The sequence below is a fragment of the Pseudomonas sp. NPDC078416 genome (assembly GCF_050268485.1).
Classification (GTDB): domain Bacteria; phylum Pseudomonadota; class Gammaproteobacteria; order Pseudomonadales; family Pseudomonadaceae; genus Aquipseudomonas.
In genome coordinates, this window is sequence record NZ_JBNNGV010000031.1 from 1 (window position 1) to 56775 (window position 56775).

Here is a 56775-nt window from a genome sequence, read left to right on the forward strand (position 1 = left end):
CGTCTCAACCGAGGCGCGCATTCTACAGCGTCTCTTGTTTCTGTCAAGCGGTTATTTTAAGAAGTTTTCAAAGTTTCCTTATCAACTTCAACCACCTGCGCTTCGTTCGACTTCTTAACGTCTCACGTCAGCGGGAGGCGAATTCTACAGCGTTACAACCTGCTGTCAACTGCCTTTTTCACCGCTGTCGATTCAAGCATCTGAACCGAAGCATTCCTCGCTGCTTACTTCGTCCAACTCTTTGATTATCAAGGAGTTTTCTGTTTCGTCTGCGCCGGAAGTGGTGCGAATTATAGACACATCCGGAGGGGCGTCAAGCACTTATTTGAACTTTATGCCAAACGAAGTGTAATCCGCCCAAACGCTTTCTTGCCGGCCTGACAGACATGGGTCGCGCCCAGCTTGAATACAAACCCCCGATCCACGACTTCACCATCTATACGCACGCCGCCGGATGCCAGCAGGTCGCGCGCGACTGCAGAGTTCTTGACCAGCCCTGCCTTATTAAGGACAGCGGCAATCGGCATGTCTTCGGCTGCGGCCAGTTCGATTTCCGGAAGATCTTCCGGAAGCTCGCCATCCTTCATACGATTACCAGCAGAACGATGGGCAGAAGCCGCGGCCTCTTCACCGTGGAAGCGCGCGACAATCTCTTCGGCCAGCTTGATCTTGATGTCGCGCGGATTCGCCCCTGCTTCGCAATCCGCCTTAAAGGCTGCAATCTCTTCCATGGTGCGGAAGCTCAGCAGCTCAAAGTAACGCCACATCAGCGCATCGGGTATGGAGACGAGCTTGCCGTACATGATGCCGGGCGCTTCCTGGATACCTACATAGTTACCCAGCGATTTGGACATCTTCTTGACGCCGTCCAATCCTTCCAGCAACGGCATCGTCAGAACACACTGAGCTTCCTGACCATACGCGCGCTGCAGCTCACGCCCCATCAGCAAGTTGAATTTCTGATCGGTACCGCCCAGCTCCACGTCGGCGCGCAAAGCAACCGAGTCGTAACCCTGCACCAGCGGATAAAGGAATTCATGGATGGCGATCGACTGATTCGACTTGTAACGCTTGTCGAAGTCATCACGCTCCAGCATACGGGCCACGGTGTACTGGGAAGAGAGTCGGATGAAGTCTGCAGGACTCAGTTGATCCATCCAGGTGGAATTGAATGCCACTTCGGTCTTGGTAGGATCCAGAATTTTGAAAACCTGAGCCTTATAGGTCTCGGCGTAGTCGAGCACCTGCTCGCGCGTAAGCGGGGGACGGGTGGCACTCTTGCCGCTCGGATCGCCAATCATCCCGGTGAAGTCGCCAATCAGGAAAATCACCTGATGCCCGAGATCCTGGAATTGACGCAGCTTGTTAATAAGCACCGTGTGCCCGAGGTGCAGGTCCGGCGCGGTTGGATCAAAACCGGCCTTGATACGAAGTGGCTGCCCACGCTTGAGCTTTGTGATCAGCTCGGCCTCGACCAGGAGTTCATCTGCACCACGCTTGATCAGCGCTAGCTGCTCTTCAACCGACTTCATAACCGCCCCGTAATGCCTTATTTCAAAGGGAAACAACCATACAAGATCAGCGCCCAAATACAAGTTCTGACACTGAGTGCACGACGAATCGCGAGGCGAGCCGATCGCAAGCTTGCCTCAGGGGAGATTTGGTTATATTTTATACAGTTATTTCATCTTCATCATGTCATTCATCTTTTCCATTTCATCTTTTTTCAAAGTCAAAATTACCTATGACAGACACTCCGCCTAAAGCGCCACCGCTTTATCCGAAGAGCCACCTGCTCGCAGCCAGCGGTATCGCCGCACTGCTTAGCCTGGCTCTCCTCGTCTTCCCATCCAGCGACGTCGAAGCCAAACGAACAAATCTTGCTCTCGAACTAGACACACCTGCTGATCAGGTCGAGCAAGAACAAGACGCTCAACTACAGCCTCAGGCCACAGAGGCGCCTGTAGATTCACCTTTCGCCCAGATCGAAGGTGATGCGACTGAGCCCGCTGAAACCGCGAAGACCTCAAACGACACCAAAGTCGCGCAGAAAGAGGTTGCTACTGCCAAAGGCCCGACTCACCGGGAAATAGTGGTGTCGAAGGGCGATACGTTGTCTACGTTGTTCGAAAAAGTAGGGTTGCCTGCGACTGCAGTGCACGACGTTATTGCCAGCGACAAAAAAGCCAGGCAGTTCAGCCAGCTGAAAAATGGCCAGGTGCTGCAGTTCGAACTCTCCCCCGAGGGCAACCTCAAGCAGTTACACAGCAAGCTGAGCGAGACAGAAAGCATCAGTTTGTCCCGAACCGACAAGGGCTACACGTTTACCCGTGACGTGACCAAACCCAATGTCCGGACTGCCTACGTTCACGGAACGATCAACAACTCGCTATCGCAATCCGCCCAGCGTGCAGGCCTCAGCCATACCATGACCATGGAGATGGCAAACATCTTTGGCTACGACGTCGACTTCACTCAAGATATCCGCAAGGGCGACGAGTTCGATGTCATTTACGAGCAGAAGGTTGTCAACGGTAAGACGGTCAGTACGGGCAATATTCTTTCGGCGCGCTTCGTAAACCGCGGCAAGACCTACACGGCTGTGCGTTATACGAACAAGCAGGGCAATACCAACTATTACACCGCAGACGGCAACAGCATGCGTAAGGCATTCATCCGTACGCCGGTCGAGTTCGCCCGCATCAGCTCGCTGTTCTCATCCGGTCGCAAACATCCGATCCTGAACAAGATTCGCGCCCACCAAGGCATCGACTACGCTGCACCTCGTGGCACACCAATCAAAGCGACCGGTGATGGCAAAGTCATTCTTGCCGGTCGGCGCGGCGGTTACGGCAACACTGTGATTATTCAGCACGGCGAAACCTACCGGACGCTGTACGGCCACATGCAAGGTTTTGCCAAAGGCATTCAGTCCGGATCCAGCGTCAAGCAGGGTCAAGTCATTGGCTATATTGGAACCACCGGCCTGTCCACGGGTCCTCATGTTCATTACGAGTTCCAGGTAAATGGCGTTCATGTCGACCCGCTAGGGCAGAAGCTGCCGATGGCTGATCCGATCGCCAAGTCCGAAAAACAGCGGTTCATGCAGGAGAGCCAACCTTTGATGGCTCGCATGGACCAGGAAAAGGCCACCATGCTGGCCTCGAGTAAGCGCTGACCCATGACTTTATATGTAGGTGTAATGTCCGGAAGCAGTCTGGATGGACTCGACTTCGCGCTGGTAGAACAGGATGACCGACCACGTTTGCTCGGCACCTATTACATCCCCATGCCTGACGATCTTCGCGCCGAACTGCTGGGACTCTGTGCCAGCGGTCCGGATGAGCTGGCCCGTGCCGGCATCGCCGAGCAGAAATGGGTTCATCTAGCGGCTCAAGGCGTACTGGCCCTGCTGGATCAGCAGAATGTGTCAGCCGGCGAAATCCGCGCTATCGGCAGCCACGGCCAGACGATTCGCCACGAACCGGCACGTGGCTTCACCATTCAGATTGGCAACCCTGCCCTGCTCGCTGAGCTAACGGGCATTACCGTCGTAAGCGATTTCCGCAAACGTGATATCGCTGCGGGTGGACAGGGCGCGCCGCTAGTTCCGGCATTCCACGAAGCGTTGTTCGACGATAACAAGGACTACCGTGCCGTACTCAACGTCGGTGGTTTCAGCAACCTCAGCTTGATCGAGATCGACAAACCGGTTTCTGGCTTCGATTCAGGTCCAGGCAACGTGTTGCTCGACGCGTGGATACAAGCACAGCGGGGCGTGAGCTATGACCGCGATGGCGCGTGGGGCGCGAGCGGGACAGTCAATGATGCGCTGCTCAAGTCCATGCTCAGTGATCAGTTCTTTCAGACCAAGGGTCCCAAGAGCACGGGCCGTGAAGTGTTCAACCTTGGCTGGGTTCACCACCACCTGTTCCAGATGCCCACGCTGAGACCGGAAGATGTGCAGGCGACACTGCTGGAAGTCACCGCATTGAGCATTACCGAGTCGCTGCAATCGGCACAGGCGCAGACCAAAGAACTGCTGGTCTGCGGCGGCGGGGCTCAAAACAAAGCGTTGATGGATCGACTGGCGGCGCTGCTTCCGGCAACAAAGGTCACGAGCACTGCAGAATTCGGAGTTGATCCTGATTGGGTCGAAGCAATGGCGTTCGCCTGGCTTGCGCACTGCGCACTGGAAAGCGTACCTGCCAACCGTCCGAGCGTGACCGGAGCCAAAGGCTTGCGTGTTCTGGGCGCAATCTACCCGGCCTAAGCGCTACGCTCGCCATGCAAAAACGCCGCGCAAATGCGCGGCGTTTTTGTGTGTAACGGTTGGGTCAGATCGAGAACGAAGAGCCACAGCCGCAGGTAGTCGAGGCGTTAGGGTTCTTGATCACGAAACGAGAGCCTTCCAGACCCTCCTGATAATCCACCTCCGCACCTGCCAGGTACTGAAAGCTCATGGGGTCGACCACCAGACTGACGCCCTCGCGCTCAACGATGGTGTCATCGTCGGCGACGTCTTCATCAAAGGTGAAACCGTACTGAAAACCTGAACAACCGCCACCGGTCACGAAGACGCGAAGCTTAAGGCGGTCATTGCCCTCTTCATCGACCAGAGTTTTCACCTTGTGCGCGGCACCGTGGGTGAATTCCAAAGCCACAGGGGTAAAGGATTCAACGCTCATGCTCAAAATCTCCCGGCGCTAAGCCGTCATAATGCGTAATGACGCGCATTATCCGCTTCTCCTAGAAAATTGGTCAACTATTCCGACGACAGCCACAAGTCGCAAGCGACAAGAAACAGCCCGCTATCAGCAATCGAGTTGAAACTTGCCGCTTGAAGCTTGAAGCTGCTGTTACGGCAACATCCCTGCGTGGGACAGGCCCAGCCGTTCGTCAAGGCCAAACATGATGTTCATGTTTTGCACGGCCTGCCCCGAAGCGCCTTTGACCAGGTTATCGATGACCGACAGCACCACCACCAGATCGCCATCCTGCGGACGATGCACGGCCATGCGACACACGTTGGCGCCGCGTACGCTCCGGGTTTCGGGATGGCTTCCGGCGGGCATCACGTCGACAAAAGGCTCATTGGCGTAGCGCTTTTCAAACAACGCCTGCAGATCGACCGACTTGTCGACGACGGTTGCGTACAACGTGGCGTGAATGCCACGGATCATCGGCGTCAGGTGCGGCACGAACGTCAGCCCGATATCGCCGCCGGCAGCGCGACGCAGCCCCTGGGTGATTTCGGGAAGATGGCGGTGTCCTTTAACGGCATAGGCCTTGAAGCTCTCGCTGGTTTCGGAATACAGCGAGCCCACACTGGCGCCGCGACCTGCACCACTGACACCCGATTTGCAGTCGGCGATCAGGCGCGACGGATCCGCAAGGCCTGCTTCGAGCAGTGGCAGGAAACCCAGCTGAGTGGCAGTCGGATAGCAACCCGGCACCGCAATCAGCCGTGCGCCCTTGATGTGCTCGCGATTGACTTCCGGCAGGCCGTACACCGCTTCGTCCAGTAATTCAGGCGCGCCGTGGGGCTGGTTGTACCACTTGGCCCACTCAACCGGGTCTTGCAGACGGAAGTCAGCGGAGAGGTCGATGACCTTGGTGCCAGCGGCGAGCAATTCGCCAGCCAGCGCATGTGCGACACCGTGAGGTGTGGCGAAGAACACCACATCGCACGCGCCGAGCACTTTGACATCCGGCACGCTGAACGCCAGGCCGTCATAGTGACCGCGCAGGTTTGGATACATGTCAGCGACAGGCAGACCTGCCTCGGAGCGCGAGGTGATTGCAACCACTACAGCCTCCGGGTGTTGCGCCAAAAGACGCAGCAACTCGACGCCGGTGTAACCCGTACCGCCGACGATACCGACCTTGACCATAACCTGCCCCTCTACCAAACCAGTGGAAAGCCGCTGATCATATGGGTCGATTGCCGATGGGACAACCGCGAACGTGACGTACGGGCGCGGAAGCCACTACTATTTGGCACCGTGTTCCTGGAAACAAACCAAAATGCTCTATCTCTGGATTAAAGCGCTGCATATCGTTGCGATGGTGTGCTGGTTCGCCGCCCTGTTCTATCTGCCGCGATTGTTCGTCTATCACGCCATGAGTGAAGACTCCATAGGCCGCGAGCGCTTCTGCACCATGGAGCGCAAGTTGTACCGGGGCATCATGATGCCCGCGATGATCGCCACCCTGGTGTTCGGTATCTGGCTGATCGTCCTCGCACCGGGGTTCCTGCAGCAAGGCTGGTTGCATGCCAAGCTCACCCTGGTCGTATTGCTGATTGGTTACCACCACGTGTGCGGCGCGCAGGTCAAACGCTTCGCGCGCGGAGAACCGGGCCGTAGCCATGTGTTCTATCGCTGGTTCAACGAGATACCCGTGTTGATCTTGCTGGCCGTGGTCATTCTGGTAGTCGTCAAACCGTTCTGACGCACATTGCTCACATCGTATGAACTCAAGACAAGGAAGCCAGCATGGCGGAGCATTTCAAGATCGTTTTCGAGGGACAGTTGCGAACAGGCGTTGAGCTGGAGACAGCGCGTCTGAATCTGGCGCAACTGTTCAAGACTGACGTTGCTGGCGTTGACCGCCTCTTCACCGGCAAGCCTGTCACCATAAAGCGCAGCCTGACGCGGGACGACGCGCAGCGTTATCTCGCGGCGCTGAACGATGCAGGTGTCGAGGGCCGTATCGAGCCCGAGGCGCCAGTGTCATTGAGCCTTGAGGAAGTGGTCCACGACGCGCCCCGTCCGGCTTTCGACCCTGCGACATCCCCTTACGCACCTCCGCGAACGCCAGTCGCACAAGACTGGCCAGCCGTTGGCGAATTGAAGGTGTTTTCCATCCACGGCCGGATTGGCCGTCTTCGCTATCTGGCGTGGAGCCTGGCGCTGGTGGGAGTAGCGATGCTGGTCGCCGTGCTGTGTCTCGGCGTTCTCAGCGTTTCGCTCGTGGCGGGCGGACTGTTAGGGACCGTCGCTTTCGTCGCATTCGTCGTGGTCAGTGTCCAGATCGGCGCCCAGCGCCTGCATGACGCCGGTATGTCTGCCTGGTTGCTGCTGCTGAATATGGTGCCGGTGGTGGGCAGCTTCTTTCCGATCGTGATGATGGCCGTCCCCGGCAGCACGGGCCCTAATCAGTACGGTCCACCGCCGCCCGGCAACACGCCGCGCGTCAAAGTCCTCGCGGCGATCTGGCTATTGGTACTTGTACTGGCGGTAGTGGCTGGGGTGATGGGCGGACTGAAGACCATTCAGGAAGAAGTTGAAGCCACCACCAGCGCGTACGAGCAAGCGCTGCCTTACGACGATGACTCCAGTGACACGGAACAACCAACCGTTCCCGTTGATCCTGTAGATATTGGTGACTCCTCCGACAGCAACGACGACCAATAACTATCTGGCAGCAGGGACGCTGTCTCAATACGAGCAGCAAACACTGGAGAATTGCATGACCCGTTACGCCATGGTCACAGGTGCATCCAGCGGTATTGGCCTGGCGATGGCCGAAGCCCTCGCCCGCCGGGGTCGCAACCTTATTCTGGTGGCCAGGCACCGGGAGATGCTCGAAAGCATCGCGCTTGAGTTCACGCAACGGTTTGGCGTCGAGGTGTTGTTCCGCGCCTGCGATCTAGGCGAACCGCTGCGCCTCTCGGGCTTTCTGCTAGAGCTCGAAGAAGGCTCGCGAAGCATCGATTTGCTGGTCAACTGCGCCGGCATCGGCAACAGCGGCCCGTTTCTCGCTCAGGAATGGGCGCAGGAGCAGGACCTGCTTGACCTTAATGTGCTCGCGCTAACGCGCCTCTGTCACACGGTTGGCAATCTGATGGCGGTGCAAGGCGGCGGTCAAATTCTCAACGTTGCGTCGGTCATGGGCTTTCAACCCGGGCCGTGGATGAGCACCTACGCCGCCAGCAAAGCGTACGTACTGCATTTTTCCGAAGGGCTGCGCGAGGAGCTGCACAAAACCGGCGTGAAGATTTCGGTGCTGTGCCCCGGGCCGACGCGCACCGCTTTTTTCCGCACCGCACAGCTGGACGCCGGCAAGTTCACCCACGACAACCACATGACCGCCGAAGAGGTCGCCCTGTACACGGTTCGCGCGCTGGACAAGAATCGTGCGGTGATCATCCCGGGTTGGCGTAACAGGCTACTGACGCGCCTGCCGCGCTTTGCCAGTCGCTGGATGACGCGAAAGCTCTGGGGCTCGATTCTCAAATCTCGTACGTCAGCCTGACGCGGCGCATGGCAACAAACGGCTGTGCGTGACCCGGGACGCTCAGTACACTGCCTTCATCCCCCTCGAAACGGAGCAAGAAGGCTGTGGATACTTTGTTCACCAAGATCATCAACCGGGAAATCCCGGCGAAGATCATCTATGAAGATGATCAAGTGCTGGCCTTTCACGACATCGCCCCCCAGGCGCCTGTGCATTTTCTGGTTATCCCGAAGAAGCCGATCGCCACCCTCAACGACGTGACTGAAGACGATAAGGGCCTGCTGGGCCATATCCTGTTCACGGCCCAGCGCCTGGCGAAAGAACTCGGTTGCGAGGACGGCTTCCGCGTGGTCATGAACACCAACGAGAAAGGCGGACAGACCGTCTATCACATCCACATGCACGTGCTGGGTCAGCGCCAGATGAGCTGGCCGCCGGGCTGAGTCATCGTCCCCAGGCTTTGTCGACCTGCCGAGTGCCTGCGCGTGCCTCGGCGGTCTGACGCCGGAGAAGCCCGGTTACACCGTTTGAGGTAGACTGGCCGCCGTGGATTTACCCGGAGGCGCCCATGGCTACCGAACGTCACTACTCCCCTATCGACCGTTTTCTGCTTCAGGCCGACGCTGCGATGAAGACGCTGCTGCCCGTCAGCGCACACGCTCACCGCCCTTCGCCTGCCATTGTTCAACCCGACATCAAGATGAATGAGTCCGACACTCGGCATGTCGCCGGGCTCATGCGCATCAACCACACCGGCGAAGTCTGTGCTCAGGCGTTGTACCAGGGGCAGGCGCTCACCGCGAAACTGCCTCAGGTGCGCAAAGCCATGGAGCACGCCGCCGAGGAAGAAATCGACCATCTGGTGTGGTGCGAACAACGCATTCATCAGCTGGGCAGTCACACCAGTGTGCTCAACCCGCTGTTTTACGGTGCTTCGTTTGGCATCGGCGCAGTGGCTGGTTTGATCAGCGATCGAATCAGCCTGGGCTTCGTTGCCGCGACGGAAGATCAGGTGTGCAAACACTTGAACGAGCATCTGGAGCAATTGCCGGTTGAGGACGAGAAGTCCCGGGCGATTCTGGAGCAGATGCGCGCCGACGAGGAGCATCACGCAGAACGCGCGCTCGAGGCAGGCGGTTTCCGTTTCCCGGCGCCGGTGAAATTCGGCATGAGTCTGATGGCCAAAATCATGACCAAGACCACTTACAGGATCTGATTCGGATCTGCGCGCGGCCGGCTTCTACCCAGAAGCAAGGCTGCCACGAAAGCCTGGAATCAAAAAAGGCGCCTGAAAAGGCGCCTTTTTTGTACCGCCGAGATCTTAGACCGGCATGTTGCGGCCGTAGAAGATTTCGAGCATCTCGTGCTTCACGCGACCAGTGACCTGCTCGCGCTGTTCAGCCGAGAGATTGCTGGTGGCGTCGCCGAACAGGTAGTTGTCCAGCTCGAACTGCTTGAGCAGCATTTTGGTGTGGAACAGGTTTTCCTGGTACACGTTCACGTCAGTCATCTGGTAGCTGTCGCGTGTGTCATCGGAAAGGTAATTCTGGATCGAGTTGATCTCGTGGTCGATGAAGTGCTTCTTGCCTTCAACGTCACGGGTGAAACCGCGCACGCGATAGTCGACGGTCACGATGTCGGACTCGAACTTGTGGATCAGGTAATTCAGCGCTTTCAACGGGGAGATTACGCCGCAGGTCGACACGTCGATGTCTACGCGGAAGGTGGCGATGCCGTCAACGGGGTGAATTTCAGGATAGGTGTGAACCGTGATGTGGCTCTTGTCCAGGTGCGCAAGAATGGTTTCCGGCAGCGGACCCGGCGATTCTTCGATCTGGCTGTCGGTCGGCGTGACCGGCTGCTCGGAGATCAGAATGGTCACACTGGCGCCTTGTGGATCGTAGTCCTGACGCGCGATGTTCAGGATGTTCGCGCCAATGATATCGACGACATCGGTAAGAATCCGCGTCAGGCGTTCGGCGTCGTACACACTGTTGATGTACTCGACGTAGGCCTGCTGGTCCTGCGGGGTTTCCGCATAGCAGATGTCATAGATGTTGAAGCTCAAGGTCTTGGTCAGGTTATTGAACCCGTGGAGCTTGAGTTTGCTTTTCACCGTTAAAAACTCTCTATATGGGTGCGGCGCTGGCCGCGTGATCAAGCATGCCCGTCAACTGAGCCCGGCTCAGCTGCGTAGGACGGTTAACACCTCTTCGCGTTGGCGATTTTGGTTGTCTGGTCGGAGGCGAGCCGGTTATCCGGCGGTCGCGCCCTGAAAAAGGGGCGCATTATGCAGACGTCAGAAGTCGCATGCCATAGCCTGCACCGCTTTTGTGAAAATTGAGCGTTGCTCAGCCCAGTTCGATGATCTCGTAATCGTGGGTGATTTCGACGCCCGCGTTACCCAGCATGATCGACGCCGAGCAGTATTTTTCGGCGGACAGCTCGATCGCACGCTTGACCTGGGTCTCTTTCAGCCCGCGCCCTTTAACAACGAAGTGCAAATGGATCTTGGTGAACACCTTGGGATCTTCGTTTGCGCGCTCGGCTTCCAGAAATGCCTCGCAGCTTTCGATGGGCTGACGGGCCTTCTTGAGGATACTGACCACGTCGTAGTTGCTGCAGCCACCCAGGCCGATCAGCACCATTTCCATCGGGCGAACACCCAGGTTACGACCGCCGCTTTCTGGCGGGCCATCCATCACAACCACATGGCCGCTGCCGGACTCACCGAGGAACATCGCCTCACCCGCCCATTGAATACGCGCCTTCATCACCGCTCTCCAAAGCTTGAAAAATGGCGGCCAGCTTAGCACAGGGCCCTATCGTCGCTTAGTGAACCGGACATGCCGGAAAACGACCGAAATGTAGGAAGTGTCTGAAAAAATGGCTAATTGCCGCAGTTGAACTGCGTCAAAACGGAAATACTGCCGATACCTCTAGGAATGCCTCAGGGCGCTGTTTTTTACGGGATATAGCCATGCTCGCCGTGCCGCCTCCGAACAAGATGAAAATCGCCGACAAACTGCTGCCCCACGCCCAGCGACGAAGATGCCCGGCGAAGAGCAACATCATTTGCGCAGGCGAAGAATCAGACTCGCTGTACCTGATCATCAAGGGCTCGGTGACGATCCTGATTGAGGACAACGAAGGCCGCGAGATGATCGTCGCTTACCTAAACAGCGGGGATTTCTTTGGCGAACTGGGGCTTTTTCAGCAGACGGCTGCCGGTGCCCAGCGCAGCGCCTGGGTGCGCGCCAAGACCGAATGTGAAGTGGCCGAAATCAGCTACGCCAAGTTTCGCGAGCTCAGTCTGCACGATCCCGAATTGATGTACGCCATCGGTGCGCAGATCGCCGAGCGGCTGCGCGACACCACGCGCAAGGTCGGCGATCTTGCGTTTCTGGACGTCACCGGGCGCGTGGCTCGCAGCCTGCTCGATCTGTGCAAGCAGCCTGATGCGATGACCCACCCCGATGGCATGCAGATCAAAATCACCCGCCAGGAGATCGGCCGAATCGTGGGGTGCTCTCGGGAGATGGTCGGTCGGGTGCTCAAGTCGCTCGAAGAGCAGAACCTGGTGCATGTCCGGGGCAAAACCATGGTGGTTTTCGGCACCCGCTAACGGACTGACCGGTGTCTGGAGGGAGTCAGATCCCGGCCAGCAGACGTGAGTAGCGCTCGCTCAAGCTGTGCAGAAAATCCGGCGCTTCGAACAGCTCATGCAAAGCGACATGACTTTCTGCTTTGCACCGCGGATCGAGTTCACAGGTTTCGTTGAAGCGATTGACCGCGCTGACCATCTCAATGCGCTCGTCATCCAGCAGCATCGCGGCATGGGCCAACACCACCGGCCGCTTGCCACCCTGACTCTGCCGCCAGCGCTGCGCGGTACCGACCATCTTGCGAGCGTTGAGGTTAACGTTGAAGCGGCCATCGCAGAAGGCACCTTCGACTTCGCCCAGAGATGCAGCGCCGCCCAACTCAATCAGCGTATCGAGGATCGGCTGACACAGGCGCATATAGACGTTTTCAATGCGGTCGCGATCCAGATCGGTGTCCGGCTGGACATACACAAGCGCCACGTTCACCGTCGAGTGCGATTGCGGCACGGGCTCGCCGCCACTTTCACGCAACAGGACCGGCCAGCCACTGTCCGCCAGGGTTTCGCTGGCTTCAGTGAAGCCGGGAAGCCGACTCAACCGCCGTGGCATGACCAACGCGCGGTCGGTAGGCCGCCAGAACAGCAAGCCGCTGTCAGCGTGACCATCACACACGGACGCCAGCAGGTCTTGTTCGGCCTTGAGGCCGGCTTCAACGCAGGTTTCCAAGAGCTGAAGGGTCATGCTGCCTCCTGACGACTGGCAATGGCTTTGTGGCCTGCGACGTTGGATCAGTCCAGCCCGCCGGATTTGATCGCCGTGCCCTTCTCCGGGAAGAACAGTCGCTGCAACTCCACGCCCGGCTTCTCGGCGCGCATGAACGCCTCGCCCACCAGGAAGGAATAGACGTCGCTGATTTCCATGAGCTCGACGTCGGCGCGGTGGAAAATGCCGCTTTCGGTGATGACCAGACGATCACGGGGAATACGTGGCAGCAGGTCGAGGGTGGTTTCCAGACTGACATCGAACGTGTGCAGGTTGCGGTTGTTGACGCCCACCAGCGGAGTGTCGAGGGTTTTAAGTGCCCGCTCCAGCTCGTCGCCATCGTGGACTTCAACCAGCACGTCGAGGCCGACACCTTTGGCGACCGAGGCCAGCTCGGCCATCTTCACATCGTCCAGCGCCGACACGATCAGCAGAATGCAATCGGCACCCAATGCCCGCGCTTCGACAATCTGGTACGGATCGATCATGAAGTCCTTGCGGATCACTGGCAGCGAACACGCCGCCCGGGCTTGCTTCAGATACTCGTCAGCGCCCTGGAAGAAATCGATGTCGGTCAGCACGGAAAGACACGTAGCCCCGCCCGCTTCGTAGCTCTTGGCGATTTCCGCCGGCTGGAAGTTTTCGCGGATCACGCCTTTGCTCGGCGAAGCCTTCTTGATTTCTGCAATGACGGCCGGCTGCTTGCGCTTGGCCTGAGCGATCATCGCTTGAGCGAACCCACGCGGCGCATCAGCTGCCGCCGCCAGAGTCTCCAATTCGGCGAGGCTGACACTGGCACGGCGTGCAGCGACTTCCTCGACCTTTCGGGCCAGAATCTTTTCCAATACCGTCGGCACGCTCATTCTTCATTCTCCTGCTTGAATACCGCGGTAAAGGCACCCAGTTCTTCCAGCTTTTCGCGGGCAAGGCCCGTGTGCAATGCGTCGTGAGCCAAGGCCACACCTTCTTTCAGTGACGAAGCATGGTCAGCCGCGTAAAGCGCTGCACCGGCGTTGAGCACGATCATTTCAGCGGCCTTCTGGCCGTGCTCGGATTTGCGTCGACCCAGCGCGTCGCGAATCAATTCCAGCGACTGCGCCGGGCTGTCGACCACCAGACCGAACAGGCTCTGGCTTTTCATGCCCAGATCTTCCGGCTGCACCCAGTATTCGGTCACTTCGCCGTTCTTCAGTTCCGCGACAAACGTCGGCGCGGCGATGCTGAATTCGTCCAGGCCATCCTGGGAGTGCACCACCAGCACATGTTTGCTGCCCATGCGCAGCAGCACTTCGGCCAAAGGCCGGCACAGCGCCTGGCTGAACACGCCGACCACCTGATGCTTGACGCCGGCCGGGTTGGTCAGTGGACCGAGCATATTGAACAGGGTCCGCAGGCCCAGTTCCTTGCGTGGCCCGGCGGCGTGCTTCATGGCGCCATGATGGGTTTGCGCGAACATGAAACCGATACCGACGCTGTCGATGCAGCGCGCCACTTGCACCGGGGTCAGGTTCAGGTAAACGCCTGCGGCTTCCAGTAAGTCGGCGCTGCCGCTCTTACCGGAGACCGCTCGGTTGCCGTGCTTGGCGACTGTGCAACCGGCCGCCGCGATCACGAACGAGGCGGCAGTGGAGACGTTGAAGATGTTCGCGCCATCGCCACCGGTGCCGACGATGTCGACCACGCCGTCGAGGGTTTTGAGTTGGACCTGATCCGCCAGCTCGCGCATGACCGACACCGCACCAACGATCTCGTCGATGCTCTCGCTCTTCATGCGCATGCCCATCAGGAATGCGCCGATCTGCGCCTGGGTGCACTGGCCGGTCATGATCTCGCGCATGACGTCGCGCATTTCGTCGGTGCTCAGGTCCAGTTGATTCACAACCCGGCCCAGCGCCGTTTTGATATCCATTGCCATGTCGAAGTGCCCTTAACCCTGACGGATGCCGCCGGTCTGCTTGAGGAAGTTGGCGAACAGCTCGTGGCCCTGCTCGGAAAGAATCGATTCGGGGTGAAACTGCACGCCCTCGACGTTCAGGGTCTTGTGACGCAGGCCCATGATTTCATCAACGGAGCCGTCTTCGCGTTGAGTCCAGGCGGTCAATTCCAGGCAGTCCGGAAGTGTCTCGCGCTTGACCACCAGCGAGTGGTAGCGGGTCACGGTCAACGGATGCTTCAGGCCTTCGAACACGCCTTTATCTTCATGAATCAGGTCGCTGGTCTTGCCGTGCATGACCTGCCGCGCGCGGACTACGTCGCCGCCAAATGCCTGGCCAATCGACTGATGGCCCAGGCAGACACCGAGTACGGGCAACTTGCCGGCGAAGTGTTTGATCACGTCAATGGACACGCCCGCTTCGTTAGGCGTGCAGGGGCCTGGGGAAACGACGATGCGCTCGGGGTTCAGGGCTTCGATTTCGGCGATGGTCATTTCGTCGTTGCGAATCACTTTGACGTCGGCACCCAGCTCGCCCAGGTACTGCACGACGTTGTAGGTGAAGGAGTCGTAGTTATCGATCATCAGCAGCATGGTGCTTAACCTTTTGAATGACTGACTTTTAACGTGGCCTTCTGTTTTCTGACCTCAGTGGCACGCAGAGGGGTCGCAGGACGGGTTCCGGCGAGGCACTGCAAAACCGAGGCATCAGAAGGCATATCAATACAGATCCGGCGGGGCCGGCGGGGGAAATGGTCAGGCGCGCCAACGCCAGCGGGCGTGGCCCTTGATAACGCGCATCAAGAAGCTGCTGACAATCGACACAGGAAAGGTCTCGTTCATACGTTGCCGCACAGTAGCGTACCGCCGCAGGCCGCGCAATATCGCAGTGCCCGGATGGCGCGGCCCAGAGGCCGATTGGCAGGATTTGAACGCTCGCAAGGTGCAGATTGCAGCATGGAGGGCGGTACAGAATATTTGCCGTGAATGCCACGGCATCGTGGGTGATTTGTGTCGCGGCTGCTACCTTCTCGTACAGCACTGAAAACAATAAGGGATGCCCCCATGCTCAAAGCCACACTGCGCTGGCCGTTCGCGGCTTGCCTGCTCTCGCTCGCCTGTTCCTCGGCCCTGGCCGCCTCTTCCCCCTATTCAACGATGATCGTGTTTGGCGACAGCCTCGCCGACGCCGGGCAGTTTCCCGATGCGGGCGGACCACCGGGCGCCACCTTGCGCTTCACCAACCGCACCGGCCCGACGTACCTGAACGGCAGCGGGGAGGCATTCGGTCTGAACTCATCGACGTTGCTGGGCGGAATGCTTGGCGTAGCGCCGGGGGATTTGCAGGCATCGACCTCCCCCGTTCGCGCCGCGCAAGGGTTGGCGGATGGCAACAACTGGGCCGTGGGCGGCGACCGGACGGATCAGATACTCGCTGCAATCACCACCCGATCACAGATTGCCAACACCGACGCCACCACCGGCGTCACGACGGTGTTCCGGACGCGACCCGGTTATCTCATTGAAAACAGCTCGCGGGCTGATCCGAACGCCCTTTACTACCTGACCGGGGGCGGCAATGACTTCCTTCAGGGCCGGGTGCTGAGTGCAGGACAGGCCGTCAACGCGGCGAACAACCTGGCCAACGGCGCACAAATCCTGTCCCAGGCCGGGGCGCGGTACATCATGGTCTGGCTGCTGCCTGACATCGGCCGTACGCCTGCGGTGTTCGGCACGCCATTGCAGGTGCCGTCAACATTGCTGAGCGGGGTGTTCAACCAGCAGTTGGTCAACCGTCTGGGGCAGATCGATGCCGAGGTCATTCCGCTCAATGTGCCGGGGCTCATACGGGACGTCCTGACCGATCCGGCGCGCTACGGGTTGGCGGCCGATCAGAACTTGATCGGCACCTGTTTCAACGGCAACAACTGCAGCGCCAATAGCGTTTACGGGATTGGCGGCCTGACGCCGGATCCGACCAAGCTGCTGTTCAACGACGGCGTGCACCCGACCGTCGCGGGTCAGCGCCTGATCGCCGACTATGGGTATTCGATTCTGTCCGCACCGTGGGAAATTACGCTGCTGCCGGAGATGGCCAACGGTACGTTGCGCGCGCAGCAGGATGAACTGCGCAGTCAGTGGCTGGCGGACTGGGGCAACTGGCAGAGCGTCGGTGAATGGCGGGCCATCGTCGCCGGCGGCGGTCAGAAAATGGATTTCGACGCGCAAAGCAATTCCGCCAGCGGCGACGGTCATGGCTACAACCTGACGGTGGGCGGCAGCTATCGATTTGCTGAAGACTGGAGAGCCGGTCTGGTTGCGGGCGCCTACCGGCAAACCCTCGAAGCCGGCGCCAAGGATTCGGACTACAAACTCAACAGCTATATCGCGACCGCATTCGTGCAGTACCAGGCGCAACACTGGTGGGCAGACCTGGCGGCCTCGGGCGGAAAACTCGACTACGACAACCTCAAGCGCAAGTTTGCGCTGGGCATCAGCGAAGGCGCAGAGAAAGGCGACACCGACGGCGATCTGTGGGCGGTCAGTGGTCGCGTGGGCTTCGATCTGGCCGAGCAGAGCAGTCGCTGGCATTTCTCGCCGTTCATCAGCGCCGACTATTCCCACGTCAACGTCGATGGCTATTCGGAGAACAGTGCTCGCGCGACCGCACTCAATTACGACGATCAGACGCGCAAGTCGAAGCGGCTCGGCGCGGGGCTTCAAGGCAAGTTCGACGTCACCCCGCAGACCCAGGTGTTTGGCGAAGTGGCCCATGAGCGTGAGTTCGATACCGATCTGCAGGACGTGACCATCGCGCTGAACAGCGTGCCGGGCGTGGACTTTGATCTGAAAGGCTATGACCCCCAGCGCAGTTTGAATCGCGCCAGTGTGGGCCTGAGCCAGAAGCTGGCGCCCGACCTGACGCTGCGTGCCGGCTATAACTGGCGCAAGAATGATGACGTGACGCAGCAAGGGGTGAATCTGGCGGTGAGCCTGGATTTCTGACGCCATGGCCCTGTAGGAGCGACCGGGGTGGCGCTCCACCTTGCTCGCGATTACGTCCGTATAGACGCTGCAAGCTCACTGCTACAAGTGGTTTGTGTCGGCCACAAAAAACGGCGCCCCTGGCGCCGTTTTCATGTGCAAACCAACCTTCAGGCCTCGGGCGTTTGCTGCGCCAGCGCCACGGCGCGGAACATTGCGCGGCGTTTGTTGAGGGTTTCTTCCCACTCCAGCGCCGGCACAGAATCCGCAACAATCCCGCCGCCGGCCTGCACGTGCAGTTCGCCGTTTTTGATCACCGCGGTGCGGATGGCAATCGCGGTGTCCATGTTGCCGTTCCAGGCAAAGTAGCCCACTGCACCGCCATACACACCACGCTTGACCGGCTCCAGCTCGTCGATGATTTCCATCGCACGAATCTTCGGCGCGCCCGACAACGTGCCCGCCGGCAAGATGGCCCGCAGCGCATCCATCGCCGTCAGACCGCTCTTCAACTGACCGGTGACGTTCGACACGATGTGCATGACGTTTGAATAACGCTCGATGACCATCTTCTCGGTGAGTTTCACAGAACCGACTTCCGAAACGCGCCCGGTGTCATTGCGCCCCAGATCGATGAGCATCAGGTGCTCGGCAATCTCTTTGTCGTCGGACAGCAAGTCGACCTCCAGCGCGTAATCCTCTTCCTCGGTGGCGCCACGGGGACGCGTACCGGCAATCGGGCGCACGGTGATCAGGTTGTCTTCGACTCGCACCAGCACTTCCGGCGAACTGCCGACGACGTGGAAGTCGCCGAAGTTGAAGAAGTACATGTAAGGCGTCGGGTTGAAACAGCGCAGCGCGCGATACAGATCGATCGGCGCGGCCTTGAAGTCAATGGACATGCGTTGCGACGGCACGACCTGCATGCAGTCGCCGGCGAGGATGTATTCCTTGATCGTGTCGACGGCTTTTTCATAGTCCGACTGGGTGAAGCTGGAACGGAACACGGGGTCGGCCGCCTGCGGACGGGTCAGGTCCAGACCACGACGGGGCGTGATCGGCTGACGCAGTTTTTCCATCAACGCTTCGAGTCGCGCCAGGCCACCTTCATAGGCATCAGGCTCAGCCGGATCGACCAGCACGATCGCGTGCATCTTGCCGGCCAGGTTATCGAACACCACAACGGCATCGGACACCATCAGCAGAATGTCCGGCACGCCCAGCGGGTCAGGATTCGGGCATGTGCCCAGACGCGGTTCGACATAACGCACACAGTCGTAACCGAAATAGCCCACCAGACCGCCGTTGAAGCGTGGCAGACCGGCGATGGTCGGGACGTTGTAACGGGCCTTGAAGGTCTCGACGAAGTCCAGTGGGTCTTCGGCTTCCAGGCGCTCGATCTCGACGCCGTCGTGGGTCACGCTGACAGTGTGGTCATGCACACGCATGACCGTGCGGCACGGCAGCCCGATGATCGAATAACGCCCCCACTTCTCCCCGCCCTGTACCGACTCGAGCAGGTAGGAGTTGGGCTCGTCGGCGAGTTTCAGATAGATCGACAGCGGCGTATCGAAGTCGGCCAGAGTTTCGTAGGCAAGGGGAATGCGGTTGTAGCCTTCAGCGGCCAAACGCAGGAATTCTTCGCGGGTCATATCAGCCTCGTGGTGTGAGGGAAAACGGTCAGGGATGCAAACGCGCCGGGGCTCCGGCCAGATTAAAGTCAGGCGCGCCAACGCCAGCGGGCCAGGGCCTTGATGACTTTCATCCAGAGTTTACGAGTGACCACCACGATGGATTCTCTAAAGGAGGGAGACTTGATGTCGGGCAACGTTATCTCAGCGCCCTGCGCTAAGCAACCGGCAGAACTGCCCGGAATCAGCATGCGCAAATCGTCGATGACCAGTGCCGGTGACTCTTCCGCGATCGGGCGGCCATGGTTGTAGCCGTAACTCAATGCCACACAGGCGACACCCGCCGCTTTCGCCGCCAGCACATCGTTGCGCGAGTCACCCACGAACAGCGACTGCGACCCTGGTATGCCAGCCATTTTCATGACGAAGAACAGCGCCGCCGGGTCGGGCTTCTGCTGCGGCAGCGTGTCGCCACCCACGATCCAGCGAAAGAACCGGCCAAGCTTGAGGTCATCCAGCAAGGGCGCCACAAAGCGCTCCGGCTTGTTGGTGATCAGCGCCATCTCGACGCCCATCTTCTGCAGCCATTTCAGGGTTTCGCGCACACCGGGGTAAACCTTGGTCAGCGCGTGGCTGCCGCTGTAGGCCTCCATGAAAATCGCCAGCGCGGCCTCCGTGGACTCTTCATCCACGGCGGTGTGATCCATGCCGTTCGCCAAGGCGCGGCGTACCAACACGCGCACGCCGTTGCCGATCCAGTCACGTACCCGTTCGATTCCTGCAGGTGGCCGGCCGAGCTGGATCAGGGTCTTGTCCACCGCTGCCGCCAGATCCGGCACCGAGTCGACCAGCGTGCCGTCGAGGTCGAACATGATCAGCTTGGGCAGACGGCCCGGAAACAGCTGCTCGAAGCCGCTGGTCAACGGGCCAACGCCAGTTCTGCGTGCATCTTGGCAATAACTTCGCGGTAATCAGGCGCATTGAAAATGGCCGAACCTGCGACGAAGGTATCGGCACCGGCTGCGGCGATCTCGCGGATGTTGTTGACGTTGACGCCGCCGTCGATCTCCAGACGGATGTCGCGACCGGACGCGTCAATAAGCGCACGAGCCTCGCGCAGCTTGTTGATCGTACCGGGGATGAATTTCTGACCGCCGAAACCCGGGTTGACGCTCATGAGCAGGATCATGTCGACCTTGTCCATGACGTATTCGAGCAGGTTCAGCGGGGTCGCCGGGTTGAACACCAGACCTGCCTTGCAGCCGCCTTCGCGGATCAGTTGCAGGGAGCGGTCGATGTGCTGGGTCGCTTCCGGGTGGAAGGTGATGAAGGTGGCACCGGCTTCGATGAAGTCGCCGATGATGCGATCCACCGGGCTGACCATCAGATGAACGTCGATAGGCGCGGTGATGCCGTATTTGCGCAATGCCGCGCAGACCATTGGTCCGATCGTCAGGTTGGGGACGTAGTGGTTGTCCATGACGTCGAAGTGGACGATATCGGCGCCAGCGGCCAGGACGTTGTCGACTTCCTCTCCCAGACGGGCGAAATCGGCGGACAGAATCGAAGGAGCAATAGCGAAGGGCTGCATGACGCACCTTTTATGAGCGAAATCACGGTGGCGCGCATTGTACTCCAAGAGTTGAAACGTGCGTTGGGTCGCACGCCAGTCAGCCCAGAGGTTTGATTCAGGCGGCGTGAACGGCGCCGTTAAAGGCACAACGCCCGGTGCCACAAAATTGCGCACCGGGCCCAGGCTGGATTCAGCGATACAGAATCGCTAACACCCACCGATTGGTGAAACCCCTACACAGTCTCGACCAGCAGACGAGGACGCGAGCTCAGGGCATAACGGGCCAGACCAAAGCTCAACGCAGCGCCGATGATCAGCATGAAGAACGTGCCCCATGCCGCTTTGGAGACCTGCTTGGCCGCGACATCCGCCGCTTCACGGGCCTGTTGCTCAGCCTGTTGTTTGAGCTCGGCCACTTTGGCCGCGGCTTGTTGATAGGCCTGGGCATAGTTATCGACGATCTGCTGCGCCTCGGCTTTGCTCTTGCCGGTGCGGGCCGCCACGATGTTGACCAGCGCGTCTTTGTCGGCAGCATTCAGGGCCGGTTCGCCGGCTTTCTGGATGCGATCGAACCACTGCTTCAACTGATCGCCCGCCTGGGTTGGATCGGTAGAGGCCTGCTCTGCTGTCTGCTTGGCATCGGCGCCCGCCACGTCAGCTTTCTGATCCAGCTTCGAAGGATCCAGCTCTGGCTTGCCGGACTGCTTCAAGGTGGTGTCCAGCTGCGATTTCAGGCTGTCCCAATCCAGGCTGATGCCGTTTTTATCGAGCTGTTGCTTGATGCTCTGGCCCACACCCGGTGCGGCAGCCGCCACGCCATCGGCCGCCAGAGAAAGGCCCTTCCCGGCGATGTTGCCGGCAGTGCCGACCAGCGATCCGGCCAGTGACGCAATGAGCCAGGTGGTGAGCAACGTGCTGACCGTCCAGCTCAGCAGACCATGCAGACCGCCACGGTCCGGGGCGGTGCGGCCCGACACCCAGGCACCGGCGGCAATGGCCACCAGCGTGCTGATGAACAACCAGGCGCCGGCGCCCTTGCCGAAGCCGCTCAGCGGGTTGCCCTGAGCCATCGGGTCCAGCGCGCCGGCACCGATCGCCGTGCCAAGCACGCTCAGCACCAAGTAGGTCACCAGCGTGATTGCCGCACCGGCGAACACCGATCCCCAAGACACACGAAACGGCGAAGCGCTGCCCAGAACAGCAGATGTTGCGTAGGTCGAAGCCATGAAAATTTCCTCTGGTGCAGGGGATGCACATCGATCATGCAACCGACGTATCAGTGCAAATGCACCACCTGCGTTGATAGGGGCGAGCCTGCGAGGGCGGACTCACCGCGTCTCATGCGACGTGAAACCAGTTTGATCAGCGCGTGAAGGTCTGTGATGGCGCATTTGCACCGCTTCATCTGGTGCATTCGCACCGACCCTGGCGACGACGGCTGCACTAAGCTGCAGCACTAAGCTTTTGCCAGCCGGTCGGATAGCCTGGAGCGCCCGGCTGACCGAAGCCCGACCGCATTGAGACGTCAGGAGAACACGCATGTCAGAGGCCATACTCACCAGAGAAACCAACCGTCGCCAGTTGCAGCAGATCATCTCGGGTCTGTCGGACGGAGTCATTCTGGTGGAGGTCGATCAGACCATCATCTGGGCCAACGAGGCGGCGTTGCTCATGCACGGCGTCGAGGAGATCAGCGAGCTGGGCGCCAACGGCGAGGCCTATCGCGAGAAATTTTCCCTGCGTTATCGCAACAACCATCCGCTGGACGTTGATCAATATCCAATCAGTCGGGTCGCCGCCGGCGAAGTGTTCAGCGATGTGCTCATCGAGGTCAGCACGGTCGGTGAAGAAGACGAGCGCAGCTGGGTGCATCGCGTGCGCAGCATGGTGCTCGAAGACAGCACCGGCACACCCGAATCGCTGGTGCTGATCCTCGCCGACGCTACGGAGTGGGCCGGCGCCGAGCAGCGCTTCGAAAAGACCTTCAACGCCAACCCCGCCCCCGCCGTGATCTGCCGCCTGAGCGATCTGCGCTTCATCAAGGTCAATCAGGGCTTTCTGGAAATGACCGGCCATTCGAGAGAGACCGTCATCGGCCGCTCGGTGTACGAGGTGGACGTGCTGGAAAACGCCGAGCGCAAAGACCTCGCTATCGAGCGTCTGAACCAGGGCGCGACCATTCCTCAGATGCAGGCCGAGCTGAAACTGCCGGAGGGCGGTACCAAACTGGTCATCGTCGCCGGGCAGCCGCTGGACATGAATGAAGAAGATTGCATGCTGTTTTCGTTCACCGACCTTGAGCCCAGACGCAAGGCCGAGACTGCCCTGCGCCAGAGCGAAGAGCGGTTTGCCAAGGCATTCAGACTGACACCCGTGCCGACACTGGTGTGTACGGCGGAGCGGCAACAGATCGTCGAAGCCAACGAAGCGTTCTTCAACACCTTGGGTTACACGCCCCAGGAGCTGATCGGCCGGACTGTCGCAGAGCTGGGCTTCATCGAGGACGGCGGGGCGATGGACGAGGTGTTCAACGTCCTGGAAACCACCGGGCGTGTTGACGGGCTCGATTTGAAGGTCCGCAAGAAAGGCAGCGAGTCGATGGATTGCGTACTGGCCGCTGACACGGTGACGATTCAGGACAGCGCCTGCTACCTCTTCGTGCTGATGGACATCACCGAGCGCAAGCGCTCCGAGCTTGAGCTGGTCGAGGCCATCGAGACGGTGATGCAGGACGCCTCGTGGTTCAGCCAGACGCTGATCGAAAAGCTGGCCAATGCCAAGCGGGTCAACACCCGGCATCTGCCGAGCGCCTCGTTCACCGACCTGACCGCCCGCGAGCGAGATGTACTGGGGCTGATCTGTGAGGGGCTGGCGGACAAGGAGATCGCGGCGCGGTTGAACCTGGCGCTCAATACCATTCGCAACCACGTCGCGACGGTGTATTCCAAGCTCGACGTGCACAGCCGGGCGGAAGCCATCGTCTGGGCGAGGGAGCGAAACCTGTTCGCCAATCAGGGCAAGAGCAAACGCTGAGCAATGCAAATGCGCCAGTGCGTCTGGTGCATATTCACCTTCATGGGGTGACGCCCGAGCTCTACGCTATGGATGTGGCTGACCCGTTGAGGTCAGCAAATTATTCATACTGATGCTCATTCCTGAGGGCAAGACATGAAAAGCGAACAAGTGAAAGGCGTATTCGAACAAGCGGCCGGCAAGGCCCAAGACGTCTTCGGCAACCTGACTGGTGACGAGCGCACGCAAATGGAAGGCAAAGCGCGGCAAGCGGCGGGTGAATTGCAGGAACGTTACGGCGATCTGCTGGACGAAGTGGCGACCTTCACTCAGCAACGCCCGCGCACCACATTGATGGTCCTCGCCGGCCTGACGCTGACCGTCGGCTGGTTACTGGCCCGTCGTCGCGGTTGAAGCATGTCGTTGCGGATCTGGCCGAGATGATCAGCGCTTGAGCAAACGCCATCGCGGGCAAGCGCGCTCCTACAGTTTCGGGGTGATCCAACCATCGGTGAGCTGCCGTGATCACGTGTAGGAGCGCGCTTGCCCGCGAAGAGGCACTTACAGGCAATACATCTGCGCGCCGACTGACCGATCAATACGCCGCGCGGTAGATTTTTTCGATGTCGGCAGCGGTCAGTTTCCGGGGGTTGTTGCGCATCAGGCGCTCGATCTTGCTGGCCTCCTCGGCCATCGCGGGAATGGCGTCTTCGGGCACATTGAAGCTGCGCAGGCCGGACGGGATTTCCACCGCTGCGCATAGGTCGGCCATGGCTTTCACCGCCAGGTCGGCGGCGTCCCTGTCGCTCAAATGTGCGACGCGGACGCCCATCGCGTCGGCAACGTCGCGCATCCGTTCGACGCAGGCCAGTTTGTTCCATTCCATCACGTAGGGCAGCAACAGCGCGTTGCTCACGCCATGGGCAATATTGAATCGCCCTCCCAGCGGATACGCCAGCGCATGCACCGCGCCAACCCCGGCATTACCGAACGCCATGCCGGCCATGAGACTGGCGGTGGCCATGTCTTCTCGCGCCTGCAAATTCGATGGATTGGCGTAAGCCTTGGGCAGCGCCTTGACGATCAGTTTGATGGCGCCCAAGGCGAGGGCGTCGGTGATCGGCGAGGCATTGACTGAAAGGTAGGCCTCGATGGCATGCACCAGCGCGTCGACTCCGCTGGCTGCCGTTACACTGCGCGGACAGGTCAGGGTCATCAACGGGCTGACCAGCGCGACGTCGGGCAACAAGTAATCGCTGACGATGCCCTTTTTCAGCTGTGCCTGCTTGTCCGAAAAGATCGCCACGTTGGTAACTTCCGAACCGGTACCGGCCGTGGTGGGGATGGCAATCAGCGGAGGGCCTTTGCGCTTGACCAGATCGACCCCGAACAACTCGGCCAGCGGCCCTTCATGGTTCGCGAACGCAGCGACGCCTTTTGCGATGTCGATGGCACTGCCGCCACCGACACCGATCAGACCGTCATGACCGCCGTCCCGGTAGGCCCGGGTGCAGTCCTCGACGATAGAGATTTCCGGCTCGGGTTTGACCTGATCAAACAGGCCATACCGACGACCGCCCAACTGCGCCAGTGCGAGGTCGACCGTTCCGGATGTGACCAGTATCGCGTCGGTGACGATCAGCGGGTTTTGCACGTTGAGCCGGGTCAGCTCGGCGGACAACTGCTCGATCGCGGCGGGGCCGGTGATCAGTTTGTTGGCGATCTTGAAAGCAGAAACACTCATCGGGCTCGTCCTTTACGTTGTTGTTGGAGACGGGGCTCTTTTACAAGGCAGGGTCAGCATGCGTTGAGTGAAACATAGACCGGATCGCGGAATGCGTCAGGTTTGGGGTGTGGCGGAAGAAGAATGTGGGGTTCACCAGAGACTTCGGCCCGTACAGAGATCCCCTTGTAGGAGCCGGCTTGCTGGCGAACGCGGTGCATGAGTGACGAAGAAGTCGCCTGACCCAATGTGTTCGCCAGCAAGCCAGCTCCTACGGATGTTGCATTCGCCGATCTTTACCAGTGTTACCGAGGTTCAGTGTCAGCGCTGATCACTCCACCGCCGTGCGCAGTTTCTCGCTGCGGCCGCGCAGCCATTCCAGCACCAGCAACAGCACCACCGAGAAGCCGATAAGCAAGGTCGCTGCGGCGGCAATCGTCGGGCTGAGGTTTTCGCGGATGCCGCTGAACATCTGCCGCGGCAGCGTCGCCTGACCCGGGCCTGCGAGGAAGAGCGTGACGACCACTTCATCGAACGAAGTCGCGAAAGCAAACAGCGCCCCGGAGATCACGCCCGGCGCAATCAGCGGCAAAGTCACACGCCGAAACGCCGTCGTTGGCGAAGCACCCAGGCTCGCTGCTGCACGCACCAGGTTGTAATTGAAACCCTGCAGCGTGGCCGACACGGTGATGATCACAAACGGCACACCCAATACAGCATGCACCAGGATCAGCGAGATATAGCTGTTGCCCAGACCGAGCGGCGCAAAAAACAGGTAACTCGCCACCCCGACGATCACCACCGGCACCACCATCGGCGAAATCACCAGCGCCATCACCAGCGCCTTGCCAGGGAAGTTGCTGCGGGTCAGCCCGATGGCCGCCAACGTCCCGAAACCCATGGCGAGCACCGTGGCAGCCGGGGCGACGATCAGGCTGTTCTTCAGCGCGCGCATCCACTCGGCCGAACCGAAAAAGTCCTGATACCAGTGCAGCGAAAAGCCCTGCAGCGGGTAGACCAGAAAGCTGCCGGAGTTGAACGACAGCGGCACGATCACCAGCACCGGCAACACCAGGAACAGCAGAATCAACCCGCACAGCGTGCGCAGCGTGTAATGCCAGACCCGCTCGATGGGCGAGGAATAAGGGCTCAACATGTTGGTTTTCCTCAGCTCAGACGCAGGCGGCTGGCGCCGACCAGCCAGTTATAGATCAGGTACAGCACGACGGTTGCCAGCAGCAGCAAACCGCCCAGCGCCGTCGCCATGCCCCAGTTGATGCTGGTGTTGGTGTAGAACGCCACGAAATAACTGACCATCTGATCGTTCGGGCTGCCGAGCAGTGCCGGGGTGATGTAGTAACCGATGGCAAGGATGAACACCAACAGACAACCCGCGCCCACACCGGCGTAGGTCTGCGGGAAGTACACGCGCCAGAAACTGGCGAACGGATTACAGCCCAGGGAAATCGCCGCGCGCATGTAGGTTGGCGAGATGCCTTTCATCACGCTGTAGATGGGCAGAATCATGAACGGCAACATGATGTGCACCATCGAGATGTAAACGCCTACACGGTTGAACACCAGCTCCAGCGGTTTATCGATGATGCCCATGGCCATCAGCGCGCCATTGATCAGGCCGCTCGATTGCAGTAACACGATCCAGGCGGCGACGCGCACCAGGATCGACGTCCAGAACGGCAGCAAGACCAGGATCATCAGCAAGTTGCTCTGCCGTGCGGGCAGATTCGCCAACAGGTACGCCAGCGGATAGGCCAGCAGCAGGCAGATCACGGTGATCACCAGGCCCATCCAGAAGGTGCGGGCGAAGATGTCGAGGTAAATCGCCTGGTCGGGTGTGGCCGGCGCCAGTTCACCGAGGTCATCGATGCGGTGGTCGACAGCGGCCAGCAGGTAATAGGGGGTGAAGCTTGAGGTGTTGCGGCGGATCGCCTGCCAATACGCAGGATCGCCCCAGCGCTCATCAATGGCTTCCAGCGCTTCCTTATAAGAAGCCGGTTCTTCCTTGAATGGCATGGCGCGGGCGGTTTTCGCCAACAGGCTGCGGTAGCCCGCCAACTCCTGGTTCAAGCGTTTGGACAGATCGCCCAGCGTCTGATTCTTGCGTGCTTCCGCCAGGTCCTGGCTCGCGGCTTTGTATACCGCGTCAGGCGGCAGCCCCTTGCCGTCCCATTTCGCCACTTCCACCACAGTCAGCGGCATGCCACCCACCACTTCCGGGTTACTGACGCTTTTGTAGAGCAGCGCCGCAATCGGCACGAGAAACACCAGCAGCAGGAAGATCACCAATGGCGCGATCAACGCCTGAGCCTTCCAGCGATTGACGCGCTCGGCACGGGCCAGGCGTTGCTTCAGGGTCGGGCTGGCACCTTCAGTCAGGGGCACGGCGATGGCCATAGTGAACTCCGAAATCTTTTAACAAAGAGCGCGTCCCCTGCCCTGCTTTCAGACAGTTCAGACGACGCACCCGGATCTAACTCACAACCAAGCGCTTACAGGGCTGCGGTCTTATTTAGCCGCCCAGGAGTTGAAGCGCTGTTCCAGCGACTCACCGAAGTCAGCCCAGAATTTCACGTCGATCTGCACCTGATCCTTGATGTTCTCAGGGGTGGTCGGCATGTTTTTCAGGGTTTCAGCACTCAGCAACGGGACCGCGCCGGTGTTGGCCGGGCCGTAAGCGATGTTTTCGGAGTAGGTCTTCTGCTGCTCTGGCTTGAGGGAGTAAGCGATGAACTTCTTCGCTTCTTCGGCGTTTTTCGCGCCCTTCGGAATGGCCCATGCGTCGAAGTCATACACGCCGCCGGTCCAGACCACTTTCAGGTTGCTCTCTTTCTGCACGGCAGCGATGCGACCGTTGTAGGCCGAGCTCATCACGACGTCGCCCGATTGCAGATACTGAGGCGGCTGTGCGCCCGCTTCCCACCATTGAATGCTTGGCTTGAGCTTGTCGAGCATCTTGAAGGCGCGGTCCTGGCCTTCCTTGGTCCCCAGCACTTTGTAGACGTCTTTCGGCGCAACGCCGTCGGCCATCAGGGCGAATTCCAGGGTGTATTTGGCGCCCTTGCGCAGGCCACGCTTGCCCGGGAATTTCTCGGTGTCCCAGAAATCGGCCCAACCGGTCGGTGCGGATTTCAGCTTGTCGGCGTTGTAGGCCAGCACGGTGGACCAGACGAAAAAGCCTACGCCGCATTCAGAGATTGCGCCCTTCACGTAGCTGTCCTTGTTGCCGAGATCGACCGACGCCAGCGACTCGAACATGTCTTCGTCACAGCCACGGGACAGCTCTGGCGATTCCACCTCCACCAGATCCCAGGTCACGCTCTTGGTGTCGACCATGGCTTTGACCTTGGCCATCTCACCGTTGTATTCGCCGGCGATGATCTTGCCGTTGCCGGCTTTTTCCCACGGTGCGTAGAAGGCCTTTTCCTGGGCCGCCTTGTTCGCGCCACCGAAGGAAATGACCGTCAGGTCCGCTGCCATGGTTTGCGCGGCGCACATCATGCCGACCGATAAGGCGGTGAGCTTCAATGTCTTGAGCATCAGTTTTTCTCTCCACGAACAATGTTGGTTAAGCGATGGGGGGCGATTTGGCTCGCCTCTGGGTTCTTCGGTTGACGCGTCACGCGGGTGTATCAATGGGCATCCAGCAACGGGTCCAGCGCGCGCGCGTGCTCGACCTGCCATCCAATGGGCACGACATCGCCAACGCTCAGCGCCGGATCCAGCTCGGCGATGGGCTGTTTGACGAAGAAATCGGTTTTACCGGCCACTTCCAGACGCACCCGTACGTGGTCGCCCAGGTAGATGAATTCGGCGACACGGCCGGAGAAGCGATTGACGCAGCTCTCGCTGCGGCCGTTGAGGTTCACGCGTTCCGGACGAATAGAAAGCGTGACCGGGCTGCCGGTGGCACCGACGTTGATCGCCAGCGCTTCGACTTTTTCGCCGCGCGCAAGGCCCACTACGCAGCGGTCGCCGCTCTGGCTGAGCAAGGTGCCGCTGATGCGGTTGTTCTCGCCGATGAAGTTGGCGACGAAAGTGTTTTTCGGCTCTTCATAAAGGGTGCGCGGCGGGGCGATCTGCTGGATCTCGCCCTGATGGAACACCGCGACGCGGTCCGACATGGTCAGCGCTTCGCCCTGATCGTGGGTGACGTAAACGACGGTCACGCCCAGGCGCTGGTGCAGGTGTTTGATCTCCATCTGCATGTGTTCGCGCAGTTGTTTGTCGAGCGCCCCGAGGGGTTCATCCATCAGCACCAACTGCGGTTCGAACACCAACGCCCGGGCCAGCGCGACACGTTGTTGCTGGCCACCCGACAACTGCGCGGGATAACGATGGGCGAAGGTGCCGAGCTGCACCATGTCGAGGGCGCGTTTGACCTTTTCGGCGACGTCGGTCTTGCTCATGCCGCGCACCGACAGCGGAAACGCGAGGTTTTCGGCGACGGTCATGTGCGGGAACAGCGCGTAGTTCTGGAACACCATGCCGATGTCGCGTTTGTGCGGCGGTACGTTGTTGATCGAGCGGCCGGCCAGCAGGATCTCCCCGGCGGTGGGCGTCTCGAAGCCGGCGAGCATCATCAGGCTGGTGGTCTTGCCGGAGCCGGACGGCCCGAGCAGGGTGAGGAATTCGCCTTTGCAAATATCCAGGTTGAGGTCTTTGACGATCAGGGCTTCGCCGTCATAGCTCTTTTGCACACCGCGAAAGCTGACCAGAACATCACTCGCCCCAGCGCTTGAATCGACGTTGCTCATTGCCCACACCTTTGTTTGATCCACCGTAGGGATCAAGCCTAGATGAGCCTGAAGGCCGCGCAAATCGGGGCGTGAGAGAGAATGGCCTAGGTGGGGTGGAAGGTTTCGGGTAGGGATTGCCCTACAGGGATGGCGGGGATAGGCATGACTTATCCGAGGGATTTGTTGCCTTCATCGACGCTTTCGCGAGCAAGCTCACTCCTACAAGGGATTGCGGTAATTCCGCAGGAGCGCGATTGCCCGCGAACACGTCAGCACAGGCGCAGGGAAGGTCGTTTTTAGACCCGGCGCCTCAGACCAACTTATGCTCCATCGCATACTTCACCAGCTCGGCGAGCGAATTGATTTTCAGCTTCTGCATCAGGCGCGCCTTGTGGGTGCTGATGGTCTTGCTGCTCAGCGCCAGTTGCTGGGCGATGTCGTTGACGTTCGCGCCCTGGGCCAGGCGCTCGAACACCGAGAACTCGCGCTCGGACAACAGCGAGTGCAAGGGACGGTGATCCGTCAGTCCGACTTCGAACACCATGCGATCGGCCAGGTCCGGGTCGATGTAACGCCCGCCCGCGGCCACGCGCCGAATCGCCGTCAGCAACAAGGCGGGGTCGCTGTCTTTGGTGGCGTAACCGGCGGCGCCGACCTTCAAGGCCCGCGCGGCCATTTGCGCTTCGTCGTGCATCGACAGCACCAGAATGGCAGGCGGATTGTTTAGCGCACGAATCCGCGGGATCGCCTCCAGACCGTTGACCCCCGGCATGGAAATATCCAGCAGCACGACCTCGCACGGGATGTGGCGCAACGCCTCCAGCAACTGCTCGCCATTGCTGGCCTCCCCGACCACCTGCAGATCCTTCGCCAGGCCGATCAGCTGTTTGATGCCCTCGCGGACAATCGTGTGGTCTTCGGCAACCAATACGCGAATCAATGCACGTGCTCCTGAGCGACCGGGTCCAGCGGAATGTGGATGCGCAAGGTTGTGCCTTCTCCGGGCAAGGTGTCCAGATGCAATTGCCCGCCCATGATCAGAACCCGCTCACGCATGCCCACCAGCCCGAACGATGCCGGACGCTCGGCGCGCAGATCGAAGCCCTTGCCGTCATCGGCGATGCGCATGCACAGCACGTCATCGCTCAGCGTCAGGCTCAGCTCGACCGTGTGCGCCTCGGCATGGCGCATGACGTTGGTCAGCGACTCCTGAAGGATGCGAAACAGCCCGATGGCCGTGGCGTCCGGCAGGCTGGGCAGGTTGTCCGGCACCTGCACCAGGCACGGAATCTGGGTGCGTGCTTCGAAGCGCCGGGCCTGCCACTCAATGGCCGAGGCGATGCCTGCATCGAGAATCGGTGGCCGCAGCGCGGTCGCCACGTCCCGCACCAACTGGAACAACTGCGCAATCAGGCGCTTCATGCTGTTCAACCGATCACGCAGGCCAGGGTCAAGATCGGCGTAGGCCAGTTCACACATGGACGTTTCGAGCTTGAGCACAGTCAGCATCTGACCCAGCTCGTCGTGAACTTCCCGGGCGATCCGGGCCTTTTCTTCTTCGCGCACGGTTTCCAGGTGCGCCGAAAGCTCGCGCAACTGCTCGGCCAGCACCTGCAGGCGCGCTTCACTTTCCTGCAGCGCGGCGAGGGATCGACGCCGTTCGGTCACATCGGTGATGAACACCACCAGATACTCGGCGTCGCGAAAGCGCAGGAAGCTCAACGACACATCCGCAGGGAGGATGCTGCCATCGGCGCGCACGCAATTGCTTTCGTAGTTCTGCGGCCCTTCCTCGCTGGAGCGCGCGGTTTTCCACAGATTGAGCCAGCGGTCCATGTTCAGCCCCGGCTCGAAATCAATCAGCGGCCGGTCCACCACTCCGCCGGGCGCATAACCCAGCATGGTCTCGGCGGCCTGATTGGCGTAGCGCACATGGCTGTCCCAATGGACCCAGAGAATGCCGACGGTGCTCTGATCAATGGAGAATTGCGCCAGCCTTAATGCCTCTTCCCCTGCCAGGCGCCTGGCGATGTCATCTCGCGCGCCAAGCAGCTGTTTCTCCAGTTGCTGCTGTTGCTTGCGCTGCCAGTAAACAATCGCCGCGCTGGCCAGAAGCAGGACCAACAGCAGCAGCGCGATGTTCTTCCACAGCCCCGGCGACTCGCTGATCTGCGGGTATTTGGGCTGCAGCCACTGCGTATGCAACTGTTCGAGATCCCGGGCCGGAATGGCGTTTAATGCCTGGCTGATAATCTCGGCGAGCTGCGGCGTGTCACGTCGGGAAGCCACGCGCAGCAATTGCGGAAAGCCGATGTCGCCCACCACGGCGAGCCCGGCAAACTCCGCCTCACGGGACAGACGGCTGAGCTGCGCCTCATCGATGACGGCGTAACGTGCCTGCTGACTGAGCAAGAGTTGCAAAGCCTGACGCTCGAGCGGTACGCCTTGGAGATTAAGGTGGGTGTAGTTGCTGCGCAGGTAGTCAGCCGTGGCACTGGGCATGCGCACGGCGACACGCACCTGGCTGTCGAGTTTTTCCAGATCCACCGCGCCGGCGCCGTCACGTTCGCCGACGATCAGTTGCGGCACGCGCATGTACGGATCGGAATACAGCCACAGGCGCAAGCCGGCGGGCGTCTGGGTCAGGCCGGGCGCGAAGTCGATCTGGCCATCGGCGAGGGCTTTTTCGAGCTCGCTCTGATCGGCATAACTGCGCCACAGAAGCTCCACTTGAAGGGTCTTGGCCATGAGATTGATAAGGTCGACGTTCGCGCCGGACAACTGCTGAGCGCGACGATCGAGCTGGGCGTAAGGCGTTTGAAGGACGAGCCCGACGCGCAATTGCCCGCGCTGGTTCAGCCAGTCCCGCTGCTCGCGGCTCAAGGGGTCGGCCTGGGTAGCCGAGACAGCGGCATGGAGCGACATCGGCAGCGCGATCAGCATCAGGCCGATCAAGAGCGCGCGGGTGTCGCCGATAACCCGAAGGCACAGCGCACGGATCCTCAAACTGTCGTCTCCATTTTCCTGAATTCCATGCCAATCATGCTCTTCATGCTCTGTGCCAGTCGTTCGCTGAGGCGCGGCGATTGCCCGGCCTGACAAACAGCCATCAACCCATTAGTCTGCCGGAATTGTTTCCGGCCTTTGGAATATTCGATGTCCTACACCCTTCGCGCACTATTTCCTGCGCTGTGCCTGACGCTGATACTACCTTGCTCGCCGCTCGCCATGGCTGCGGACCCGGCGCCGGATAAAGACGCCAAGCCTGCTGAAGCGCCGGTCGAGCGGGCCGCACTGCCGTCGCGCACTGAAGAAGACACCCTGGCGCTGGAGCGTCAGGTGCCGCAAGCCGAGCAACAGCAGTTGCAGGCGGGCGACGAGACGTTTCTCGCGTTGTGGAAACCGGCAAACGCCGACGAACCCAAAGGCGCGGTGATCATCGTGCCGGGCGCCGATGAGTCAGCGGACTGGCCGGTTGCGGTAGCGCCGCTGCGTCGCAAGTTGCCGGACGTCGGGTGGTCCAGCCTCAGCCTGAGCATGCCGGACGCTCACAATGACGGCGTATTCGCGCGCGTGGCGGATGCTCCAGCTGCGGCCTCTACGGGTGATAAACCCAAGGACGCGCCGGTGAAGGCGCCGGATCCTGCAGCCACTGCCGAGGCGGAGGCTGCAGCCGCCGCCGAACAGGCCGCTGCCCAAGCCGAGCTGGCCAAGGCCAACGCCGAGAAAATCTTCGCCCGGATCGACAGTGCCGTGGCGTTCGCCCAGCAGAAAAAGGCCCGCAGCATCGTCCTCCTCGGCCACGGCAGCGGGGCATATTGGGCGGCGCGTTACATGAGCGAGCGGCCCTCGCCGGCCGTTCAACGCCTGGTCATGGTCACGCCCGTGGACACCGGCAAGGAAACGCCGTCGCTGGTGGAGCTGCTGCCCACGCTGAAAGTCCCGACGGCCGACTTCGTCAACAAAGACCGTTCGGTGCCGCGCCAGCAGGCACAAGACCGTCTGGACGCCAGCAAACGAAACAAAAACGCTCGGTTTACCCAGGTTGCGTTGAGTGCGATTCCGGGGAACCCGACGATGGAGCAGGATCAGCTGTTTCGTCGCGTTCGGGGGTGGTTGGAGGGGGACGCCGCGAAGTAACCCTTATCGCCTGCAATGCTGCCCGTGCTGCGGGCAGCATCCAAACCCAAAGCCTCAGCGAAACCCGCGCCGATCGCGAATGACCGCGTAGGCGTGGTGCAGCTCGCGGGTTTTTTCGGTGGCATCACGAACCTGTATCTGATTGGCGCCACTGCCGGCGATTTTGTCCGGGTGGTGACGACTCAGCAATCGACGGTAGGCGCGCTTGATCTGCGCAGGCTCCGCATCCGCTTTCACACCCAGCAAACGCAGCGCGTCCTGGAACTCGCCGCCACTGCTGGCGGGAGCGCCCCGCGAACGTTGTTCGTCTTCGGTAGATGACAACCCTTCGACTTTGCCCGCAGGCCAGCCAAGCCACTTGCCCCACAGCACAATCAATTCGCGTTCGGAGCGCGACGCCCTGCCATCCGCCCACGCCATGCGCCAACAGGCACGCAACAAACCTTCTGCCGCATGGGGTTGGTTTTTCAGGCGCGTGAGGTGAACGCGCAAATTGTCACGCCCGTCCTTGCCCCGATTGAACGCCTGGATTGCCCGCCGTTGCGCCGCCTCGCTGAGGTCCAGTCGGCGCATTTCAACCCGCGCCTGCTGAATATGCCCGTCCACCACCCGGCCATCGCTCTTCGCCAGACGCCCCAGCAGCATGAAAATAAGCTCGTCATCACGCGGCACGGTGCGGCCATTGGCACGCTCGCGCATCTCCGCCCAGCTGCGGAAATGCAGTCGCCGATCAAGGGCCTGACCCAGAAGGGCACCGAGCATGGCGCCGGGAATGCTGGCGATCAGATACCCGACGCCACCGCCGACCACCGTGAATGGCCACAGCATCTAGGGTTTCACCGCAAGCATCTGCTCGACTTCTGCCAGGCGCTCATGGGTACCGACATCCACCCAGCGCCCGGCAAAACGCTCGCCGGTCACCAGGCCTTTCGCCATGGCGTCACGCAGCAGGGGCGCCAGCTTGAACGCGCCTTCAGTGCAGCCCGCGAAAAGTTGCGGATGCAGCACCGCAATGCCGCTGTAGGTCAGGCGCGGCTGAGTCGCGTCGTCATGCACCTGCCCGTCGACCAGCGCGAAATCGCCGCCGGGGTGATGTGGCGGGTTATCCACGAGCACCAGATGGGCAAGCCCCTTGAGCGGCTTCATCAACGAGCTGAAATCGAAATCGACCCATATATCACCGTTGACCACCAGAAAAGGCTCGTCTCCCAGCAGCGGCAGCGCACGGAAGATTCCTCCGCCCGTCTCCAGCGGCTCGCCCTCGGGGGAATAGCGGATATTCAGGCCCCACGGGCGGCCGTCGCCCAGATGGTCTTCGATCTGCTGACCCAGCCACGCATGGTTGATCACAACGTCTTCAACGCCAGCCGATTTGATCGCGCGCAGGTGATATTCAATCAGTGGAACACCGCCGGCACTCACCAGCGGCTTGGGCGTGTGCAGGGTCAACGGGCGCAGGCGCTCGCCTTTGCCCGCTGCCAGAATCATCGCTTTCATGCGGCCCTCATCAAGACAATCTTCACGTGCAGTCCCTCTTCAATTGCAATCCATTCCATTACACAACAGATGCCGGTTTTGCCTGTGTCGGTTTTGTATGGCCAAGGCTGGTCAACAGATTACTCAACTCAACCAGCTCCGGGCGTCGCGCCAACACCGCTTCTATATAAGAGAAGAAGCGCGGCACGTCGGCGACGTAGCGTGGCTTGCCGTCACGGTGGCAGATGCGGGCGAAAATACCGATCACCTTCAAATGCCGCTGCACGCCCATCAAATCACTGGCACGACGGAATTCATCGAATTCGTCCTGCACCGGGATACCCGCCGCAGCGGCTTTATTCCAATACAGCTTGAGCCAGTCCGCTACGCGCTCCTCCGGCCAACTCAGGAATGCATCCTTGAACAGGCACGTGATGTCGTAGGTGACCGGGCCGTAAACCGCGTCCTGAAAATCCAGCACGCCAGGGTTCGGTTCGCTGAACATCAGGTTGCGCGGCATGTAATCTCGGTGAACCAGCACCTTCGGCTGGGCCAGCGCGCTCTCGATCAGCAGATCGCTGACAGCCTGCCAACTGGCCTGCTGCGCCTGATCGAACTCCACGCCAAGATGACGCTTCACGTACCACTCGGGAAACAGCTCCAGTTCGCGGCGCAGGAGTGCCACGTCATAACTCGGCAACGGCGCGTCCATCGGCAGTTGCTGGTACGCGAGCAGTGCGTCGATTGCGTCCATGAACAGCCGATCGGCGTTTTGCTCGTCGATGACATCCAGGTAAGTCTGACGACCCAGGTCATTCAACAAAAGGAAGCCCTGATTCAGGTCTTCGGCATAAATTTTCGGAACATTAATGCCCGAGCCGCTCAATAAATGAGCGATATCCACGAAGGGTTTGCAGTTTTCCTGGGGGGGCGGCGCGTCCATGACAATAAAAGTGCGGCCCTCCCCCTCCCAGCGAAAGTAGCGCCGGAAACTGGCGTCGCTACTGGCGGCAGTCAACGTGGCCGGGGGTATCGGGCCCCAGCCATGAGCCTCAAATAAACGCGGGAGCTGCTCTTCGAGCCAAACTTTCAGGTGTTGCAGGCGTACATCTTGATCTGGCATTGCAAGGGTCTCCGACGGCGCTAGCCGTCAAGCGGGTCATGCTTTATTATCCGACATCTTTTTCAGCCCATCGAGAGGCGTGCGGCCCCCCCGCGGGCAGATGGCGCGCAGGAAGCCCGGACTAATAAGATGGCATTGAAATCCCCCGCGTTTCGTAAAAAATTTCCGTTGCTCGTAACCGGCAGTTTGCTGGCGATGCAACCCCTGGCCGTCCCGTACGTGGTTGCCGCCGAACAGTATGACTGCTCGGTGTCTGCAACAGGTGCATGGGATTGCTCTCCGAAAACCAACGCAGCCCAGTTGCCTCCGCGCCCCGTGCACGACGCCAACAGTGTTTCGTCCAACAGCAGCACGGCAGATGGCGGTCAGACGACCACCACCTCCGATGGCGAAGTCGTGCCCAAAACGATGCTGGTCACCGAGGCCAAGGGCCGTGGCCTGAAATCGCGTAGTGCCGATTACAGCCACCTGGACTGGGTTCCGCGCGAGAAGCTGACCGCAGCCCAACTGGCCGAGACCGGTCCGTACTGCTCGGGCGCCTACATCGAACCGATCCGTCCGGGCATGGACGACAAGACGCCGAAGAGCGACGCACCGACTTTCATCGGCGCCAAGGCTTCGCGTTATCAGCAGGAAGAACAGGTTGCGACCCTGGCCGGTGATGTTGTCCTGCGTCAGGGCAGCATGCAGGTCGAGGCTGACGAAGCCAGCCTGCATCAGGCCGAGAACCGTGGCGAGCTGAACGGCGATGTCCGTCTGCGCGACAACGGTGCCCTGATCGTCGGCGACCACGCTGAAGTCCAGCTCGACACCGGCGAAGCCAAAGTCGACAACGCCGAGTACGTGCTGCACAAGAACAACGTTCGCGGTAACGCCCTGTACGCCCGCCGTGCCGAGAACGCGATCATCCGCTTGAAGGACGGCACGTACACCACGTGCGAACCGAACAGCAACGCGTGGACCGTGAAGGGCAACAACATCACCCTGAACCCAGCCACCGGTTTCGGTACTGCCACCAACGCCACACTGCGCGTTCATGACATTCCGATCCTGTACACGCCTTATATCTATTTCCCGATCGACGACCGTCGCCAGTCCGGCTTCCTGCCACCGACCATCGGTACAGACAGCGACACCGGCTTCTCGTTGCTCACCCCGTACTACTTCAACCTGGCGCCGAACTACGACGCCACGTTGTACCCGACCTACATGGCCAAACGTGGTCTGTTGCTGGAAGGCGAGTTCCGTTACCTGACCAAGACCAGCGAAGGTCAGTTCGGTGCGGCTTACCTGAACGACGACAACGACGATCGCAAGTTGCAGTCGGACTATAAAGACACCCGCTGGATGTACAACTGGCAGGATCGCAGTGGTCTGGATTCACGCCTGACCAGCAAGATCGACTACACCAAGGTCAGTGACCCTTACTACTTCAAGGACCTGAAAAGCGGTCAGGAAGGCGTCAGCACCAAGGACTTCCTGAACCAGCAGGGGGCTGTTTACTACCGTGGTGACAACTACACTGCGACGCTGAATGCCCAGCAGTATCAGCTGACCACCGTGACTCAGATCACGCCTTATGGCCGCCTGCCTCAGCTCACGCTGAACGGCACGTTGCCATTTCAGCCTGCTGGCTTCAAGTTCGATTACGAGACTGAGCTGGTTCGCTTCGATCGTGATCTGCGCACTGGCCAGTACAGCGATGAAGACGGCATTCTCAGCAATCGACTGGATACGAACGTCACGGGTCTGGCTCGCGCAAACGGCGATCGCTTGAACCTCGCGCCGTCCATCAGCCTTCCGCTGACCGCCAGCTATGGTTTCGTCACCCCGAAACTGAAGTACGTTTACACCAAGTACGACCTGGATCTGGACGGGCAAGGCAAGGCTTACCTGGCTTCCGATGCCAATCTGAATTCGACTACTCGTGAGAACTTTGACAGCGGCGTTGACCGCGCGGTGCCGATTTTCAGCGTCGACAGCGGCTTGTACTTCGATCGCAACACCAACTGGTTCGGTAAAAACTACCGCCAGACGCTGGAGCCTCGTGCGTACTACCTCTATGTTCCAGAGAAAGATCAGAGCGACATTCCGATCTTCGACAGTGGCGAAACCACGTTTAATTACAGCTCACTGTTCCGCGACAACCGTTTCGTCGGCTCCGACCGCATCGGCGACGAGAACAAACTGTCGCTGGGCGTGACCAACCGCTGGATCGAAGACAACGGTTTCGAACGTCAACGCGTCAGCGTCGGTCAGGCGGTGTACTTCGCCGACCGCAAGGTGCAGCTGCCAGGTATTGCTTTCGAAGACCGCAAGGACGCTCAGTCCGACGTGTCTCCGTATGCTCTGGAATACGAATACCGCTTCAACCGCGACTGGCGTGCCACGTCGGACTTCAACTGGGACCCGGACAGCCGCAGCACTCGCTCGGGCAGTGCAATGTTTCACTACCAGCCTGAAGACGAACCGGGCAAGGTCATCAACGCTGGCTATCGCTATCGCAACGACCAGGTCCGTTATGACCAGACCACCGGTAAGTGGAGCGTAGGCGGGGGTGATTACACCTACCCGGATGGCAGGGTCATCAAGGACTACTACAAGATTCAGCAACATGACTTCTCGGTCATCTGGCCTGTGGTTCCGCAGTGGAGCGCAATCGCCCGCTGGCAGTACGACTACAACCGTGACCGTACCCTCGAAGCCTTTGGTGGTTTTGAATATGACAACTGCTGCTGGAAGCTGCGTCTGATCAACCGGTACTGGGTCGACTATGACGAGTCCACCCAAGAGATACCGCAGAACGAAAAAGGCGACCGCGGCGTCTTCCTACAAATCGTGTTGAAGGGACTTGGCGGCGTCGTTGGCCAAAAAGTTGAAAGCTTCCTCGACAAAGGCATCCAAGGTTATCGTGAACGTGAAGACCAAGCTTTCTGATTGTCTGCGCCCGCTGATGCTGGGCGCGCTGCTTATCGGTACCGTTGCGCACGCTGAAGTGCGCACCATCGACAAGGTAGTTGCCATCGTCGACAACGACGTGGTCATGCAAAGCCAGCTCGACCAGCGCACCCGTGAGGTTCAGCAAACCATCGCCAAGCGCGGGCAGGGTGTTCCGCCCGCCAGCGCACTGGAATCTCAGGTCCTGGATCGTCTGATCCTGGAAAACCTGCAGATCCAGATCGGCGAACGCTCCGGCATTCGCATCAGCGATGAAGAACTGAACCAGGCGGTTGCCACCATTGCTCAACGCAACAACATGAGCGTTGACCAGTTCAAGGCTGCACTGACCCACGACGGTCTGTCCTACACCAGCGCACGTGAGCAGATCCGCCGGGAGATGATCATCAGCCGTGTGCGTCAGCGCCGGGTTGCCGAGCGCATTCAGGTCTCGGAGCAGGAAGTGAAAAACTTCCTCGCCTCCGATCTGGGCAAAGCGCAGTTCTCCGAAGAATTTCACCTGGCCAACATTTTGATCCCGACGCCGGACAGTGCGACGTCGGATCAGATTCAGGCCGCTGCAGCCAAAGCCAAAGACCTCTATGGCAAGCTGCAGCAGGGGGCGAACTTCGAGCAGATGGCGATCGCGTCGTCGGCCAGCGAAAGTGCACTGGACGGTGGTGACATGGGCTGGCGTAAAGCGGCCCAGCTGCCACCTCCGTTCGGCGACATGCTGTCGTCGATGCGTCCAGGTGAAGTTACGCCTCCTGCACGCACACCGGGCGGCTTCATCATTCTCAAACTGCTGGAAAAACGCGGCGGCGAGACTCAGACCCAGATGCGCGATGAGGTTCACGTTCGTCACATCCTGATCAAGCCAAGCGAAATCCGTAGCCCAGCCGAGACCAAGCTGCTGGCGCAACGTATCTACGATCGCATCCAGAATGGCGAAGACTTCGGCGAGCTGGCGAAGAGCTTTTCCGAAGACCCGGGTTCGGCGCTCAACGGCGGCGACATGAACTGGGTTGACCCGCGCTCGCTGGTTCCGGAGTTCCGCGACGTCATGAACGAGACGCCTCAGGGTGTCGTGTCCAAGCCGTTCGAGACTCAATTCGGCTGGCACGTTCTGGAAGTCATGGGCCGTCGCTCGACTGACAGCACCAGTCAGGCGCGTGAGCAACAGGCGATGACCGTACTGCGTAACCGCAAGTACGACGAAGAGCTGCAAACCTGGCTGCGTCAGATCCGTGATGAAGCCTACGTCGAGATCAAGCTCCCCGGAGCTGATCAGGCGGCCAAGTGAAACCCCAGCGTTTCGCCCTGACACCCGGCGAGCCGGCCGGCATCGGTCCAGACCTTTGCCTGCTGCTCGCCGCGCAGTCCCAGCCCCATCCCCTGATTGCCATTACCAGCTGCGACCTGCTCACCGAGCGGGCCGCCCGGTTGGGGGTGGCTGTCAGTCTGATTCCTGTCACGCCCGCCGTCTGGCCCGATGTGCCCGCCCCCGCTGGCAGTCTCTATGTATGGGACACGCCGGTTCAGGCACCAGTGATTGCCGGCCAGCTCGACAAAGCCAACGGCGGTTTCGTGCTCGAAACCCTGACTCGAGCGGGCCAGGGCTGCCTGGACGGCCACTTCGCGGGCATGATCACCGCGCCCGTGCACAAGGGCGTAATCAACGACAGTGGCATCGCGTTCTCCGGCCACACTGAATTCCTTGCCGAGCTGACTCACACCGAACAGGTGGTGATGATGCTGGCGACCGGTGATTTGCGCGTAGCGCTGGTGACCACTCACCTGCCCCTGCGTGACGTTGCCGACGCAATCACTGCTGATCGGCTGGAGCGCGTGACGCGCATCCTGCACGCTGATCTGGTCAGCAAATTCGGCATCGCCCGCCCGCGGATTCTGGTCTGTGGCCTGAACCCGCACGCTGGCGAGAGCGGCCACCTGGGCCGCGAAGAAATCGACATCATCGAACCTACTATGGCGCGTCTGCGCAGCGAGGGCCTGGACTTACATGGCCCGCTGCCTGCCGACACGCTCTTTACCCCCAAATATCTGGAGCACTGCGACGCAGTGCTGGCGATGTACCACGACCAGGGCCTGCCCGTGCTGAAGTACAAAGGCTTCGGCGCCGCCGTCAACATCACGCTGGGCCTGCCGATCATTCGCACCTCCGTGGATCACGGCACGGCGCTGGATCTGGCGGGCACCGGCAAGATCGACACCGGCAGCCTCAGGGTCGCTCTGGAAACCGCCTATCAGATGGCCGAGACCCATTCATGAACGAGCAATACCAACACAAGGCGCGCAAGCGTTTTGGCCAGAACTTCCTGCATGACGCTGGCGTGATCGACAAGATCCTGCGTTCCATTCGTGCCAAGACCGAAGACCGCATGCTGGAAATCGGCCCGGGACAAGGCGCCCTGACCGAGGGCCTGCTGAACAGCGGTGCGCAACTGGACGTCGTCGAACTCGACAAAGACCTCGTGCCGATCCTCATGCATCAGTTCGGCAGCAAGCCGAATTTCAGCCTGCATCAGGGTGACGCGCTGAAGTTCGACTTCACCAGCCTGAATGCCGCACCCAACAGCCTGCGGGTCGTCGGCAACCTGCCGTACAACATCTCCACGCCGCTGATCTTCCACCTGCTGCAGAACGCGTACCTGATCCGCGACATGCACTTCATGCTGCAGAAAGAAGTGGTCGAGCGTCTGGCGGCAGGTCCGGGTGGCGGTGATTGGGGTCGCCTGTCGATCATGGTTCAGTATCACTGTCGCGTGGAACATCTGTTCAACGTCGGCCCCGGCGCGTTCAATCCGCCACCGAAAGTGGATTCGGCCATCGTTCGCCTGGTGCCCCATGAAACCCTGCCGCACCCGGCCAAGGATCACCGCGTGCTTGAGCGTGTCGTCCGTGAAGCGTTCAACCAGCGCCGCAAGACTCTGCGCAACACATTGAAAGCCCTGCTGACCAGCGAAGAGATCGCCGAAGCCGGTGTCGATGGCAGCCTGCGTCCGGAGCAGCTGGACCTGGCGGCGTTTGTGCGCCTGGCCGACAAGCTCAGCGAAAAGCCTGTCGCCGCCTGACCTTCTCGGGACATGTCCGGTCAAAGCCTCTGTACTTGCTTATCCGCGACATGTCCTAGACTGATTTCCAACCGGACGACTTCCGGCTATTTCCGCTTTCGCTTCTAAGGCCTCTTGCATGTCTGATTCTCGTTACCAGGTCGACGTCAGCGTCGAGACCCGATTCCTAGCCGAACAGTCTCAGCCTGAGCACAACCGTTTCGCCTTCGCCTACACCATCACCGTGCAGAACAACGGCGGGTTGCCAGCCAAGTTGCTGTCACGCCATTGGGTCATCACCGACGGCGACGGCCAGGTTGAAGAGGTGCGCGGCGATGGCGTTGTCGGCCAGCAACCGCTGATCCAGCCTGGACAAAGCCACACCTACACAAGCGGCACCGTGATGACCACCAAGGTGGGCAACATGCAGGGCACTTATCAAATGCTCGCAGAAGACGGCAAGCGCTTCGACGCTGTCATCGCTCCGTTCCGTCTGGCCGTCCCGGGGGCGCTTCACTGATGGCGGTCTACGCAGTCGGTGACCTGCAGGGCTGCCTTGAACCGCTGAAGTGCCTGCTCGAACGCGTTGCATTCGAGCCCGGCAAAGACACGCTCTGGCTGGTCGGCGACCTCGTCAACCGAGGACCGCAATCACTGGAAACCCTGCGTTATCTCTACGCCATGCGCGACTCCGTCGTCTGCGTGCTGGGCAATCACGACCTGCACCTGCTGGCGGCCGGACGCAACATCGAGCGCCTGAAAAAAGGCGACACCCTGCGGGAGATTCTGGAAGCGCCGGACGCCGTCGTACTGCTCGACTGGCTGCGCCAACAGAAGCTGATGCATTACGACGCCGAACGCGACATCGCACTGGTACACGCCGGAATCCCGCCGCAATGGACGCTGAAGAAAGCCCTGCGCTGCGCAGAGGAAGTGGAAGAAGCGTTGCGCGACGACAATCGCTTCGAACCCTTTCTCGACGGCATGTACGGCAACGAGCCTGCGAAATGGGACAAGGATCTGCACGGCGTCACCCGGCTGCGGGTCATCACCAACTATTTCACGCGCATGCGTTTTTGCACCAGCGACGGCAAGCTCGATCTCAAGAGCAAGGAAGGCCTCGACAGCGCGCCGGCGGGATACGCGCCGTGGTTCAAGCACAAAGAGCGCAAAACCAAAGGCGTAGGTATCATTTTCGGGCACTGGGCCGCGCTTGAAGGCCGATGTGACGAACCGGGCGTGTATGCGCTGGACACAGGCTGTGTCTGGGGCGGCGCGATGACGCTGCTTAATGTCGACACTCGCGCGCTGATTCGCTGCGAATGCGACGAGCATGGCAACGCGAAGGCACCCGCCCCTGCGGCATTCCCCGTCAGCGAGCCCGTTCCACTGCAGCAGTAAGATCTCACTACGTTCTCGACCGTTCGAGGACCCGACGGCCCAGGAGCCCGAGCCATGACTGACTTCAAACGCATTTCACCCGAACAAGTCCATGCCCTGCGCGAACAAGGCGCCGTGCTGGTGGACGTGCGTGACGCGCAGACCTACGCGACCCAGCACATCCCGGATTCCCATCACCTCGACAACCATTCCATCGCCGACTTCATCCGTCAGGCCGATCTGGACAAACCGTTGGTCGTCCTCTGCTACCACGGCAACTCCAGCCAGAGTGCAGCAGCCTATCTTGTAGGTCAGGGCTTCTCCGAGGTCTACAGCATGGATGGCGGTTTCGAGTTGTGGAAAACCAAATTTCCTGAAGAAACCGCACAAGGCTGATCGAAAAATATTTTTGCTGACCGCTATCCCGCGTCCTACGCGGGCTCGCGCCCTCATCTGACGAACGGGTATGCCCTCTTCATCCCCATTGCTTCTTTCTGTGCCCGAATCCGAACTACTCTTAGCCTCAGGCCATCCGAATCAGGGGAGAGCCGGTACACCGGCGCGTGGGTCATCGGTAGCTACTTTTATGGTGTTTGGGGGGTAATGGCAGCCGCGTGATCGGCTTCCATCCAGCATCGACTGACGATCCGCCGCCGGCTCCACGTATCGAGCGAGGTGACGTCATGAGTATTTTTAGCCACTTCCAACAACGCTTTGAATCGACACGGCAGGAAGAGCTCTCGCTACAGGAGTATCTCGAGCTCTGCAAAACCGACCGCAGCGCATACGCTTCCGCCGCAGAGCGTCTGCTGATGGCCATCGGTGAGCCTGAATTGTTCGACACGTCGACCAACTCCAGGTTGTCCAGAATCTTCTCCAACAAGGTCATTCGGCGCTATCCGGCGTTCGAAGACTTTCATGGCATGGAAGACTGCATCGAGCAAATCGTCTCGTACTTCCGCCACGCCGCTCAAGGCCTGGAAGAGAAGAAACAGATCCTTTACCTGCTTGGCCCGGTAGGCGGCGGCAAGTCGTCCCTGGCTGAAAAACTCAAAACGCTGGTCGAAAAAGTACCGTTCTACGCCATCAAAGGGTCGCCGGTTTTCGAATCCCCTTTGGGCCTTTTCAAACCCACCGAAGACGGGACGATCCTCGAAGAGGACTACGGCATCCCGCGGCGGTACCTGAACACCATCATGTCGCCATGGGCGACCAAACGACTGGCCGAGTTCGGCGGCGACATCAGTCAATTCAAGGTGGTCAAGCTCTACCCTTCCATCCTCAACCAGATCGCCGTCGCCAAGACCGAGCCCGGTGACGAGAACAACCAGGACATTTCAGCGCTGGTGGGTAAGGTCGATATCCGCAAGCTCGAGGAGTACCCACAGAACGACGCCGACGCTTACAGTTATTCAGGCGCGCTGTGCCGGGCCAACCAGGGCCTTATGGAATTCGTGGAAATGTTCAAGGCGCCGATCAAGGTGCTCCACCCGCTGCTGACCGCCACCCAGGAAGGTAACTACAACAGTACCGAAGGCCTCGGCGCGATTCCGTTCACCGGTATTTTGCTGGCCCACTCCAACGAATCGGAATGGCACAGCTTCCGAAACAACAAGAACAACGAAGCCTTCATCGACCGGATTTACATCGTGAAGGTGCCGTACTGCCTGCGGGTCAGTGACGAGATCAAGATTTACGACAAATTGCTGTTCAACAGCTCGCTGGCCAAAGCCCACTGCGCGCCGGACACCCTGAAAATGCTTGCGCAGTTCACTGTGCTGTCGCGGCTTAAAGAGCCGGACAACTCCAACATCTATTCGAAGATGAGGGTGTACGACGGCGAGAACCTCAAGGATACCGACCCGAAAGCCAAGTCGATTCAGGAATACCGCGACAGCGCCGGTGTTGACGAAGGCATGAACGGCCTATCTACGCGGTTTGCGTTCAAGATCCTGTCGAAGGTCTTCAACTTCGATCCTCACGAAATCGCTGCCAACCCGGTTCACTTGCTGTACGTGCTGGAGCAGCAGATCGAGCAGGAGCAGTTCCAGGCCGAAACCCGCGAGCGTTATCTGCGCTTCATCAAGGAGTACCTGGCGCCCCGCTACATTGAGTTCATCGGTAAGGAAATCCAGACGGCGTACCTCGAGTCTTACAGCGAATACGGCCAGAACATTTTTGACCGCTATGTCCTGTACGCGGATTTCTGGATTCAGGATCAGGAATATCGCGACCCGGAAACCGGCGAGATCCTCAACCGCGTGGCGTTGAATGAGGAACTGGAGAAGATCGAAAAACCGGCCGGCATCAGCAACCCGAAAGACTTCCGCAACGAGATCGTCAACTTTGTGCTGCGTGCCCGCGCCAATAACAACGGCAAGAACCCGACCTGGCTGAGCTACGAGAAGCTGCGGGTGGTGATCGAGAAGAAAATGTTCTCGAACACCGAAGACCTGCTGCCGGTCATCAGCTTCAACGCGAAGGCCAGCAAAGAGGATCAGCAGAAGCACAACGACTTTGTCACACGAATGGTCGAGCGGGGCTACACCGATAAACAGGTAAGGCTTCTTTCCGAATGGTACCTACGGGTCCGGAAATCGCAGTAAGGCAGCTGCAAGCGTCAAGCCACAGGCTGCAGGAAGAAAGCACGTCATCTGCTATCCAGATAATTGCTTCTACTTGCAGCTTGCGGCTCACAACTTGAAGCTCCCCGGAGGGGCCTATGAGCTATGTGATCGACCGACGTCTCAATGGCAAGAACAAGAGCACGGTGAATCGGCAGCGCTTTCTTCGCCGTTATCGTGACCACATCAAGAAGGCAGTTGAAGAAGCCGTCAGCCGGCGCTCCATTACCGATATGGAGCATGGCGAACAGATCAGTATTCCGGGGCGGGATATAGACGAACCGGTATTGCACCATGGTCGCGGCGGCAAGCAAACGGTGGTTCATCCGGGTAACAAGGAGTTCACCACCGGTGAGCACATCGCACGTCCCCAAGGGGGTGGCGGTGGCAAAGGGCCTGGCAAGGCGGGCAACTCCGGCGAAGGCATGGATGAGTTCGTGTTCCAGATCACTCAGGAAGAATTTCTCGAATTCATGTTCGAGGACCTGGAGCTGCCCAATCTGGTCAAGCGCAACCTGAGCGGCACTGACACGTTCAAGACCGTTCGCGCGGGCATCAGTAACGAAGGCAACCCGTCACGCATCAACATCATCCGTACACTGCGCTCGGCACATGCGCGGCGTATCGCCCTGTCGGGCAGCAGCAGGGCCAAGCTGCGGCAAGTGCAGGCTGAACTTGAACGCCTGAGGATCGAGGAGCCCGACAACTTCGGTGACATTCAGGAGCTGGAAATCGAGGCCGCGAAACTTCAGGCGCGGATTCGTCGCGTTCCGTATCTGGACACCTTCGACCTCAAATACAACCTGCTGGTCAAACAGCCGAATCCCAGCTCCAAAGCCGTGATGTTCTGTCTGATGGACGTTTCCGGTTCGATGACTCAGGCGACCAAGGACATCGCCAAGCGCTTCTTCATCCTGCTGTACCTGTTCCTCAAGCGTAACTACGACAAGATCGAAGTCGTCTTCATCCGCCACCACACCAGCGCGCGGGAAGTCGACGAGGAAGAGTTTTTCTATTCTCGGGAAACGGGCGGCACCATCGTTTCCAGCGCATTGAAGCTGATGCAGGAAATCATGGCCGAGCGTTATCCCACCAACGAATGGAATATCTATGCAGCGCAAGCCTCGGACGGCGACAACTGGAACGATGACTCGCCCATCTGCCGCGACATCCTGATCAAACAGATCATGCCGTTCGTGCAGTACTACACCTACGTCGAAATCACCCCGCGCGAACATCAGGCGCTGTGGTTCGAATACGAGCGCATCGGCGAAGCCTTCGCCGACACGTTCGCCCAGCAGCAGCTGGTCTCTGCCGGTGATATCTATCCGGTGTTCCGTGAACTCTTCCAGCGCAGGTTAGTGACATGACCGCTAGAGAGCAGAAGCGCCAACCCCTCTCCACGGGTTCAGAGTGGACGTTCGAACTGATCCAGGCCTATGACCGGGAGATCAGCCGCATCGCCGAACGTTACGCGCTGGACACATACCCCAACCAGATCGAGGTGATCACCGCCGAGCAAATGATGGACGCCTATGCGTCCGTCGGCATGCCGCTGGGTTATCACCATTGGTCCTACGGCAAGCACTTCCTCAGCACGGAGAAATCCTACTCCCGCGGGCAGATGGGTCTGGCGTACGAGATCGTCATCAACTCCGACCCGTGCATCGCCTATCTGATGGAAGAGAACACCATCTGCATGCAGGCGCTCGTTGTGGCTCACGCCTGCTATGGGCATAACAGCTTTTTCAAGGGCAACTACCTGTTCCGCACCTGGACCGACGCCAGCTCGATCATCGATTACCTCGTCTTCGCCAAGCAATACATCATGCAGTGCGAAGAGCGCCATGGGATCGACGCGGTCGAGGATCTGCTCGACTCGTGCCATGCGCTGATGAACTACGGCGTTGATCGCTACAAGCGGCCCTATCCGATTTCGGCGGAGGAAGAACGCCGCCGGATGAAGGATCGGGAGGAGCACCTGCAGAAGCAGATCAACGACCTGTGGCGCACGATTCCGAAAAGTGCGAGCAAGAACGACAAGGAGGATTTCTCGCGCTTCCCCGCCGAGCCTCAGGAAAACATCCTTTATTTCATCGAAAAGCACGCGCCCTTGCTGGAGCCCTGGCAGCGTGAGGTGGTGCGCATCGTCCGCAAGATCGCCCAGTATTTTTACCCGCAGCGTCAGACCCAGGTGATGAACGAGGGTTGGGCGACGTTCTGGCACTACACGCTGATGAATGATCTGTACGACGAGGGACTGGTGACTGACGGGTTCATGCTGGAATTTCTGACCTCACACACCAGTGTTGTCTACCAGCCGGGCTTCGACAGTCCTTATTACAGCGGCATCAATCCCTACACGCTGGGGTTTGCCATGTACCAGGACATCCGGCGGATGTGCGAGCACCCGACCGAGGAGGACCGCCACTGGTTCCCTGATCTGGCCGGCACCGACTGGCTCACGGCGGTGAAGTTTGCGATGAGCAGCTTCAAGGACGAGAGCTTCATCCTCCAGTACCTGTCGCCCAAGGTGATCCGTGACCTGAAGCTGTTCAGTATCCTCGACGATGATCAGAAGGACGACCTACTCGTGCCCGCCATCCACGATGAAACCGGCTACAAGGTGATTCGTGAAACCCTCGCCGCGCAATACAACCTCGGCAACCGCGAACCCAACGTGCAGATCTACAGCATTGACCGGCGCGGCGATCGCTCCCTGACCCTGCGTCATCAACAGCACGACCGTAAACCCCTCGGCGATTCCACGGACGAAGTGCTGAAGCACCTGCATCGGCTGTGGGGTTTTGATATCCATCTGGAGACGCTGCAAGGCGACCAGGTGATGAAAGTCCACCATGTGCCGCCGAGAAGCGAACACGCTGACAGTGAATATCCCCGGCTGGACCTGGCGGTCGTCCACTTATAGACCATGAGCGTTTCCAGCCTCCGCGATCGCGACTTAAGGTTTATCCTGTCGCCCTCACGGAGGCTTTTTTATGCAGATTTATAAAGTTGGCGGCGCAGTACGCGATCGCCTGCTTGGCAAACCGGTCACTGACATCGACTGGGTAGTAGTGGGTGCGTCGACCGAAGAGATGCTGGTCAAGGGCTACCGTCCGGTAGGAACGGATTTTCCGGTCTTCTTGCATCCGCTGACCGGTGAGGAATACGCGCTGGCCCGCACCGAGCGCAAGACCGGCAAAGGCTACGGCGGTTTTGTTTTCCACGCTCACCCGGACGTCACGCTTGAGCAAGATCTGATCCGCCGCGACCTGACCATCAATGCCATTGCCGAAGACAAGAACGGCCAACTGACTGATCCCTATCATGGCCAGCAGGACCTTGAAGCCCGAGTATTGCGTCACGTTTCCCCCGCGTTCGCCGAAGATCCCCTACGTGTCCTGCGCGTGGCACGCTTCGCCGCTCGCTATGCCCCCGACGGTTTCACCATCGCCCCGGAAACCCTCGAACTGATGAGTCAATTGAGCGGTTCGGGTGAACTGGAAGCGCTGACAGCGGAACGCAGCTGGAAGGAAATCTCCCGCGCGTTGATGGAAAAAGAGCCTCAGGTGTTCATCGAGGTCCTGCGCGAATGCGGCGCCCTGAACGTGCTGATGCCAGAGGTCGACGCGCTGTTTGGCGTGCCTCAGCCGGAAGCCCATCACCCTGAAATCGACACCGGCGTGCACGTTCTCAGCGTTTTGCATCAGTCCGCCCTGCACCGACAGCCGTTAAGCGTGCGTTGGGCGTGCCTGCTGCATGACTTGGGTAAGGGACTCACGCCGCAAGAGGAATGGCCGCGCCATATCGCCCATGAGCACAAAGGGCTCAAAGCGATCAAGGCAATGAACCAGCGTTTCAAGGTGCCAAGGGACTGTCAGGAACTGGCGCTGCTGGTGGGCGAATATCACACCCACGGCCATCGCGCGCTGGAGCTGAAGCCCTCGACACTGCTGGATCTGCTGCAGAGCTTTGACGTGTATCGCCGACCGCAACGCTTCGAGGAATTCATTGCCGCCTGCGAAATGGACGCCCGAGGCCGCAAGGGGTTTGAGGAGCGCACGTATCCGCAAGCCGAATATCTGCGCGGCGCTGCTGAAGCGGCGCGGCAAGTGGCGGTACAGCCGCTGCTGGAGAAAGGTTTTCAGGGCCAGCAACTGGGCGAAGCGCTCAAGCGAGAGCGGCTGGATACGCTGAAGGTGTACAAGGCGTCGTATCAGCTCTAAGCCGCCGAGTTGGCTGCGGCTCAATCTGGTTGCCTGTTCGACGCCTGTCTTATGCTGATTACACGGCAGCCAGCAGGGTGGCCGGGGTGAGTGGCTCGCCACGCCATTTAAAAGCCACCGGCCAGAGTTTCTGATCGATGTTCGCGTCGGCCCACAGTTGGGCAAACGACAGGCCGGCCTCGGGATGCAGGCGGTGCGGCGCGATCAGCGACAACGGCCACAGCACGAACGAGTTTTTGAGGATTTCGGCCCGGGGCAGAATCAGGCCGTCGAAATTGCCGACCTGCTCGTCATACAGCAGGACGTCGATGTCCAGCGGCAGCCCCTTGCGATCAGGGGCATAACGTCCGTTATCGGCTTCGATGAATTTGAGCCGACGGTCCAGTTCAGTCAGTGGCAGATCGGTCAGCGCCGAAACCACCAGATTAAAAAACGGCCCGCTCTTGATCCCCACCGGATGACTTTCGAACACCGGCGAGCAGGTCATGTCGGTGAGAAAGCCGGCAAGGGCGTCGAGGCCGGCGCACAGATGGCGCTCCCGCTCGATATTGCTGCCCAGCCCCAGAAAAATCCGTGTCAGCGACATCCGCGCTCGATCTCCACCCCAACGCCCTTCGCCGCTGGCACGGCTCCAGGCTTGGTCAATTTGAGGTGCAGCCAGGGAATATTGAACTCGCTCATCAGCACCCCTGCCAGGCGCTCGGCGAAGGTTTCGACCAGCTGAAATTGAGAGGCTTCGGCGAACGCCTGAATCCGCGCGGACACACTCGCGTAATCGAGCGCCTTGCTCAGATCATCCCCCGCGGCTGCAGGCCGATTGTCCCAGGCAAAACTCAGGTCCAGACGCAGGCACTGGCGAATGCCACGCTCCCAGTCGTAGGCGCCGATGACGGTATCGACCTCCAGACCTTCAATGAAAACTCTGTCCAAGCCTATCTCTCCGCTGCACGACAAGGGCGCGATGCGCCGTTAGAATCAAGGCATCCTCGCCCGGAATGGTTAGCATGTTTTGGTTACTGGCGGTCCTCGCCTACCTGCTCGGCTCACTGTCCTTCGCCATCCTGATCAGCCGCATAACCGGTCGCCCGGACCCGCGCGCCAGTGGATCGGGCAACGCCGGCGCGACCAACATGCTGCGCCTGGCCGGCAAGAAACTCGCGGTGCTGACCCTGATTGGCGACGTCTGCAAAGGCATGATCCCGGTGCTGATCGCCAGAGGTTTGGACCTCGACCCACGCCTGCAAGCCTGGATCGGACTGTGCGCAGTGCTGGGGCATCTGTTCCCGCTGTACTTCCGCTTTCGGGGCGGCAAGGGCGTGGCCACCGCCGCCGGCATGTTGCTGGCCTTGTATCCGCCAGCCGCCTTGCTCGCGATCGGCGCCTGGCTGCTGACGTTCTACCTCACTCGCACCAGCTCATTGGCGTCGTTGATCGCCACACCGCTGACGCTGCCGCTGCTCGCATGGCAGGAACCCCACGCGTTACTGCCGATGAGCGTATTGACGTTGCTTATCGTCTGGCGCCATCGGGGCAATCTACGCGACCTGTTTGCCGGGCGTGAACGGCATTTCTGACGCCACACCCTTTCACATCCCCAACCGGGCGCTTGCACCGCTTTGCCATCAAAGGCCGGGCAACTGCTCCATCGGCCAGCGCGCCTGGACTGTAATGCTCAGACTTTCCCTCTGCCCTGCCTGCAAACGCTGACAGCCGGCAAAGGCGATCATCGCGCCATTGTCGGTGCAGAACTCAGGACGGGCGTAGTAGACATTCCCACCCAGGCCATCGAGCATCTGCTCCAGCGACAGGCGCAACGCCTTGTTCGCGCTCACGCCGCCGGCGATGACCAGCCGTTTGAGCCCGGTCTGCTTCAGCGCGCGTTTGCACTTGATGGTCAAAGTGTCCACCACCGCCTGCTGGAAGGCCAGCGAGATGTCGCAACGGGTTTGCTCGCTGTCGTCCCCGGCGCTCTGACACTGCTGCCAGGTGTTCAGGGAGAAGGTTTTCAAGCCGCTGAAGCTGAAATCCAGCCCGGGGCGGTCCGTCATCGGACGCGGAAAGACGAAACGCCCGGCCACACCGGATTGCGCCAGACGGGATATCTCCGGACCACCGGGGTAATTCAGGCCCATCATCTTCGCGGTTTTGTCGAAGGCTTCGCCGGCAGCGTCGTCCAGGGTTTCGCCAAGCAGCTCGTAAAGACCAATGCCATCGACGCGAACCAGCTGCGTATGGCCGCCTGAAACCAACAAAGCGACGAACGGAAACTCAGGGGGATTTTCCTCCAGCATCGGTGCCAGCAAATGCCCTTCCATGTGGTGAACACCCAGTGCAGGGATGTCCCACGCAAACGCCAGCGCCTGCGCGCACGAAGCCCCCACCAGCAGCGCCCCGACCAGTCCGGGGCCAGCGGTATAAGCGATGGCGTCAATCTCGGTCACGGCGCAGTCGGCCTCGGCCAACACCTGACGAATCAAGGGCAGCATGCGTTTTACGTGGTCACGCGAGGCAAGCTCCGGAACCACGCCGCCATAGACGCGGTGCAGGTCGATCTGGCTGAATAATGCATCGGCAAGCAGCCCGCGTTCGCTGTCGTACAGCGCGACACCGGTCTCATCGCAGGAAGTTTCCATTCCCAGTACTAGCATGGGGTACGCCTTGTGGAGGCTGAATTCGAAGGCGCGCATAATAGTCGCCGCTCATGCCTGCGACCAGTGCTTTTCGATCAGAGGCTTTGCATTCCGCGAAGCAAGGGGTTAACATCCGCAACCCTTAAAAACCGACGTACTTAGTGCAAGCGTTGCAGTAAGCGTTGACCCCGGTAATGAATGAAGGTAGCTCTGGATGCCAGCCGTCAAAGTTAAAGAGAACGAACCCTTCGACGTAGCTCTGCGTCGTTTCAAGCGCTCCTGCGAAAAAGCCGGTGTTCTGGCTGAAGTTCGTAGCCGCGAATTTTACGAGAAGCCGACTTCTGAGCGTAAGCGTAAAGCAGCTGCTGCTGTTAAGCGTCACGCCAAGAAAGTACAGCGCGAACAGCGCCGCGCCGTTCGTCTGTATTAATACAGACGTCTGACGCAAGCTTCTGCCTTGCCCGGCCTTCAAAGCCGGGCTGTCGGCAGTTGCAGTTCTAGCCTCAAGCAACACCGATCAAGCAACACAAGACAGAGGCTGTTGACGCCGCAGATGCGACCGAAACAAACCCCGTCGATATCTTCCAGCCTGATTCAGGCCGCGTTGACCCGTCTACACTGACCAAGCAACCGTCGTTACGGTTTGGATTCGCCACGATCTTTCTGGCGGGGCGCCTGATGATGAGAACGCCATGGCCGGACTGATTCCCCAAGGTTTTATTGACGACCTCCTGAACCGCACCGACATCGTCGATGTTGTCAGCTCACGCGTTCAATTAAAAAAGACCGGCAAGAACTTCAGCGCCTGCTGTCCTTTCCATAAAGAGAAGACACCGTCGTTCAGCGTCAGCCCGGACAAACAGTTCTACTACTGCTTCGGTTGTGGCGCGGGTGGCAATGCCCTCGGCTTCATCATGGACCACGACAACCTGGATTTCCCCCAGGCCGTCGAAGACCTGGCCAAAGCCGCCGGGATGGAAGTCCCACGCGAACAAGGCGTCAAAGGGCAAAAGCCCAGGCAGCCTACCGATTCGCCGCTCTACCCCCTATTAACAGCCGCCGCCGATTTTTACCGGGCTGCACTGAAAAGCCATCCAACGCGGAAATCCGCGGTGGAATACCTGAAAGGCCGCGGCCTGTCAGGCGAGATTGCCCGCGACTTCGGACTGGGCTTCGCCCCTCCTGGCTGGGACAACCTCTACAAGCACTTAAGCAGCGACACCCTTCAACAGAAGGCGATGATCGATGCCGGCCTGCTGATCGAAAATGCCGAAACCGGCAAACGCTACGACCGCTTTCGCGACCGGGTGATGTTCCCCATTCGCGACAGTCGCGGCCGTGTGATCGCATTTGGCGGGCGCGTGTTGGGCGACGACAAGCCCAAATACCTGAACTCTCCTGAAACCCCGGTGTTTCATAAGGGTCAGGAGTTGTACGGTTTATTCGAAGCTCGCAAATTTAACCGTAACCTGGACGAGATTATCGTCGTCGAAGGCTACATGGACGTTATTGCGCTGGCCCAACAAGGCTTGCGCAATGCCGTTGCGACGCTGGGTACCGCGACCAGTGAAGAGCATTTGAAGCGGCTGTTTCGTGTGGTACCGAACGTGTTGTTCTGCTTCGACGGTGACCAGGCTGGCCGAAACGCCGCCTGGCGCGCACTGGAAGCCACGATTCCCGGCTTGCAGGACGGCCGGCGCGCGAGGTTTCTGTTTCTTCCCGAAGGGGAAGATCCCGACACCCTGGTGCGGGCCGAAGGGACTGACGCGTTCAAGGCGAGAATCAACCAGCACGCACAACCGCTGGCTGACTACTTCTTCGAGCAGCTGACCAAGGAGGCCGATCCGCGCTCCCTGGAAGGCAAAGCACACATGGTGACGCTGGCCGCGCCACTGATCGAAAAAGTGCCGGGCGCGAATTTGCGTGAGCTGATGCGTCGACGCTTGAAAGAGATCACCGGACTGGACACCGCTGCGGTCAACCAATTGATGCAGTCCGCTCCGGCGGAGGCTCAGCCCAGCTACGATCCGGGCTTTGATTACGAGGCCGTGCCGGATTACGGCGATTACCAGCAGCATGATTACCAGGCGCAGCAGGAATGGACACCGAACGCGCCGGGCGGTCAGCAGAAGAAATGGGACAAGAAGCCTTGGGACAAAGGCAAGAAATGGGACAAGAACGGCAAGCGTCCTGATTTCGAACCTCGCGGGCCACGCACACCGGCGACGGTTGAGCCGCCGGCGCTGACAGCACTCAGAACGTTACTGCATCACCCTGAGCTGTCGGCGCAGGTCGCCAACGCCAGTACGTTTGCCGATGAAGAAAACGTGTATTCGCAGCTTCTGGTGGCGCTGATTGACGCTACACAGAAAAACCCGAAGCTGCGCACGATGCAGTTGATTGCCCGCTGGCATGGCACCGATCAAGGACGATTACTGCGTCAACTGGCGGAAAAGGAATGGCTGATCTCGGCCGATAACCTTGAACAACAGTTTTTCGACACTATAACTAGCTTGTCAGCCCGCCAACGCGAGCGACATCTGGAGCAATTGATCAGGAAGGAACGGCAGTCAGGCCTGAGCGCAGAAGAAAAAGTTCAGCTGCTCAACCTGTTAAATCGCAAAGTTCCTGCACAAACCCCGACCTCAACTGGCGTGTGAGGTCATAGCTCGGGTATAATCCCCGGCTTGTTTTTTGCCCGCCAAGACCTTCAGTGGATAGGGTGTTATGTCCGGAAAAGCGCAACAGCAGTCTCGTATCAAAGAGTTGATCACCCTGGGTCGTGAGCAGAAGTATCTGACTTACGCAGAGGTCAACGACCACCTGCCTGAGGATATTTCAGATCCAGAGCAGGTGGAAGACATCATCCGCATGATCAACGACATGGGGATCCCCGTACACGAGAGTGCTCCGGATGCGGACGCCCTTATGTTGGCCGACGCC

The 56775-nt window shown here is 59.8% G+C and carries 53 protein-coding genes (1 of these 53 only partly in view); 27 read left to right on the forward strand and 26 right to left on the reverse strand.

What is annotated here, in order from left to right; genetic code table 11:
- Positions 1-332: 332 nt before the first annotated feature.
- Positions 333-1532 (reverse strand): tyrosine--tRNA ligase, encoded by a 1200-nt coding sequence (tyrS, locus tag ACQKEN_RS21305; RefSeq protein ID WP_427688523.1) that lies wholly within the window; start codon positions 1530-1532, stop codon positions 333-335.
- 212 nt (positions 1533-1744) lie between these two features.
- On the opposite strand from tyrS, the gene ACQKEN_RS21310 reads away from it, so the two are divergent.
- Positions 1745-3178, forward strand: a complete 1434-nt coding sequence (locus tag ACQKEN_RS21310; protein ID WP_427688525.1) for a peptidoglycan DD-metalloendopeptidase family protein — start codon at positions 1745-1747, stop codon at positions 3176-3178.
- A gap of 3 nt (positions 3179-3181) precedes the next feature.
- Entirely contained in the window at positions 3182-4273 is a 1092-nt protein-coding gene (locus tag ACQKEN_RS21315; RefSeq protein ID WP_427688527.1) for an anhydro-N-acetylmuramic acid kinase, read from the forward strand.
- Between the two features lie 64 nt (positions 4274-4337).
- On the opposite strand, the gene erpA is transcribed toward ACQKEN_RS21315, so the two are convergent.
- Positions 4338-4688, reverse strand: a complete 351-nt coding sequence (gene erpA / locus ACQKEN_RS21320; RefSeq protein ID WP_237251497.1) for an iron-sulfur cluster insertion protein ErpA — start codon at positions 4686-4688, stop codon at positions 4338-4340.
- Positions 4689-4859: 171 nt separating this feature from the next.
- Positions 4860-5894, reverse strand: a complete 1035-nt coding sequence (argC, locus tag ACQKEN_RS21325) for an N-acetyl-gamma-glutamyl-phosphate reductase (protein ID WP_427688529.1) — start codon at positions 5892-5894, stop codon at positions 4860-4862.
- Positions 5895-6027: 133 nt separating this feature from the next.
- Between argC and hemJ the strand changes: the two genes are divergently transcribed.
- The 5 genes from hemJ to coq7 all read left to right on the forward strand — a co-directional run bounded on the left by hemJ (position 6028) and on the right by coq7 (position 9457).
- Complete coding sequence (gene hemJ, locus ACQKEN_RS21330) at positions 6028-6453, forward strand: protoporphyrinogen oxidase HemJ (RefSeq protein WP_427688531.1); 426 nt, start codon at positions 6028-6030, stop codon at positions 6451-6453.
- 44 nt (positions 6454-6497) lie between these two features.
- The gene (locus ACQKEN_RS21335; protein ID WP_427688533.1) at positions 6498-7418 is read left to right on the forward strand and encodes a DUF805 domain-containing protein; all 921 of its coding nucleotides are present in this window, start codon (positions 6498-6500) and stop codon (positions 7416-7418) included.
- 55 nt (positions 7419-7473) lie between these two features.
- A complete protein-coding gene (locus ACQKEN_RS21340; protein WP_427688535.1) occupies positions 7474-8259 on the forward strand; it encodes an SDR family NAD(P)-dependent oxidoreductase in 786 nt (261 codons plus the stop codon).
- An 86-nt stretch (positions 8260-8345) separates the two neighbouring features.
- Positions 8346-8684 (forward strand): histidine triad nucleotide-binding protein, encoded by a 339-nt coding sequence (locus ACQKEN_RS21345; protein WP_074887052.1) that lies wholly within the window; start codon positions 8346-8348, stop codon positions 8682-8684.
- 125 nt (positions 8685-8809) lie between these two features.
- Positions 8810-9457 carry a 2-polyprenyl-3-methyl-6-methoxy-1,4-benzoquinone monooxygenase gene (gene coq7 / locus ACQKEN_RS21350; protein WP_427688538.1) on the forward strand — a complete coding sequence of 216 codons (648 nt, stop codon included), beginning with the start codon at positions 8810-8812 and terminating at the stop codon, positions 9455-9457.
- 105 nt (positions 9458-9562) lie between these two features.
- Here the strand turns inward: coq7 and speD are convergent, their stop codons facing one another.
- Together speD and ACQKEN_RS21360 are read right to left on the reverse strand one after the other, a co-directional pair.
- Positions 9563-10357, reverse strand: a complete 795-nt coding sequence (speD, locus tag ACQKEN_RS21355) for an adenosylmethionine decarboxylase (RefSeq protein ID WP_037019204.1) — start codon at positions 10355-10357, stop codon at positions 9563-9565.
- A 235-nt stretch (positions 10358-10592) separates the two neighbouring features.
- Complete coding sequence (locus ACQKEN_RS21360; RefSeq protein ID WP_037019202.1) at positions 10593-11015, reverse strand: OsmC family protein; 423 nt, start codon at positions 11013-11015, stop codon at positions 10593-10595.
- Between the two features lie 206 nt (positions 11016-11221).
- Here ACQKEN_RS21360 and crp point away from each other — a divergent pair, with 206 nt between their 5' ends.
- Complete coding sequence (crp, locus tag ACQKEN_RS21365) at positions 11222-11866, forward strand: cAMP-activated global transcriptional regulator CRP (RefSeq protein WP_427688541.1); 645 nt, start codon at positions 11222-11224, stop codon at positions 11864-11866.
- Between the two features lie 25 nt (positions 11867-11891).
- On the opposite strand, the gene ACQKEN_RS21370 is transcribed toward crp, so the two are convergent.
- The 4 genes from ACQKEN_RS21370 to ACQKEN_RS21385 are packed head-to-tail and all read right to left on the reverse strand — an operon-like array spanning position 11892 to position 15135.
- A complete protein-coding gene (locus tag ACQKEN_RS21370) occupies positions 11892-12587 on the reverse strand; it encodes a lipoate--protein ligase family protein (protein ID WP_427688543.1) in 696 nt (231 codons plus the stop codon).
- A 47-nt stretch (positions 12588-12634) separates the two neighbouring features.
- The gene (gene trpC / locus ACQKEN_RS21375) at positions 12635-13471 is read right to left on the reverse strand and encodes an indole-3-glycerol phosphate synthase TrpC (protein WP_427688545.1); all 837 of its coding nucleotides are present in this window, start codon (positions 13469-13471) and stop codon (positions 12635-12637) included.
- The gene (trpD, locus tag ACQKEN_RS21380; protein ID WP_427688594.1) at positions 13468-14517 is read right to left on the reverse strand and encodes an anthranilate phosphoribosyltransferase; all 1050 of its coding nucleotides are present in this window, start codon (positions 14515-14517) and stop codon (positions 13468-13470) included. Before trpD ends, trpC begins: the two co-directional genes overlap by 4 nt.
- An 18-nt stretch (positions 14518-14535) precedes the next feature.
- Entirely contained in the window at positions 14536-15135 is a 600-nt protein-coding gene (locus ACQKEN_RS21385) for an aminodeoxychorismate/anthranilate synthase component II (protein ID WP_427688547.1), read from the reverse strand.
- Between the two features lie 471 nt (positions 15136-15606).
- Here ACQKEN_RS21385 and estP point away from each other — a divergent pair, with 471 nt between their 5' ends.
- A complete protein-coding gene (gene estP, locus ACQKEN_RS21390) occupies positions 15607-17547 on the forward strand; it encodes an esterase EstP (RefSeq protein WP_427688549.1) in 1941 nt (646 codons plus the stop codon).
- Positions 17548-17696: 149 nt separating this feature from the next.
- On the opposite strand, the gene trpE is transcribed toward estP, so the two are convergent.
- The 4 genes from trpE to ACQKEN_RS21410 form a co-directional block, all read right to left on the reverse strand.
- Positions 17697-19178, reverse strand: a complete 1482-nt coding sequence (trpE, locus tag ACQKEN_RS21395; RefSeq protein WP_427688551.1) for an anthranilate synthase component I — start codon at positions 19176-19178, stop codon at positions 17697-17699.
- 68 nt (positions 19179-19246) lie between these two features.
- The gene (locus ACQKEN_RS21400; RefSeq protein ID WP_166650575.1) at positions 19247-20029 is read right to left on the reverse strand and encodes a phosphoglycolate phosphatase; all 783 of its coding nucleotides are present in this window, start codon (positions 20027-20029) and stop codon (positions 19247-19249) included.
- A 47-nt stretch (positions 20030-20076) separates the two neighbouring features.
- Positions 20077-20748 (reverse strand): ribulose-phosphate 3-epimerase, encoded by a 672-nt coding sequence (gene rpe, locus ACQKEN_RS21405; protein ID WP_122536580.1) that lies wholly within the window; start codon positions 20746-20748, stop codon positions 20077-20079.
- A gap of 215 nt (positions 20749-20963) precedes the next feature.
- Complete coding sequence (locus tag ACQKEN_RS21410; RefSeq protein ID WP_427688553.1) at positions 20964-21956, reverse strand: hypothetical protein; 993 nt, start codon at positions 21954-21956, stop codon at positions 20964-20966.
- A 313-nt stretch (positions 21957-22269) separates the two neighbouring features.
- On the opposite strand from ACQKEN_RS21410, the gene ACQKEN_RS21415 reads away from it, so the two are divergent.
- Entirely contained in the window at positions 22270-23763 is a 1494-nt protein-coding gene (locus ACQKEN_RS21415) for a helix-turn-helix transcriptional regulator (RefSeq protein ID WP_427688555.1), read from the forward strand.
- A gap of 135 nt (positions 23764-23898) precedes the next feature.
- Positions 23899-24156: a CsbD family protein gene (locus ACQKEN_RS21420; protein WP_427688557.1), complete on the forward strand. Its 258-nt coding sequence runs from the start codon at positions 23899-23901 to the stop codon at positions 24154-24156.
- Between the two features lie 181 nt (positions 24157-24337).
- On the opposite strand, the gene ACQKEN_RS21425 is transcribed toward ACQKEN_RS21420, so the two are convergent.
- The 7 genes from ACQKEN_RS21425 to ACQKEN_RS21455 form a co-directional block, all read right to left on the reverse strand.
- Positions 24338-25486 (reverse strand): iron-containing alcohol dehydrogenase, encoded by a 1149-nt coding sequence (locus ACQKEN_RS21425; protein WP_427688559.1) that lies wholly within the window; start codon positions 25484-25486, stop codon positions 24338-24340.
- A gap of 310 nt (positions 25487-25796) precedes the next feature.
- A complete protein-coding gene (locus tag ACQKEN_RS21430; protein WP_065991348.1) occupies positions 25797-26621 on the reverse strand; it encodes an ABC transporter permease in 825 nt (274 codons plus the stop codon).
- An 11-nt stretch (positions 26622-26632) separates the two neighbouring features.
- Positions 26633-27880: an ABC transporter permease gene (locus ACQKEN_RS21435; RefSeq protein ID WP_427688562.1), complete on the reverse strand. Its 1248-nt coding sequence runs from the start codon at positions 27878-27880 to the stop codon at positions 26633-26635.
- A gap of 111 nt (positions 27881-27991) precedes the next feature.
- Positions 27992-29023, reverse strand: coding sequence for a polyamine ABC transporter substrate-binding protein (locus ACQKEN_RS21440; RefSeq protein ID WP_427688564.1), 1032 nt, complete (start codon positions 29021-29023; stop codon positions 27992-27994).
- 92 nt (positions 29024-29115) lie between these two features.
- Entirely contained in the window at positions 29116-30240 is a 1125-nt protein-coding gene (locus ACQKEN_RS21445; RefSeq protein WP_065991345.1) for an ABC transporter ATP-binding protein, read from the reverse strand.
- Between the two features lie 292 nt (positions 30241-30532).
- A complete protein-coding gene (locus ACQKEN_RS21450; protein ID WP_133775454.1) occupies positions 30533-31162 on the reverse strand; it encodes a response regulator in 630 nt (209 codons plus the stop codon).
- Entirely contained in the window at positions 31159-33165 is a 2007-nt protein-coding gene (locus ACQKEN_RS21455) for a PAS domain-containing sensor histidine kinase (RefSeq protein ID WP_427688596.1), read from the reverse strand. The genes ACQKEN_RS21450 and ACQKEN_RS21455 overlap by 4 nt, the downstream gene beginning before the upstream one ends.
- Before the next feature lie 213 nt (positions 33166-33378).
- On the opposite strand from ACQKEN_RS21455, the gene ACQKEN_RS21460 reads away from it, so the two are divergent.
- Positions 33379-34362, forward strand: coding sequence for an alpha/beta hydrolase family protein (locus ACQKEN_RS21460; protein WP_427688566.1), 984 nt, complete (start codon positions 33379-33381; stop codon positions 34360-34362).
- A gap of 54 nt (positions 34363-34416) precedes the next feature.
- Here ACQKEN_RS21460 and ACQKEN_RS21465 read toward each other — a convergent pair whose 3' ends face one another.
- Genes ACQKEN_RS21465 through ACQKEN_RS21475 form a run of 3 tightly spaced genes read right to left on the reverse strand, consistent with a single transcriptional unit; the run spans position 34417 to position 36961 of the window.
- Complete coding sequence (locus tag ACQKEN_RS21465; protein ID WP_427688568.1) at positions 34417-35190, reverse strand: DnaJ domain-containing protein; 774 nt, start codon at positions 35188-35190, stop codon at positions 34417-34419.
- Positions 35191-35859: an N-acetylmuramate alpha-1-phosphate uridylyltransferase MurU gene (gene murU / locus ACQKEN_RS21470; protein ID WP_427688570.1), complete on the reverse strand. Its 669-nt coding sequence runs from the start codon at positions 35857-35859 to the stop codon at positions 35191-35193.
- Positions 35860-35917: 58 nt separating this feature from the next.
- The gene (locus ACQKEN_RS21475) at positions 35918-36961 is read right to left on the reverse strand and encodes an aminoglycoside phosphotransferase family protein (protein WP_427688572.1); all 1044 of its coding nucleotides are present in this window, start codon (positions 36959-36961) and stop codon (positions 35918-35920) included.
- A gap of 129 nt (positions 36962-37090) precedes the next feature.
- Here ACQKEN_RS21475 and ACQKEN_RS21480 point away from each other — a divergent pair, with 129 nt between their 5' ends.
- From ACQKEN_RS21480 to ACQKEN_RS21530, 11 genes are all read left to right on the forward strand, one after another.
- Positions 37091-39898, forward strand: a complete 2808-nt coding sequence (locus tag ACQKEN_RS21480; RefSeq protein WP_427688574.1) for an LPS-assembly protein LptD — start codon at positions 37091-37093, stop codon at positions 39896-39898.
- Entirely contained in the window at positions 39879-41201 is a 1323-nt protein-coding gene (locus ACQKEN_RS21485) for a peptidylprolyl isomerase (RefSeq protein ID WP_427688576.1), read from the forward strand. The genes ACQKEN_RS21480 and ACQKEN_RS21485 overlap by 20 nt, the downstream gene beginning before the upstream one ends.
- Complete coding sequence (pdxA, locus tag ACQKEN_RS21490; RefSeq protein WP_427688578.1) at positions 41198-42187, forward strand: 4-hydroxythreonine-4-phosphate dehydrogenase PdxA; 990 nt, start codon at positions 41198-41200, stop codon at positions 42185-42187. The genes ACQKEN_RS21485 and pdxA overlap by 4 nt, the downstream gene beginning before the upstream one ends.
- Positions 42184-42990, forward strand: coding sequence for a 16S rRNA (adenine(1518)-N(6)/adenine(1519)-N(6))-dimethyltransferase RsmA (rsmA, locus tag ACQKEN_RS21495; RefSeq protein WP_427688579.1), 807 nt, complete (start codon positions 42184-42186; stop codon positions 42988-42990). The genes pdxA and rsmA overlap by 4 nt, the downstream gene beginning before the upstream one ends.
- A 118-nt stretch (positions 42991-43108) precedes the next feature.
- Complete coding sequence (gene apaG / locus ACQKEN_RS21500; RefSeq protein WP_427688580.1) at positions 43109-43489, forward strand: Co2+/Mg2+ efflux protein ApaG; 381 nt, start codon at positions 43109-43111, stop codon at positions 43487-43489.
- On the forward strand, positions 43489-44370 hold the full coding sequence (locus ACQKEN_RS21505) for a symmetrical bis(5'-nucleosyl)-tetraphosphatase (protein WP_427688581.1): 882 nt from the start codon (positions 43489-43491) through the stop codon (positions 44368-44370). The genes apaG and ACQKEN_RS21505 overlap by 1 nt, the downstream gene beginning before the upstream one ends.
- A gap of 54 nt (positions 44371-44424) precedes the next feature.
- Positions 44425-44745: a thiosulfate sulfurtransferase GlpE gene (glpE, locus tag ACQKEN_RS21510; protein ID WP_065991333.1), complete on the forward strand. Its 321-nt coding sequence runs from the start codon at positions 44425-44427 to the stop codon at positions 44743-44745.
- Between the two features lie 287 nt (positions 44746-45032).
- Complete coding sequence (locus tag ACQKEN_RS21515) at positions 45033-46955, forward strand: PrkA family serine protein kinase (protein WP_192173109.1); 1923 nt, start codon at positions 45033-45035, stop codon at positions 46953-46955.
- A 116-nt stretch (positions 46956-47071) separates the two neighbouring features.
- The gene (locus ACQKEN_RS21520) at positions 47072-48343 is read left to right on the forward strand and encodes a YeaH/YhbH family protein (protein ID WP_074886967.1); all 1272 of its coding nucleotides are present in this window, start codon (positions 47072-47074) and stop codon (positions 48341-48343) included.
- The gene (locus tag ACQKEN_RS21525; protein ID WP_133775468.1) at positions 48340-49902 is read left to right on the forward strand and encodes a SpoVR family protein; all 1563 of its coding nucleotides are present in this window, start codon (positions 48340-48342) and stop codon (positions 49900-49902) included. Before ACQKEN_RS21520 ends, ACQKEN_RS21525 begins: the two co-directional genes overlap by 4 nt.
- Positions 49903-49972: 70 nt before the next feature.
- A complete protein-coding gene (locus ACQKEN_RS21530) occupies positions 49973-51202 on the forward strand; it encodes a multifunctional CCA addition/repair protein (RefSeq protein ID WP_427688585.1) in 1230 nt (409 codons plus the stop codon).
- A 58-nt stretch (positions 51203-51260) separates the two neighbouring features.
- Here the strand turns inward: ACQKEN_RS21530 and folK are convergent, their stop codons facing one another.
- On the reverse strand, positions 51261-51788 hold the full coding sequence (gene folK / locus ACQKEN_RS21535; protein WP_427688587.1) for a 2-amino-4-hydroxy-6-hydroxymethyldihydropteridine diphosphokinase: 528 nt from the start codon (positions 51786-51788) through the stop codon (positions 51261-51263).
- Complete coding sequence (gene folB, locus ACQKEN_RS21540) at positions 51779-52132, reverse strand: dihydroneopterin aldolase (RefSeq protein ID WP_427688589.1); 354 nt, start codon at positions 52130-52132, stop codon at positions 51779-51781. Before folB ends, folK begins: the two co-directional genes overlap by 10 nt.
- Before the next feature lie 74 nt (positions 52133-52206).
- On the opposite strand from folB, the gene plsY reads away from it, so the two are divergent.
- Complete coding sequence (gene plsY / locus ACQKEN_RS21545; RefSeq protein WP_074886952.1) at positions 52207-52776, forward strand: glycerol-3-phosphate 1-O-acyltransferase PlsY; 570 nt, start codon at positions 52207-52209, stop codon at positions 52774-52776.
- Between the two features lie 48 nt (positions 52777-52824).
- On the opposite strand, the gene tsaD is transcribed toward plsY, so the two are convergent.
- Entirely contained in the window at positions 52825-53850 is a 1026-nt protein-coding gene (gene tsaD, locus ACQKEN_RS21550; protein WP_108121150.1) for a tRNA (adenosine(37)-N6)-threonylcarbamoyltransferase complex transferase subunit TsaD, read from the reverse strand.
- A gap of 196 nt (positions 53851-54046) precedes the next feature.
- On the opposite strand from tsaD, the gene rpsU reads away from it, so the two are divergent.
- The 3 genes from rpsU to ACQKEN_RS21565 all read left to right on the forward strand — a co-directional run.
- Positions 54047-54262 (forward strand): 30S ribosomal protein S21, encoded by a 216-nt coding sequence (gene rpsU / locus ACQKEN_RS21555; RefSeq protein ID WP_002551877.1) that lies wholly within the window; start codon positions 54047-54049, stop codon positions 54260-54262.
- A 262-nt stretch (positions 54263-54524) separates the two neighbouring features.
- Positions 54525-56492, forward strand: a complete 1968-nt coding sequence (dnaG, locus tag ACQKEN_RS21560) for a DNA primase (protein WP_065991325.1) — start codon at positions 54525-54527, stop codon at positions 56490-56492.
- A 67-nt stretch (positions 56493-56559) separates the two neighbouring features.
- Positions 56560-56775, forward strand: part of the annotated coding region (locus tag ACQKEN_RS21565) for a sigma-70 family RNA polymerase sigma factor (protein ID WP_427688592.1) (this coding region is incomplete at its 3' end). Its footprint extends 1170 nt past the window's final position; 216 of its 1386 annotated nt are in view.

What these genes read in the sequence shown, in the direction of transcription:
- ACQKEN_RS21370 (WP_427688543.1), bottom strand. Translation starts at nt 12,587, where the DNA reads ATGACCCTTCAGCTCTTGGAAACCTGCGTTGAAGCCGGCCTCAAGGCC.
- ACQKEN_RS21460 (WP_427688566.1), top strand. Translation starts at nt 33,379, where the DNA reads ATGTCCTACACCCTTCGCGCACTATTTCCTGCGCTGTGCCTGACGCTG.
- ACQKEN_RS21385 (WP_427688547.1), bottom strand. Translation starts at nt 15,135, where the DNA reads ATGCTGCTGATGATCGATAACTACGACTCCTTCACCTACAACGTCGTG.
- ACQKEN_RS21360 (WP_037019202.1), bottom strand. Translation starts at nt 11,015, where the DNA reads ATGAAGGCGCGTATTCAATGGGCGGGTGAGGCGATGTTCCTCGGTGAG.
- ACQKEN_RS21335 (WP_427688533.1), top strand. Translation starts at nt 6,498, where the DNA reads ATGGCGGAGCATTTCAAGATCGTTTTCGAGGGACAGTTGCGAACAGGC.
- ACQKEN_RS21430 (WP_065991348.1), bottom strand. Translation starts at nt 26,621, where the DNA reads ATGTTGAGCCCTTATTCCTCGCCCATCGAGCGGGTCTGGCATTACACG.
- ACQKEN_RS21415 (WP_427688555.1), top strand. Translation starts at nt 22,270, where the DNA reads ATGTCAGAGGCCATACTCACCAGAGAAACCAACCGTCGCCAGTTGCAG.
- folK (WP_427688587.1), bottom strand. Translation starts at nt 51,788, where the DNA reads ATGTCGCTGACACGGATTTTTCTGGGGCTGGGCAGCAATATCGAGCGG.
- ACQKEN_RS21520 (WP_074886967.1), top strand. Translation starts at nt 47,072, where the DNA reads ATGAGCTATGTGATCGACCGACGTCTCAATGGCAAGAACAAGAGCACG.
- erpA (WP_237251497.1), bottom strand. Translation starts at nt 4,688, where the DNA reads ATGAGCGTTGAATCCTTTACCCCTGTGGCTTTGGAATTCACCCACGGT.
- coq7 (WP_427688538.1), top strand. Translation starts at nt 8,810, where the DNA reads ATGGCTACCGAACGTCACTACTCCCCTATCGACCGTTTTCTGCTTCAG.
- ACQKEN_RS21420 (WP_427688557.1), top strand. Translation starts at nt 23,899, where the DNA reads ATGAAAAGCGAACAAGTGAAAGGCGTATTCGAACAAGCGGCCGGCAAG.
- ACQKEN_RS21435 (WP_427688562.1), bottom strand. Translation starts at nt 27,880, where the DNA reads ATGGCCATCGCCGTGCCCCTGACTGAAGGTGCCAGCCCGACCCTGAAG.
- murU (WP_427688570.1), bottom strand. Translation starts at nt 35,859, where the DNA reads ATGAAAGCGATGATTCTGGCAGCGGGCAAAGGCGAGCGCCTGCGCCCG.
- tsaD (WP_108121150.1), bottom strand. Translation starts at nt 53,850, where the DNA reads ATGCTAGTACTGGGAATGGAAACTTCCTGCGATGAGACCGGTGTCGCG.
- ACQKEN_RS21525 (WP_133775468.1), top strand. Translation starts at nt 48,340, where the DNA reads ATGACCGCTAGAGAGCAGAAGCGCCAACCCCTCTCCACGGGTTCAGAG.
- glpE (WP_065991333.1), top strand. Translation starts at nt 44,425, where the DNA reads ATGACTGACTTCAAACGCATTTCACCCGAACAAGTCCATGCCCTGCGC.
- ACQKEN_RS21515 (WP_192173109.1), top strand. Translation starts at nt 45,033, where the DNA reads ATGAGTATTTTTAGCCACTTCCAACAACGCTTTGAATCGACACGGCAG.
- dnaG (WP_065991325.1), top strand. Translation starts at nt 54,525, where the DNA reads ATGGCCGGACTGATTCCCCAAGGTTTTATTGACGACCTCCTGAACCGC.
- ACQKEN_RS21340 (WP_427688535.1), top strand. Translation starts at nt 7,474, where the DNA reads ATGACCCGTTACGCCATGGTCACAGGTGCATCCAGCGGTATTGGCCTG.
- plsY (WP_074886952.1), top strand. Translation starts at nt 52,207, where the DNA reads ATGTTTTGGTTACTGGCGGTCCTCGCCTACCTGCTCGGCTCACTGTCC.
- ACQKEN_RS21505 (WP_427688581.1), top strand. Translation starts at nt 43,489, where the DNA reads ATGGCGGTCTACGCAGTCGGTGACCTGCAGGGCTGCCTTGAACCGCTG.
- ACQKEN_RS21310 (WP_427688525.1), top strand. Translation starts at nt 1,745, where the DNA reads ATGACAGACACTCCGCCTAAAGCGCCACCGCTTTATCCGAAGAGCCAC.
- rpsU (WP_002551877.1), top strand. Translation starts at nt 54,047, where the DNA reads ATGCCAGCCGTCAAAGTTAAAGAGAACGAACCCTTCGACGTAGCTCTG.
- ACQKEN_RS21465 (WP_427688568.1), bottom strand. Translation starts at nt 35,190, where the DNA reads ATGCTGTGGCCATTCACGGTGGTCGGCGGTGGCGTCGGGTATCTGATC.
- trpD (WP_427688594.1), bottom strand. Translation starts at nt 14,517, where the DNA reads ATGGATATCAAAACGGCGCTGGGCCGGGTTGTGAATCAACTGGACCTG.
- ACQKEN_RS21440 (WP_427688564.1), bottom strand. Translation starts at nt 29,023, where the DNA reads ATGCTCAAGACATTGAAGCTCACCGCCTTATCGGTCGGCATGATGTGC.
- ACQKEN_RS21315 (WP_427688527.1), top strand. Translation starts at nt 3,182, where the DNA reads ATGACTTTATATGTAGGTGTAATGTCCGGAAGCAGTCTGGATGGACTC.
- trpE (WP_427688551.1), bottom strand. Translation starts at nt 19,178, where the DNA reads ATGACCCGCGAAGAATTCCTGCGTTTGGCCGCTGAAGGCTACAACCGC.
- ACQKEN_RS21445 (WP_065991345.1), bottom strand. Translation starts at nt 30,240, where the DNA reads ATGAGCAACGTCGATTCAAGCGCTGGGGCGAGTGATGTTCTGGTCAGC.
- estP (WP_427688549.1), top strand. Translation starts at nt 15,607, where the DNA reads ATGCTCAAAGCCACACTGCGCTGGCCGTTCGCGGCTTGCCTGCTCTCG.
- rsmA (WP_427688579.1), top strand. Translation starts at nt 42,184, where the DNA reads ATGAACGAGCAATACCAACACAAGGCGCGCAAGCGTTTTGGCCAGAAC.
- ACQKEN_RS21410 (WP_427688553.1), bottom strand. Translation starts at nt 21,956, where the DNA reads ATGGCTTCGACCTACGCAACATCTGCTGTTCTGGGCAGCGCTTCGCCG.
- trpC (WP_427688545.1), bottom strand. Translation starts at nt 13,471, where the DNA reads ATGAGCGTGCCGACGGTATTGGAAAAGATTCTGGCCCGAAAGGTCGAG.
- tyrS (WP_427688523.1), bottom strand. Translation starts at nt 1,532, where the DNA reads ATGAAGTCGGTTGAAGAGCAGCTAGCGCTGATCAAGCGTGGTGCAGAT.
- ACQKEN_RS21530 (WP_427688585.1), top strand. Translation starts at nt 49,973, where the DNA reads ATGCAGATTTATAAAGTTGGCGGCGCAGTACGCGATCGCCTGCTTGGC.
- ACQKEN_RS21475 (WP_427688572.1), bottom strand. Translation starts at nt 36,961, where the DNA reads ATGCCAGATCAAGATGTACGCCTGCAACACCTGAAAGTTTGGCTCGAA.
- ACQKEN_RS21400 (WP_166650575.1), bottom strand. Translation starts at nt 20,029, where the DNA reads ATGTTCGACCTCGACGGCACGCTGGTCGACTCGGTGCCGGATCTGGCG.
- hemJ (WP_427688531.1), top strand. Translation starts at nt 6,028, where the DNA reads ATGCTCTATCTCTGGATTAAAGCGCTGCATATCGTTGCGATGGTGTGC.
- ACQKEN_RS21425 (WP_427688559.1), bottom strand. Translation starts at nt 25,486, where the DNA reads ATGAGTGTTTCTGCTTTCAAGATCGCCAACAAACTGATCACCGGCCCC.
- ACQKEN_RS21455 (WP_427688596.1), bottom strand. Translation starts at nt 33,165, where the DNA reads ATGCTGATCGCGCTGCCGATGTCGCTCCATGCCGCTGTCTCGGCTACC.
- rpe (WP_122536580.1), bottom strand. Translation starts at nt 20,748, where the DNA reads ATGCAGCCCTTCGCTATTGCTCCTTCGATTCTGTCCGCCGATTTCGCC.
- apaG (WP_427688580.1), top strand. Translation starts at nt 43,109, where the DNA reads ATGTCTGATTCTCGTTACCAGGTCGACGTCAGCGTCGAGACCCGATTC.
- crp (WP_427688541.1), top strand. Translation starts at nt 11,222, where the DNA reads ATGCTCGCCGTGCCGCCTCCGAACAAGATGAAAATCGCCGACAAACTG.
- argC (WP_427688529.1), bottom strand. Translation starts at nt 5,894, where the DNA reads ATGGTCAAGGTCGGTATCGTCGGCGGTACGGGTTACACCGGCGTCGAG.
- ACQKEN_RS21480 (WP_427688574.1), top strand. Translation starts at nt 37,091, where the DNA reads ATGGCATTGAAATCCCCCGCGTTTCGTAAAAAATTTCCGTTGCTCGTA.